The organism is Flavobacterium tagetis (assembly GCF_016735615.1).
In the GTDB taxonomy this organism is placed as follows: domain Bacteria; phylum Bacteroidota; class Bacteroidia; order Flavobacteriales; family Flavobacteriaceae; genus Flavobacterium; species Flavobacterium tagetis.
In genome coordinates, this window is sequence record NZ_JAERSF010000002.1 from 1 (window position 1) to 57,671 (window position 57,671).

Below are 57,671 nucleotides of genomic sequence, written 5' to 3' on the forward strand. Positions count from 1 at the left end.
GCCTTAAGGTGGTTATTGCGGCGGGGCTCACCTCTTCCCATCCCGAACAGAGAAGTTAAGCCCGCCTGCGCAGATGGTACTGCATCATTGTGGGAGAGTATGTCGTCGCCTTTCTTTTGAAAACCCTATCCAATTCGGATGGGGTTTTCTGTTTTTATATGATTTTGAAAATTGATAGATTAGACTATGAAAGTAAATTTTAAACATAAAAATCACTATTTATAGTGATGCAAGAAAAAGGGAAGAATAGTAGATTTGTTTTAAAGTTGCAATGTAAACGAGGTGTGTCAAACTATTTTGGAGAATTAAATTGATATAATCATGCAATTTTAATTAAAAATTTTATTACTTGCTCGAATGAATAGTATTTGCATTGGGGAGCTTTACTATATTATTCGGGCTTAGTAATAGAAAGATTTTGCAATAGATTAATCTACTAAACCATTTTCGACAGCATATTTTACCAATCCTGCTGTATTTTTAGCATTTAATTTTGATAATAAATTACGACGGTGTGTATTTACCGTATTTAAGCTTATAAAAGTTTTTTCAGCGATTTCAGCGGTATTGTATTCTTGAGCAATCAGTACTAAAATCTCTTTTTCTCTGGAACTTAGCTCGGTTAGGTTAGAGATTTGTTTTTCAATTCTCGTATTATTGCTAAAATGTTTTTCTTCTAACTCTTCGGCAAAATAATTCTCTCCCGAAGCAATTATGTTTATAGCTTTTAGAAGTTCTTCTTTCTCAGCATTTTTTAATAAATAGCCATTTACGCCAATTCTGATTAATCTTGAGACAATCATTACATTGCTGTGTGTGCTTAAGATTAAGATTTTGATGTGCGGATACTGTTTTTTAAGAATTTTACTCAATTCTATTCCATCCATTTCTGGCATGCTGATGTCGAGAATGATAAAATCGATAGTTGCTTTTTGAATAATTTTCAATGCGTCAATTCCATTTATAGCTTTATCAATAATCGTAATATTTGATTCACGTTCTAATAAGGAAATAATTCCTTCAAGAAACATCGTATGATCGTCAACAATAAGTAAATTAATTTTAGTCATTAATAATTATGTTAGATGCTTTTTAATTCGTCAAGCTGATTTTTTAGACCTATTCCTTTAATTTGGATTTTGGACTTTGATTGAAAAACTGGGATTTCAATATTAAAAATAGTGCCTCTTTTTTGTTTTGAATCAATTATAAGGGAACCGTTTAATTTATTAATTCGGTTTTCCAGATTTACGAGGCCAATTCCTTTTGAAATGTTTTCAGTTTGAAAGCCTATCCCATTATCTTCAAATAAAAGATTGAATATATTTTCAATGTAATTCAGCTGAATTTCGATTTCGGAAGCTTTTGCATGTTTGATTGTATTAGTCAACAGTTCCTGTATAATTTTAAAAATTTCAATCTGAATATTTTCATCCAAATCATTAATCTCTTTCTTCGGATAAGGAATATATGAAATCTTAATTTTGCTTGCTTCGCTGATATTATTCAAATATGATTCTAATACTTCTAGAAATTTATTTTGGCTGAATTTCTTTGGAAGTAAATTGTGTGATAAATTTCGAACCAGCTGGTACGTATCGTCGAGCTGAAGGCTTATTTTCTGAATATTCGAAGAATTAGAAGAATTTAAATGATTTACTTGTAATTTGATAGCAGCGAGATTACCACCAATGCTGTCGTGGAGTTCTTGAGAAATACGCTTTCTTTCTTTATCTTGTCCAGTAATTGAAGCCTTAATTAATTCTAATTCTTGCTCTTTTAAAATACTGTTTATTTTTTGCGAACTAATTTCGGTTTGCTTAATGTTTAATAAATGCTGTATTTTGAATCTTTTGTAAAATTGAAATAATAAGGCAATTATAGGAATCAATAAAATAAGGAAAGCACTGATAGTAAATAGCTTAATTTTCTTTTGTTGGTTGATTTCCAATGTTTTTAATTGCTGGTCTTTTTTCAGAAGTGAAATCTCATTTCGCTTTTTGTTGGATGAATTTTGATAGGATAGAATTGTGTTTTCATTGTTTTTTTTTGAAATTTCATCCTGAAGTATCATGTTTTTAATCGCATCTTCTTGGCTAGCTAAAGCTAATTTTTTTGCTTCGTTTTCGAATTTTAAAGATTCAATTTCTTTTTGTTTCTGAGCTGTTTTGTATTTGATTTCCAACTCATTGATTTCTTTGATTCTCTCCATTTTCGAGATAGAATCTTTTAAATGAGTTGATTTGTCAAAAAACATATAAGCATTTTTATAGTCTTCTTGTTTTATAGCAATTTCTCGCAGTTCGTCATAAATGTCTATTTGGTTTTGAAGTAATCCAAAATGTATTGATTTTTGAAGTGCTTCCAAGAAAATCAATTTTGCATCATTATACTTTTTCTGTGAAGTATAGCAATCGCCAATAGTGCTTCTTGAAATAATGGCTAACTGATTCATTTCGTTTTCATCTGCAATAGTAAGAGCTTCTTGAAACATTTTTAATGCTTCTGGGTATTTGTTCTGTAGCTGATAATTTTCGCCTAAGCCAAGTAGTATAATGGACTTTGCTTGAAAATTATTTGTTTTTTCACAAATCGTTTTTCCTTTCTTATAGTAAATATTGGCATTATCGTAATCTTTCAGTCTCGAATAAATATCAGCAATATTGATGTAGCTTCCTAAAATTATTTCAGAATCATCTTTGTATTCGAGACATTGCTTAAATAATTTTAAAGCATTTTGATAATCTCCTAATTCTGTATATGTCTGCGCTAAACCGTGTGTATGTGTATAGAAAAGATTTGTTTCATTGTATTTTTGGGAGGCTTCAATACCTTTTATATGCCATTTTTTACTTTCATTAAACAAGCCTCGTTTATTGTTGTTTATAGCGAGAAGATTATATCCTAATGAGAAAAGACGGTTTTTTATTGAATCGTTGGCGGTTGTATTGTATTTAAAAGCTTGATTTGTATAATATATGGAAGAGTCAATTATTGCTCTTTTGTTGAAATAATAAGCAAGAAGAAGGTTTGCGCTTGCAAGAGATCGGTTGTCTATTTTTGATTTTAATAGTAAATGTGCTTTTTTGTATGCTTTTTTTTCCTCTCCACGGTTGTATAAATCGTAAAGACCTAGAATTTTGGGACTGTGTTTAAAAACTGATGTTTTTTTGGCAGCAAAAGCCTTCTTTTTATTTTCAATCTGTGCCTGTAGACTGAATGATAAAAAGATGATGATGATTAAATAAAACCTTCCTGGGAAGAGTGCCATACGTTTTTGGTTTATACTCTCAATAAAAATTAGAAAAAGTATTGTAAACTTGGGATTTGAAAAATCAATTTGTTTTTGACTAAGAAGTAAAAGTACTACAAAACAATTAAAAAAATCTTCTGAAAAATAAAATTTTTAAATGAAGTTGTGATATAATAGTTAATAAAAAAAAAAATTAAAGTGTTTGTTTATCAGTGTTTTGTGTTTGTGTGAAAGGCTAAATGTTTCTTAAAAGAATTTGAATGTAAATTTTCTTACAGTAAATTAGTGAGATTATAATTAAATGATTGAATTATGAGAAAGAGAATATTTTTAGCCGTTATTTTGTTGTTTGCAACAATTTCGGTTAGTGCACAGAAAAAGATAGAGGTATCAGAACTGCCAAAACCAGCTCAAGATTTTTTAAAGAAACATTTTAGCCATACAACTGTAGAAGTTGCTAAAAAAGATGCAGAACATGGAGAAAAGGGATATGAAGTTAAGCTGAAAGATGGTACAGAAGTAGAATTTTGGAAAGACGGATCATACCGAGAAGTTGATGGTGGCAACAATCCAATCCCGACAGCTTTTATTCCAGATAATATAAAAGCTTATGTAGCTAAAAATCATCCGAATGAAAAAATAACACACATTGACTATGGACATAAAGATTTGGATGTCGATTTGACCAATAATATTGATTTGGAATTTACTAAGGATGGTAAAATTTTAAAAGACAAGAAGGATGATTAATTTTTTTAATCGATTCTAAATGCTCTGATTTATTTTCACTTTCATGATTAAATCAGAGCATCTTAATTTGTGGCTGATTTTTTTGTAAATAGTAACGTGAGAGAAAATAGTTTATATTTACATCTTCTATTAGTTGTTTTATGGAAGAAAATAAACATGTAACGATCTACGATATTGCCGAAAGACTTAATCTTGCAACATCTACTATTTCACGAGCTTTAAAAGACCATCACACTATAAGTGATAAGACGATTAAAAAAGTGAAAAAAACCGCTGAAGAAATGGGATTTGTCCCAAATACTTTAGCTGCAGGTTTACGTGGAAACAAAACCAGAACTATTGGAGTTTTGATTCCCACAGTTACACAGCCCTTTTTGTCTTCTCTAATTAGCGGAATTGAAATTACGGCTCAAAAATCGGATTATACAGTAATTATTATGCAGTCGCATGATTCGTATGAAGAAGAAGTAAATATGGCTAAATCTTTATATAGCAATCGAGTAAGCGGTGTTATTTGTTCTCTGGCAATGGAAACGAGAGATACAGCTCATTTTCATCAGTTTTCAAACAATAATATTCCCTTGGTTTTTGTTGATAGAGTCCCTAAAGGATATAATACTTTTAGAGTTGTTATCGACAATTATACAGCTGGTTACAAAGCAACCAAGCATCTTATTGAACAAGGGTGTATTCGCATTGCTCATTTTACCGCCGGTTCAGAATTAGGTAATTTATATAACGAAAGAAAAAGAGGTTATATAGAAGCTTTAAAAGATCATAATATAGAAGTTGAAGAAGAATTGATTATCAATTTGAATTCCGTTACTTATGAAGACGGTGTAAAAGCAAGCAACGCATTATTTGATTTGAAACCAATTCCAGACGGATTGTTTGCGCCAGGAGATATTTTAGCTGTAAGTGCCGTTCAGACTGCTAAAAAACGTGGAGTCAAAGTGCCTGAAGAATTCAAAGTAATTGGTTTTAACAACGACCCGATTTCGCAGATTATAGATCCTAATTTATCTACTATTACACATCCAGCTGAAAAAATGGGAAAAGCAGCAGCAGATATTATTATAAAAAATTTGAAATCATCTAAAAATGATGATGATGCTAAAGAAATTACATTCTTAAATACAGAAGTATTGGCAAGAGAATCTTCACAGAAATAGAGTCAAAAAGAAAGGATTTAAATAGTAAATCCACCCAGCTAAAGCAGGATAGTTTTTATAATTATCCTGCTTTTATTTATTATATAAATTATTTTTTTGAAAAAAAGACGGCTAAAATTTTTTTCTTAAACAACAATCTTATATTTTTACGCAACCGATTGCAATCATTGTTTTGTTTGGAATAATGTATTTTTTGAATTAAATTTTTGTCAAATACTTTTAAACTGAAATAAAATATTGATTCTTTCGAAAAGATGTTTTGAAGAATTAAATTTAAGCCAATGACCTTATTAAGATTTGTTTTATTGTTTTTTCTGGTTTCCTTTTCCTCTTTAGCACAAAAGGATTATAAATTATGGCTTCAGTATAATACGGTAGCTAATTCTGCAATAGCTACAGAATATAAAAACACTCTTAAAGGGATTGTTCTTTTAGGAAATTCTGAAACTATAAAAATTGCAGGAAAAGAACTCAAAACAGGATTTTCGGATATGTTGGGAAATATTCCTGAAATTAAGCCAGATATAAAAGGAGAGAACAATCTTATTGTTAGTTCAGAATCGAATTTAAATATCGAAATCAAAAATGAGCTAAAATCTGATTTTGATAAAATAAATGATGAAGGTTTTATTATCAAAACTGTTTCTTTTAAAAACAAAAAACAAATTATTATTACAGGAAAAAAAGACGTTGCCGTTTTATACGGAGTCTTTAATTTTCTGAGAATATTGCAGACTAATAAATCGACTAAAAATTTAAATATTGTTGATTCTCCTAAAACTAATATCAGAATTCTAAATCATTGGGATAATCTTGATAGAACGATTGAACGTGGTTATGCTGGATTTTCACTTTGGAATTGGCAGAAATTGCCTGATTTTATTGATCAGCGTTATATTGATTACGCTAGAGCAAATGCCTCAATCGGAATTAACGGAACGGTTTTGACCAATGTAAATGCCAACGCTTTAATCCTCACTCCGCAGTATTTAGAAAAAGTGGAAGCTTTAGCGAATGTTTTTAGACCTTATGGAATAAAAGTCTATTTAACGGCAAGATTTTCGGCACCAATCGAAATTGGAAACTTAAAAACTGCAGATCCAAAAGATTCTGAAGTTATCAATTGGTGGAAAAATAAGTCGGCTGAAATCTATAAACGAATTCCTGATTTCGGCGGATTTTTGGTGAAAGCCAATTCAGAAGGTCAGCCAGGTCCGCAAAATTATGGACGAGATCACGTTGACGGAGCAAATATGTTAGCTGATGCTGTTGCACCTTTTGATGGTGTAATTATGTGGAGAGCCTTTGTATATTCAGAACATGATGCGAATGATAGAGCTAAACAGGCTTACGCGGAATTTCAGCCGTATGATGGAAAATTTAAAGAGAATGTAATTGTTCAGGTAAAAAATGGAGCAATCGATTTTCAGCCTAGAGAACCTTTTCATCCGTTATTTGGAGCAATGCCAAAAACGCCTTTAATGATGGAATTTCAAATCACGCAGGAATATTTAGGTTTCAGTACACATTTGGTTTTTCTGCCAAAATTATTTCAGGAAGTTTTAGAAGCTGATACTTATCAAAAAGGAGAAGGTTCAACCGTTGCTAAAGTTGTTGACGGCACTTTATATCAAAATAAATTAACGGGAATTGCAGGCGTTGCAAATATTGGAAATGATTTAAATTGGACAGGCCATCCTTTTGCACAGGCAAATTGGTATGGTTTCGGAAGACTAGCGTGGAATCCTTATCTAGATTCAAAAACCATAGCCGATGAATGGTTAAGAAGTACTTTTTCTAATGATAAAAATTTTATTGAACCTGTCAAAAATATCATGATTGAATCTCGCGAAGCTGTTGTAAATTACATGACACCACTCGGATTGCATCATATTATGGACACGGGCCATCATTACGGACCTGGGCCTTGGGTTTCTAATTTGTCAAGACCAGAATGGAATCCGACATACTATCATAAAGCCGACAAAAACGGAATTGGTTTTGACAGATCAAAAACCGGAACCAATGCGAGTGCACAATATGCTCCTGAGGTTGAGAAACTTTTTGATAGTTTAGAAACCTGTCCAGAGAAAGATCTTTTATGGTTTCATCATGTTCCGTGGAATTATAAGTTAAAAAATGGTCAAACACTTTGGAATGGTTTGGCACTTAAATATCAAGAAGGTGTAAATCAGGTGTCAGCAATGCAGAATGTTTGGAAGAAAACTGAAAAATATATCGACAGCGAACGTTTTAATGAAGTCGAAATGTTGCTAGAAATTCAATATAAAGAAGCAAAATGGTGGCGGAATGCCTGTTTGTTGTATTTTCAGCAATTTTCAGGGAAAGAACTTCCTGACGGAGTAGAAAAACCGACACATACTTTAGATTATTTTAAGTCATTAAAATTTCCATTTGCCCCTGGAAATGGATAGTATATTATAAAAATTATGAGTAAAAAAACAGCAATTGTAACCGGAGGAAATTCGGGATTAGGTTTTGCAACCGCAAAAAAACTTTGTGATAACGGAATCAAAACTTACATAATCGGAAGATCGAAAGAAAAAACAGAAGATGCATGTAAGGAAATTGGAGAAAATGCCATTCCAGTAATTTTCGATTTAAATGATTTGAAAGGAATTCCCGCGATGATTGAAAGCATTACAAAAAAGGGTTCAATTGATATTTTGGTAAACAATGCTGGAATTAATATGAAAAAGGAAATTCCAGATGTAACTGATGAAGATTTTCTTTCAATAATTCACACCAATTTATTGAGTGTTTTTGCGGTAAGCCGAGAAGTCATAAAAAACATGAAAGCCAACGGAAGCGGTAGTATAGTTAACATTAGTTCGATGGCATCTCAATACGGAATTCCAAAAGTAATAGCCTATTCAGCAAGTAAAGGTGCGATCGAAGCAATGACACGTGCGATGGCAACAGAATTGGCACCTGCAGGAATACGTGTAAACTGTATAGCACCTGGATTTATTAAAACGAAAATGTCTGCGACAGCTTTGGACAACGATCCTGAAAGAAAAAATAAAGTGTTAGGCAGAACGCCAATGGGGTATTTAGGAGAACCGTCAGACATTGCAGATGCAGTTTATTATTTCGCTTTAAGCGAATCAAAATATACTACCGGTACAGTTTTGCCAGTTGATGGTGGAAATAGTATTGGGTTTTAGTGAATGCTGAAAATTGCTCGCAAAGATGCGAAGTCGCAAAGTATTTTTTTTAAGCTTTTTTATATAAAAACTTTGCGCCTTTGCGTCTTTGCGAGATTAAAAAAATAAGTATGATAAAAATGCAACAAACCATGCGTTGGTTTGGGCCTCAAGACAACGTAAAACTTATAGATATTAAGCAAGCTGGTGCAACAGGAATTGTAACTGCATTGCATCAAATTCCTGTTGGTGATGTTTGGACAATTGAAGCGATAAAAGAAAGACAAGAAACCATTCGTAATTACGGTTTGGAATGGACTGTGGTTGAAAGCCTTCCTGTTCACGAAGAAATCAAACGTGCTTCGGGAAATTATCTGCAATACCTTGATAATTATAAAACTAGTTTGCAAAATTTGGCGGAGTGTGGCATCAAAATCATAACCTACAATTTCATGCCAATTTTGGACTGGGTGCGAACGAATCATAATTTTATTAATGAAGACGGGAGTAGAGCTTTGCTGTATAATCAGGATGCGTTTACTTATTTTGATGTTTTTCTTTTGAAAAGACCGAATTCAGAAAATGATTATTCTGATATTGAAAAAGAAAAAGCTTTGCAGTTTGGAAATCAATTGTCTGAAGATGAAAGAGCACTTTTGTTTAAAAATGTTTTGTTAGGATTGCCAGGAAGTAAAATCAACTTTACATCTGAACAGATTTTGTCGTTGTTAGAAAATTATGCTAAAATCGACAATCAAAAATTAAGAGAAAACCTGATTTATTTTTTATCGGAAGTAACTCCAATTGCAGATCAAAACGGACAAAAATTAGCCATTCATCCCGATGATCCGCCGTTTTCGGTTTTAGGGCTTCCGAGAATTGTTTCAACAGAAGCCGATTTAAAAGCGATTTTTGATGCAGTTCCCTCAATGGCAAACGGATTATGTTATTGTACAGGTTCGTTAAGCGCTGACCCGAAAAACAATCTGGGGAAAATAATAGACGATTTTGGAAACCGAATTCATTTTTTACACCTGAGAAATACCATCCGCGAAAGCGAAACTATTTTTAGGGAATCAGAGCATTTAAACGGCGATGTTAAAATGGAAGTGATTGTTGAAAAATTATTGTTGCTAATGAATAAAAACAAAACAAGTCTCCCAATGCGCCCAGATCATGGATTTCTGCATAGAGTTGATGAAGAAACCGAAACATATCCTGGTTATTCTTTAACGGGAAGATTAAAAGGTTTGGCGGAGTTAAGAGGTTTGGAAATGGGAATTGGGTATAAATTGAATTTGTAATTAAAGTTTCCTAAATCTAATACGCTGAGAATTTCTCGCAAAGTCGCAGAGTCGCAAAGTTTTGTTTTGAAAAAGCTTAAAAAGAATTGCTTTGCGACTCTGCGACTTTGCGAGATTAAATAAAAAAAGTTTGTGACGCTATGTGTTCAAAAATTAAAACTTCATACTTAATTCTATTGCTTTTCCTAATCGGATTAAGCACAAATTTGTATGCCATAAATCCAGAGAAATATGTAGTCAATCAGGCTTCTAGTAAAAATTTCCCTTTAGTAAGTAAAGGAAAAGCGGCTTCGATTTTAGTTGATGATAAAGATTATTCTGGAGTTTTAAAAGTAACTGGACATTTAGAAAATGACATTTTTCAGGTTTCTGATTTACATCCGAAAAGAATTAAAAAGATTTCTGAAGCAAAAGATTTTATTGTCATTATTGGGACATTAGGAAAAAGTAAAATCATCGATCAATTAGCAAAGGAAGGCAAAATAGATGCTAGAAAACTTCATGGAAAATGGGAGAAATTTGCAACCCAAATTGTCGAAAATCCGTTTAAAGGAATTAAAAAAGCATTGGTAGTTGCAGGTTCAGATAAACGGGGAACAATTTATGGAATCTACGATTTGTCCAGTCAAATTGGAATTTCTCCTTGGTATTATTGGGCAGATGTTCCAGTTAAAAAACAATCAGAACTGCATGTTTTACCTGGAGTTCATTCGCAGGGAGAACCAAAAGTAAAATATAGAGGGATTTTTATAAACGATGAAGCGCCTGCACTTACAGGTTGGGCATTTGAGAAATTTGGCGGATTTAATTCGAAATTTTATGATAAAGTTTTTGAATTAATTCTGCGAATGAAAGGCAATTATTTATGGCCAGCAATGTGGGGCAGAATGTTTTATGTTGAAGATCCGCAGAATGCTGTTTTGGCAGATGAGTATGGAATTGTAATGGGAACTTCTCACCACGAGCCTTTAACGAGAGCACATGCTGAATGGGGAAAATCAAATGGCAAATGGGATTTTAATTCAAATTCGGAAGCTTTGATTCAATTTTGGAAAGACGGAATTAAACGAATGGGAAATAAAGAAACTATCGTTACAATTGGAATGCGTGGCGATGGCGATGAGCCTATGACGGAAGGAACTGCGATTGAGCTATTAGAAAATATCGTAAAAACTCAAAGAAACATTATTACAGAAGTTACTAAAAAATCTGCTGAAGAAACGCCACAAATGTGGGCACTTTACAAAGAAGTTCAAGATTATTATGACAAGGGAATGACAGTTCCTGACGATGTAACACTTTTATTATGCGATGATAATTGGGGAAATATTAGAAAACTCCCTGAACTCGATTCAAAACCAAGAAAAGGCGGTTACGGTATTTATTATCATTATGATTATGTTGGCGGACCAAGAAATTATAAATGGATCAACACCAATCAAATCGAGCGAACTTGGGAACAAATGGATTTGGCGTATCAATATGGAGTAGATAAAATCTGGATTGTAAATGTTGGCGATATCAAACCAATGGAATTTCCGATTGAGTTTTTCTTAGACATGGCTTGGAATCCTGAAAAATTCAATGCTGGAAATTTAGGACAATATTATGTGAATTGGGCTAAAGAGAATTTTGACAATCAGTTTACAGAAGATATTTCTGAAATTTTAAAATTATACACGAAATATAATTCACGAAGAAAACCAGAATTGCTAGATGCTAAAACGTACAGCATAACAAATTATAACGAAGCAGATCGAGTTATTACCGAATATCAAAAACTGGTTGAAAAAGCCAATTTGATAAATGAAAAGTTGAAACCAGAATATAAAGATGCTTTTTATCAGCTGATTTTATTTCCTGTTTTAGCAAGTGCTAATTTAAACGAATTGTATGTAGCGCAGGCTAAAAATCAATTGTATGCAGAACAGGGAGATGTCGTTGCAAATGATTATGCTGAAAAAGTAAAGAAGTTATTTGAAAAAGATGCCGAGCTCACGAATTATTATCATACCCAAATAGCAAATGGGAAGTGGAATCACATGATGTCACAGACGCATATTGGTTATGATAATTGGCAACAGCCTGAAAAAAATGTGATTCCGAAAACAAAGAAAATTGCGCCTGCAGTTCAAGCGGTAAAAGTGATTACCGCTGAAGAGATTTTAAAAAAAGAGACATCAATTAGCAAAAAACAAGATTTAGCTCAAGCTCATGGTTTTATTGAGAACGATGGTTATATTTCAATAGAAAGTGAAAATTATTCTAAAGTAATAAATTCTGATTCAGTAAAATGGACAACAATTCCAAATCTGGGAAAAACATCATCTGGAGTAACTTTAAAGCCTTCGAATATTCAGTCGATTAAAATTTCGAAACAATCTCCAAGATTAGAGTATAATGTTCATTTTTTTAGTAAAGGAAAGATAAAAGTTAAAGCCTATTTTTCGCCAACAATCAATTTTAAAATTGGAGACGGTTTAAAATATGGAATCGGCTTTGATGATGAGAAACCGCAAGTAAATAATCTCAACTCAGATTCTTCGGAAAAAGCTTGGGCAGAATCGGTTGCGAATAATATTAAGATAATAACCTCAACGCATGAAATTGAAAAAACAGGAAATCATGTTTTGAAAATTTATGCGATTGATCCTGCTGTAGTGCTTCAAAAAATTGTAATTGAAACCGAAGAAGGAAAAGTTTTGCAGTCGTATTTGGGACCGGCAGAGAGTTTTAGAAAGGAATGATTACTATCTCCGTAAAGAGAAAAAAAACTATTAACTATTTAAACCAAAAAATATGAAATGTATTAAACCTTATTTAGTTGCCGTCACAACTTTGCTGGCTGTCAGCTGTACATCGCAAAAAGAAACTGCTTCATTAAAAGATGCTTACAAAGATGCTTTTTACATTGGTACTGCTTTAAGCGCGGATCAAATCGAAGAAAAAGACAAAAAAGAAGATTCTTTGATTCGAAAAGAATTTAATGCAATTACGGCAGAAAATATCATGAAATCTATGTTTACGCATCCGCAAAAGGACAAATATGATTTTGCTTTGTCTGATAAATTTGTGGCGTATGGAGAAAAGAATAAGATGTTTATTCACGGGCATACTTTGATTTGGCACAGTCAATTAGCGCCTTGGATGGAAAAGATTGCCGACAGTACAGAAATGAAAGCGTTTATGCAAGATCATATTACGACAATAGTTTCCAAATACAAAGGAAGAATCAACTCTTGGGATGTTGTAAACGAAGCTTTGAATGAGGATGGAACTTTAAGACAATCTGTTTTTTTGAAAACATTGGGCGAAAAATATTTGGTTAACGCTTTCAAACTAGCAGCAAAAGCAGATCCAAAAGCAGAATTATATTATAACGATTATAATATCGAAGAACCTGCAAAAAGAGCAGGAGCGATTGCTTTAATCAAAAAAATAAAAGCCGAAGGCGGAAAAGTTGACGGAGTTGGCATTCAGGGACACTGGCGATTACAAAGTCCATCATTAGAAGAAATAGAAAAAAGCATTTTAGAATATTCGGCTTTAGGAATCAAAGTAGCTTTTACAGAATTAGATATTACTGTTTTACCAAATCCGTGGGATTTAAAAGGAGCAGAGATTAGTCAAAATTTTGAAGGAAGCGCAAAAATGAATCCATATCCCAAAGCATTGCCAGATTCTATTCAAAACAAACTTGCAGAACGTTATGAATCGATTTTTAAATTATTTTTGAAACACAAAGATAAAATCAGCCGTGTTACTTTTTGGGGAGTTCATGATGGACAATCTTGGCTAAACGATTGGCCGATAAAAGGAAGAACTAATTATCCGTTGCCATTTGATGCGACTTTAAGACATAAAAAAGCTTACAACAGTATTTTAAATCTTAAAGAAACCAAAGAATAACTACTAAAAAAAATGAATTTTTATAAATTGATCAACAATCGGTTGTGGTTTGAAAAATAACTTAAATAAAGTAAAGTAAATTTGCATAGTATGTTTTTTTGTCTAATTTTACACAACCGATTGTTTTTAATAAAACCAACACAATATTGTCATTTCGACGAAGGAGAAATCACACTAGAAACTCCATACAGAATGTCGTCAATCTTTGTCGATTATCACGTGTGATTTCTCCTTCGTCGAAATGACAAAAAAAGAACCTAACTAGCTATCTAAAATGACCACAAACCCACCAATGACTAAAATTTCACAAAAACTATCCATTAAAGAAAAAATTGGATACAGTTTAGGAGATCTTGCTGCCAATCTCGTTTTTCAGACTTTGATGACGTATCTGGCGTATTTCTATACCGACATTTACGGCTTATCACCAACAGATTCTTCGATCATCATGCTGATTGTTGGATTAGTAGCAGCTTTTATTTTTAATCCGATCATTGGGGTTTTGGCAGACAGAACGAGTACCAAATGGGGAAAATTTAGACCTTGGATTTTATTAACTGCAATTCCGCTTGGGATAGTGGCGCTATTAGCATTTTCAACACCTGATTTCTCGTACAAAGGGAAAGTGATTTATGCGGTTATCACCTATACTTTGCTGTTGCTTTTTTATGCAGGAAACAATTTGCCGTACTCTGCTTTAAGCGGTGTTATTACGGGCGATATGAAAGAACGAAACAGTATGTCGTCCTATCGTTTTGTGGCAGTTATGTTTGCTCAGTTTTTTGTTCAGGTTTTTATGCTTGGTATTATCAAAAGTGCGGGAAACGGAGATAAAGCAGTCGGGATTGAAAAAGTAATGACTGCGCTGGCAATTATTGGAACAATCATGCTTTTAATTACTTTTTTAACTACAAAAGAAAGAATCATTCCGAAACCAGAACAAAAGTCAAGCGTAAAAGAAGATTTGAGCGATTTAATCAAAAACAGGCCTTGGGTTATTATGCTTTCGCTGACGACTTTGGTTTTTGTGACTTTGGCCATGAAAGGCGGTTCGTATGTGTATTATTTTGAGAATTATGTAGATAAAGAACAATTGGCCGTTTTTATTCAGCCTATTTTGGATTTTTTAACCAATATCGGATTGAATCATTTTGGGAACGATCCTGTTTCAGCAGGTTTCGGACTCTTTAATGCGGGCGGAATTATCTTTATGATTGTCGGAATTACTTTGTCTAAAAATCTCGCTGACAAATACGGAAAACGAAATGTGTTCGGATTGTTTTTATTCATTTCGACACTGTTTATTGTAGGCTTTTATTTCTATCCTCCGACATCAATCGGATTGATATTTTTCTCTCAAATCCTACACGGGTTTTTCTACGGAATCACAATCCCAATTCTTTGGGCAATGATTGCGGATGTCGCCGATTATTCCGAATGGTTAAACAATCGTCGCGCAACAGCCATTATATTTTCGGCCATGATGGTTGGACTAAAAACAGGATTGAGCGTTGGAGGTGCTTTAACCACTTTATTTTTAGGTTATTTCCATTACGTTCCAAATGCGCCAGAACAATCTCAAACAGCCGTAAACGGAATCAAATTACTAGTGAGTATTTTCCCTGCAATCCCTTTTTTAATTGGAGCCGGATTGCTGTTTTTCTATAAAATCAATAAAGAAATGGAAGTGAAAATAGAAACAGAATTAAAAGAAAGAAGAGCTTAATTATTTAAACAAAATAGTAGTATGCCTGAAGATAGCATTGAACACATTAATTTTGAAGAAATTAATGACCTGGCGATTTCAAAGCCTTTAGTGTCCCATATGTACACAGCCGATCCTTCGGCGCATGTATTCAACGGAAAAATTTACATTTATCCATCTCATGATATTGATGCTGGAATTCCGTTTAACGACAATGGCGATCATTTCGGAATGGAAGATTACCATGTTTTTTCTATGGAAGATATTTCGTCAGAAGTAGTTGATAATGGTGTTGCGTTGCATGTAAATGATGTTGCTTGGGCTGAAAAGCAAATGTGGGCACCTGATGCAGCTCATAAAAACGGAAAGTATTATCTGTATTTTCCAGCTAAACGAGCTAACGGAATTTTTCAGATTGGTGTTGCCATTTCAGATTCGCCAGTTGGGCCTTTTGTTCCTGAAAAAGAAGCAATAAAAGGAAGTTACAGTATAGATCCTGCTGTTTTTGAAGATGAAGATGGTAAACATTATATTTATTTTGGAGGAATATGGGGCGGACAGCTTCAGAAGTACCGTAATAATCAGTACGATCAAAATAACGAAGAACCTTTGGCTGAAGAAAAAGCTTTAGGACCTATAGTAGCTTTGTTAAGAGATGATATGTTGGAATTTGCTGAAGCTCCCAAAGAAATTAAAATTTTGGATGAAAACGGAAATGAGATTTTTGCAGGAGATAATGCCAGACGTTTTTTTGAAGCTTCTTGGGTTCATAAGTATAACGGAAAATATTATTTCTCGTATTCGACAGGCGATACACATTTTATTTGTTATGCTATTGGCGATAACCCTTATGGGCCGTTTACGTATCAGGGAAGAATTTTGAATCCAGTTGTGGGTTGGACATCGCATCATTCGATTTGCGAAGTAGAAGGCGAGTGGTATTTGTTTTATCACGATTCGAGCTTGTCAAAAGGGGTAACGCATTTGCGAAGCATGAAAGTAACGAAAATCGATTATTTGGAAGATGGTTCTATAATTACGATTGATCCATACGGAATAAGAAGATTGATTGATTAAGATATGAAAAGAAAAACAGGTTTTAAAATTGTTGCAGCAGTCATTTTGATGAGTGCATTTTCTTCATGTAAAAAAATTTCACAAAAATCACAATCGGTTGTGTATTCTGATTATGCTTCTTTTGATTGGTTTGATTACAGAGGAAATGATGACGCTTATCAAAATTTAAGAAAATCTGATGTCGATTATTTAAATCCTGTTTTGGCTGGCTTTTATCCAGATCCTACGATTTGTAGAGTTGAGGATAAGTTTTATCTCGTCAATTCTTCTTTCTGCTATTTTCCGGGATTACCCATTTTTGAAAGTACCGATTTAGTGCATTGGAAACAAATAGGAAACATCATTGATCGCCCTGAACAAGCCGATTTTGGAAACTCTCGTTTGTCGGGCGGAATGTACGCACCAACAATTCGCTACAATAAAGGAACATTTTATGTGATTTGCACCAATGTAAGCGGAGTAGGTAATTTTATTGTTACCGCTAAAAATCCTGCAGGACCTTGGTCAAACCCGATTGTACTTCCAGATGTTAACGGAATCGATCCTGACATTTTCTTTGATGAAGATGGAAAAGTTTATATTACGCATAACGGCCCTCCGCCAAATAATGTTTCACTTCATGATGGCCATCGCGCCATTTATATGCTGGAATACGATTTGGAAAAACAAAAAACCACAAGAAGCCCCAAATTGGTTATTAACGGCGGAACCGATATGTCTAAGAAACCAGTATGGATCGAAGGTCCACATGTGATTAAAAAGAACGGATTTTATTATCTGCTTTGCGCACAAGGAGGAACAGGTTTTAACCATTCTGAAGTAATATTTAGAAGTAAAAATATCTATGGTCCATACGAAAGTTATGCTAACAATCCCATTTTGACTCAGTTGCATTTAGATCAGAATCGTGAAAATTTGGTTTCGACAACGGGACATGCCGATTTTGTTGAACTTCCAAACGGAGATTGGTGGTCAGTGTTTTTAGGATGCCGACCATACGAAGGAGATTTTTACAATATGGGAAGAGAAACCTTCATGATGCCTGTTGAATGGAAAAACGATTGGCCAGAAATTGTCGGCGGAAATGAACCGATTCCGATGATTCATAAACATCCAAATCTTCCGCTTTCTAAAGAAAAAATAGAGCCATTGAATGGAAATTTTGTTTCGAAAGACGATTTTGACTCGAGTAAATTAGATCTTAAATGGAGTTTTATCAGAACGCCGAAAGAAAAATGGTATGATTTAATTAATGGGAGTTTATTAATTAAGCCAAGACCAGAATCGATTCATACCGAAACTAATTTTTCTTTTATTGGAAGAAGACAACAGCATTTAAAATTTGAAGCTTCAGTAAAGTTTGAATTCAATCCAAAAGATAATTTACAGGCGGCAGGTTTAACGGCCTTTCAAAATGAAAAACATTATTTGTTGATTGGAAAACGAATGAATACTGATCATAAAATGGAAGTTTTTGTTGAAAGAACAGCAGATAAAATCAATAATGGGAAATCGGAAATTATTGCGAAAAAAGAACTTTTAGATTCTGACAAACCATTGTTTGTGAAGATTGAAGGAAACGGAAGATGGTATAGTTTTTATTATAAAACGACAGAAAAACAAGATTGGATTTTGTTGATAGAAGATGTTGATGGAGTTATTCTGAGTACAAAAGAAGCAGGAGGATTTGTGGGTACGTATTTAGGGATGTATGCTTCGAGGAAGCATTTTGATTAAGACTTTCGTTTAGTATGTGACAAATGTCTCTTGAAACCGTACGCGTGAGGGATAGAAGTGGAAAGCCCACAGACGCGAGGAACGAGCAGGCGAGGACTTGAAACGAATAGCCCGACCCGGAGGGACACGCCCAAATTATTAAGATTAAGACATTAAAAAAAATAACAATTTTAACCTAAAAAATAATTTTTTGTAAAATATTTTTAGCTATTTTAGCATAACAGAACGGAACAGAACGGTATGCTAAAAGAAGAAGAAAAATTTGAGTTTATAATTAATCACGATAGTGATATTCCGAAGTACCAGCAGCTGGTTGACGGAATTACTAATGCTATTGCAGAGAATATTTTACAGAAGGGAGATTTGCTTCCGTCTGTGAATGTGATTTGCAAAACTTATCAGCTTTCGAGAGATACGGTTTTTAAGGCGTATACGATTTTAAAAGACCAAAAAGTGATTGACTCTGTGCCAAATAAAGGCTATTACGTAGCTGGCGAAACGAGAAAAGTACTTTTGGTTTTAGATACGTTTAAAGCTTATAAAGAGGTTTTGTATCATTCGGTTGTGAATAATCTGCCAGATAATGTGATTATCGATGTACAGTTTCATCATTATAATATTGATGTTTTTAAAACGATCATCAATAACGGAATCGGAAAATATTATAAGTATGTAGTGATGAATTTTGATCACCGAGATATTGCTCCGGCGTTATCTGCAATTGCAAGTGATAAACTGCTTTTGATTGACTGGAATATTCAGGCAGATAAAGCCAATAATTATGTATTTCAGGATTTCGGGAAAGCATTTTATGAGTCTTTGATAGAAGCCGTGGATTTGTTTAAGAAGTATAAAAAAATCCAATTTGTATATCCGGATTTTACAAATCATCCGTGGGAAACTGTGGCGTTTTTTAAGAAATTCTGTGCAGATTTTGGTTTTGAGTATGAAGTGACTACAGATCCAAAGAAATTCAATATCGAAAAAGGAATTGCCTACATCAGTGTAAGCGACAGGATTTTAGGGCACTTTTTGGAGCAGTGCAAAGAGAAAGATTACGAACCAGGGAAAGACGTTGGATTTTTATCGTACAACGAAACCCCAATGAAGAAATTTATATACAAAGGAATTTCGGTTGTTTCAACTGATTTTAAAGAAATGGGAACCAAAGCAGCGGCATTTATTACGCATGACGAAGAAACGCAGTGTTATGTGCCGACAAAATTAATAATAAGAGAATCATTGTAAGTATGTATTATATCGGATATGATATTGGAAGTTCTTCTGTGAAAGCAGCAATTGTTGAAGCAGAAACGGGTAAAAAAGTAATCGTTTTGAATGAACCACAGAACGAAATGGAAATCCTTTCGATTCACCCAGACTGGGCGGAGCAAGATCCCGAAATGTGGTGGCAGTACATTTGTACGGCAACGAAAAGAGCGATTAAAGAAGCAAATATCGATGCCTCTAAAATTCAAGGAATTGGAATTTCGTACCAAATGCACGGATTGGTGATTGTGGATGAAGCTGGGAATGCACTGCGAAATTCAATTATCTGGTGCGACAGCCGTGCGGTTGAAATTGGGAATAAGGCTTTCGCCGAGATTGGAGAAGAGAAATGCATGTCACATTTATTGAATTCGCCAGGAAATTTTACCGCTTCGAAACTGAAATGGGTTAAAGAAAACGAACCAGCAGTTTATAATAAAATCGCTAAATACATGCTTCCGGGAGATTACATCGCTTTGAAATTGACAGGCGAAGTAACGACTACCAAAAATGGTTTGTCTGAAGGAATGCTTTGGGATTATAAAGAAAATAAAGTAGCCGATTGGCTTTTAGAATATTATGGAATTGATACCACATTAACTCCAAAAATCGTAGAAAACTTTACGAATCAGGGTGTTGTAACTGAAAAAGCTGCTACAGAATCAGGTCTTCCTACAGGAATTCCGATTGTGTATCGAGCGGGAGATCAGCCTAATAATGCGCTTTCATTAAATGTACTTCGTTCAGGAGAAGTGGCAGCAACGGGTGGTACGTCGGGCGTTTTCTATGCTGTTACAGAAACAAATTCTGGAAAAAGTACTCGTGTAAACAACTTTGTCCATGTAAATTATACGGAATCAAATCCGAGAGTTGGGAAATTGCTGAATATAAACGGAGCAGGAATCCAATACCGATGGATGCGAAACAATATCGGAAATGAATCCTATGAAGAAATGAATGAAAAAGCATCTCAGATAAATGTAGGTTCACAAGGATTGGTTGTCATTCCGTTTGGGAATGGCGCTGAAAGAATGTTCAATAATAAAAATATTGGATCTCATATTTTAAACCTGAATTTTAATATTCATACTAACGCGCATTTATTTAGAGCATCTTTAGAAGCAATTGCATTTTCTTTTGTGTATGGAATGGAATGCTTGAAAGATGATAATGCAACGATTAATGTAATTAGAGCTGGAAATGATAATTTATTCCGTTCCGAAATTTTCTCTAATACAGTTGCAACATTAATTGGTCATGAAATTGAAATTTACAATACAACAGGAGCGGTAGGAGCAGCAAGAGCAGTAGGTTTGACAGATGGTGACTTTGAAAAATTTGGTTCAGGAATTACGACAAACGATCACGTAATGACCTTTTTGCCTCTAAAAAATAAAGTGGAATACGAAACGGCATATAAAAAATGGAAACAAGAATTAGAATTAATATTAACAAATAAATAAAAAAATCAAATGATAGTTTTAGGAGATAAAGAATACTACAAAGGTATCGGCCAAATTAAATTTGAAGGAAAGGAATCTGATAATCCGTTGGCATTTAAATATTACAATCCAGACCAAATTGTAGCTGGAAAAACAATGCGTGAGCACTTTAAATTTGCAATCGCTTACTGGCATACTTTCTGCGGACAAGGAAGTGATCCATTCGGACCAGGAACACAGCAATTTGCTTGGGATGCTTCATCAGATCCATATCAGGCAGCAAAAGATAAAGCAGATGCAGCTTTTGAATTTATCAGCAAAATGGGATTTGATTATTTCTGTTTCCACGATTACGATTTGATTGCTGAAGGAGCAACTTTCGCAGAATCAGAAAAACGTTTGGCTTTCATTACAGATTACTTAAAACAGAAAAAAGCAGATTCTGGAATTAAATTGCTTTGGGGAACTTCAAACTGTTTCTCAAACCCAAGATTCATGAACGGAGCGGCTACAAATCCAGATTTTAATGTAGTAGCAAGAGCTGGTGGACAAGTAAAATTAGCTTTGGACGCAACTATAGCTTTAGGCGGAGAAAACTATGTATTCTGGGGTGGTAGAGAAGGTTATATGTCTTTATTAAACACAGATATGGGAAGAGAATTAGACCACATGGCGCAATTCTTAGCAATGTCTAGAGACTACGCAAGAGCTCAAGGTTTTAAAGGAACTTTCTTCATCGAACCAAAACCAATGGAGCCATCAAAACACCAATACGATTTTGACTCAGCGACAGCAATCGGATTCTTGAAAAATTATGGTTTAGATAAAGATTTCAAAATCAATATCGAGGTAAACCACGCTACATTGGCACAACACACTTTCCAACACGAATTAGAAGTGGCTGCAAAAGCGGGAATGTTAGGAAGCATTGATGCAAACAGAGGAGATTACCAAAATGGATGGGATACAGATCAATTCCCAAATAACATTCAAGAGACAACAGAAGCCATGTTGGTTTTCTTAAAAGCTGGCGGATTACAAGGCGGTGGAGTTAACTTTGATGCTAAAATCAGAAGAAACTCTACAGACTTAGAAGATGTTTTCTTAGCACACATTGGCGGAGCTGATACTTTTGCAAGAGCTTTATTGACTGCAGATAAAATCATTTCTTCTTCTCCTTACGAAAAATTAAGAAAAGAAAGATACAGCTCATTTGATTCTGGAAAAGGAAAAGATTTTGCTGATGGAAAATTAAATCTTAAAGATCTTTATACTATCGCTCACGAAAATGGAGAATTGAATCTTCAAAGCGGTAAACAAGAATTGTTTGAAAATATCATCAATCAATATATTTAATTGATTTTAGATTTTAAATATTCAACCTAACAGTCCCGATGCATCGGGACTGTTAGGTTTCTCCAAAATATTTAGTGAGAGAAAAAATCTAAAAGAGTTTAAAATTTTAAACATGATAGCTGTAAAACGTTAATATGTTTAAAAAATGCTTTTTTTAGATAAAAACTTCGAAAATGTGTATTAAGATTATGGCTTTTTTGAATAGAGATTCAAGAAAAACAGATTGAAGGTTTAGTTACTGTTTTTTGAAAATTGAAACGAATAAAAAGTCAGTTTGATAAAATAATTAGTGAGTTATTTTTTTATTGAAGGTTTTTTGAAGAGCAGAATCAATCGAAATGCACATTTTTCACTCACTAGAACAAGCTGAGAACTTTGTCAAAGTTTTAAACTTTGACAAAGTTTTTTACTAGAATTTAGACGCACTACAGTGCGTCTCTACAATTAACCACAAACCAAAAAACTTATGAAATTTTTTATTGACACTGCCAATCTTCAAGACATTGAAGAAGCGCAGGCTTTAGGCGTTTTAGACGGTGTAACTACAAATCCGTCTTTAATGGCAAAAGAAGGCATTACAGGAAAAGAAAATATCCTTAATCATTATTTAGCTATTTGTAATATCGTTGACGGCGACGTTTCTGCTGAGGTCATTTCAACAGACTTCGGAGGAATGATAAGGGAGGGAGAAGAATTAGCGGCTTTGCATCCACAAATTGTAGTGAAACTGCCAATGATTGGCGATGGTGTAAAAGCTTGTAAATATTTTTCTTCGAAAGGTATTCGTACTAATGTAACCTTAGTATTTTCGGCAGGACAAGCATTATTGGCAGCGAAAGCGGGAGCGACTTATGTCTCTCCATTTTTAGGACGTTTAGATGATGTTTCGACAGATGGAATGCATTTAATTTCTGAAATCAGAGAAATCTATGATAACTACAATTACCAAACACAAATCTTATCGGCTTCTGTTAGGCATACTATGCATATTATCAATTGTGCAAAAATTGGATCAGATGTTATGACAGGACCGCTTTCTGCAATAAAAGGTCTTTTAAAACATCCTTTAACAGATATTGGACTAAAACAGTTTGTTGAAGATGCCAAAAAGATGAATCTATAGTATTTTTTATTTCCATTTTTATAGTTTTAAGACTCTCTTTCAGTTATTTGAAAGGGAGTTTTTTTATGAATTAAAAGCAACCGATTGTTCTCTTTTTTAGTTTTGTAAGAATTATAATGTTTAAGTTATTTTATTGGTTTTCAGTTTATAAGATCTCTTAAGTCAGCTTTTATAAGGGAAAGCGAATGATTTAATTTATGATGAATTTTTAGACGGTTACTACAACGTTTTAGTTTTTTGAAAAAAATCTGAATTTTTAACATTTTATATTTTTTTTAAGATTTTGAATCAAATGATTTATTATCTCTAACGTTTTCGTGATATTAAACACTGTTTTTAATGATTGTTTAATATTTGGCAATTATTAATAGATATAATTCTTTTTTTTGGCTTTATTTTTTTGAAATTAGGAATAAAAATTAACGCAACCGATTGTGTGTTGTTGTTTTTTGCATATATTTGTTTTGACTATAAGTTGCTATTCGTTCGAAATGTTAAAATAAAGCGAATAGCAAAGTCAATCAAAACGAAAACTAACTAAACCAACTATTAACTCATTAAACCAATTATTTATGACTAACTTTTTAATTACTAAAAGCAGATCTAAATACTTTAAGAATCTGGGGTTCTTAATCCTGATGATGGTATTTTCTGCTTCGGTAAATGCGCAAATTACTGTTACAGGTACTGTATCTGATGGTAGCGGACCAATACCAGGTGTCAATATTATTGTAAAAGGAACCAAAACAAGTACGGTATCAAACTTTGACGGAACGTACACGCTTCAAGCTATTCCCAATAATAGTATTTTGGTTTTTAGTTTTATTGGATATAAACCGCACGAAGTTGCAGTGAACAATAAAACTAAAATTGATGCTGTACTAGAAGAGAACTTAAATGACTTAAAAGAAGTTGTTGTTATTGGATACGGAACCGCAAAAAGAGCAGATTTAACAGGAGCGATTTCTTCTATATCTAGTGCAGCAGTAACGCAATCTGTTTCTACAACTATAGATCAGGTATTGCAAGGTCGTGCGGCTGGGGTGCAGATACAGCAAAATAGTGGTACTCCTGGAGGAAGCTCTTCGGTACGTATTCGTGGTATAAGCTCTATTACAGGTTCTAATGAGCCAATTTATGTAATTGATGGTGTTATTATAGATGGTAATTCAGGTTCTTTAAATTCAAATCCGCTTTCAGGAATTAACCCTAACGATATTGCTTCTATAGACATTTTAAAAGATGCTTCTGCAACTGCTATTTATGGTTCTAGGGCGGCAAATGGGGTAATTATGGTAACTACTAAAACAGGTAGAAAAGGAGATTTGACTTTAAATTTTGACAGTTATGTAGGATGGCAGCAAATGCCTAAAGAATTGCAGGTACTTAATTTAAGAGAATATGGAACACTGAAAAATACTCGTTCAGATTTAGGAATCGTTCAAAGAGATCCTTATTTTATTCGTCCTGATTTATTAGGAGAAGGAACAAACTGGCAAGATGAATTATTTCAAGTGGGTTTAATTCAAAGTTATAATTTATCTGCTTCTGGCGGATCTGACAATACTACTTATGCATTAGGAATGTCTTATTTTGATCAGGAAGGAACTGTAATCGGATCTTCTTTTGATCGTATGACTATTAGAGGTGTAATTGATTCGCAGGTAAAGAAATGGATGAAAGTTGGAGTGAATCTGAATGCTTACAAAACCAATCAGGTAACTACTGTAAATGATGATTCGGTAATTTTAACCGCTTTAAAACAGACTCCAAACGTAGCTGCTAGAAATGCTGATGGAACTTTTGACGGACCAGATACAACAGAATTTGTTCAGACGAACCCATTGGGAATTGCAATGTTGAAAGACAATCATGGAAAAGACTACGGAATTAGGGGAAATGTGTATGCAGAAATTGGTTTTACAAAAGATTTAAAACTTAAAACCCAGTATTCTATAGATTATGGTTTTGGAAATCGATATACTTTTAACCCATCGTATACTTTCGGAGCATTATCAAATGAAGTTAGAGAAGGATCAAGAACAAAATCTACTAGTGAAAACTGGATTTGGACTAACACTTTGACTTATAATAAAGCATTCGGAAAACATAATGTTAATGCATTGGTAGCTCAAGAACTTCAAGAGCAAAACTGGGAAAACCTTTATGGTTATCGTTCAGGTTATTTAACAAACGGAGCTACAGATTTAAACGCCGGAGACCCAACAACAGCTAGAAACTCAAATGCAAGTTCTACAAAATCGCTTAGTTCTTATTTTGCAAGAGCAACGTATACATTTGATGATAGATATATTCTAACAGGAACCATCAGAAGAGATGGATCTTCTCAATTTGCAGAAGGCAATAAATGGGATTGGTTCCCGTCTGCTTCTTTAGCATGGAAAGTTTCAAACGAATCATTTTTAAAAGACAATCAGACCATCAGCAATTTAAAATTACGTGCTGGATGGGGAGTTACAGGTAACTCAAGCGTACCGAATAATGCTTATACTTCTGTTTACGGCACCTCAGCAACCAATTGGGGAAGCGGACAAATTGCAACCAATACAGCAAATCCAGATCTTAAATGGGAAAAATCAAACCAAACTAATATAGGTTTAGATATCGGACTTTTAGATAATAGAATTGAAATTACAACAGATGTTTACTACAAAAGAACAGATGATTTATTACTAAGATTATCACTTCCAGCTTATGTAGGAACAACGGGTCAAGGAGCAACATCTCCACCTTTTGCAAATATCGGATCTCTTGAAAATAAAGGTTTCGAGTTTACTATAAACACTATAAACATGCAGAGAAAAGATTTTCTTTGGAAATCAAATTTCAATATCTCAATGAACAGATTTAAAGTGTTGAAATTGAATTCAGAATCTGGAGTTTACGATCAGACATTACAGCAAGGTTCAGATGTAACAGTCGTTACTCGTACAGCTGTAGGTCAGCCTTTAGGACAATTCTATGGCTATAAAGTAATTGGACGTTTTGAAAAAGCAACAGACTTCTATTATAAAGATGCCACAGGAACAGTAAAACCAACAGCATTGCCAGAAGGAATGGTAATTGGTGAAAATGGCGTTTGGATTGGAGATTATATGTTTGAAGATGTGAATAAAGACGGAGTAATCAACGAAAAAGACGCTGGATATATTGGAGATCCTAACCCAGATTTCACTTTCGGTTTCAATAATAGTTTTTCATTCAAAGGATTTGATGTGAGCATTTTATTCACAGGTTCTTACGGAAATGATGTTTTAAATTACCAAAGAAGATGGCTTGAAAACCCACGTGAGAATACCAATTTATTGAAATCAGCTTTAGGATACGCGCAATTAGAATTAATCGATCCGAATGGACCAAACGATTATCGTAACGTTCAGATTGTTGGCGGAGATCCTTACATGCCTAGAATTGCGGCATCATCTGCGGCTTCGGCTTCAAATTATCGTTTAAGCAACAGATTTGTAGAAGACGGATCTTATGTAAGGCTTAAAAATATTTCGATTGGTTATAATCTTCCAAAGGATTTGTATTCTAAATACGGAATTTCAAACATCAAAGTATACTCAAACATGCAGAATGTTTTAACCTTTACTAAATATAAAGGATATGATCCTGAGGTAGGCGCAATGAACCAAAACCAGCTTCTAAATGGTATCGATAACGGACGTTATCCTTCGCCTATGGTAACTACGCTTGGATTAACTGTTAATTTCTAAAAAACGCACAATGAAAACAAAGAAAATATTTTACACGGCTTTAATTATTGCATTGCCATTTGTTTGGACGAGTTGCAGCGACATTTTAGACGTTGAACCAAATGATGTAATTACAAAAGAGAATTTTTATAAAACGGAATCTGATTTTCAGGCCGCAACAGGACCATTGTACAATAAAGTATGGTTCGATTTTAATGATAAATTTTATTACGGATTAGGAGACGGACGTGCCGCAAACATGTACGCACCTTTCTCAGATTACGCTTATCCGTTTACAGATTTAACAGAAACGGGATTAACAGGGCCTTTGGTTTCGGCTTGGGCATCTTTGTATAATGTGATACAACAGTCTAATAATGTGATTATCGGGATTTCTGGAAGTTCAATGAACGCAACTATTAAAAACAAATATATTGCCGAAGCTCGTTTTATGAGAGGAACAGCATATTGGTATTTGGCTTCGTTATGGGGAGATGTTATCATTTCGACAGATCCGAGCGAATTGGTAAAAAATCCGATCGTGAATAAAAATCCAATGAAAGATGTGTACGAATTCTCGATGCGTGATTTAGAATTTGCGGCCAAATATCTTCCAGAAACTGCAGGTCAGGCTGGGCGTTTAACAAGATATAGTGCATACGGTATGCTGTCTCGTGTTTACTTATCATTTTCAGGAGTTAGCGACAACCCAAACAGCGGAACACGCAATCAGGAATATCTTGATTTAGCTAAAAAAGCGGCGGAAAAAGTAATGAGCTCTGGGCCATACGCCCTAATGACAAATTATGAAGATTTATTCATGATTGATAATAACAATAACACCGAGTCAATGTTTGCGCTACAATGGGTTCCAAACGGAGATTATGGAGTAAACAATACACAACAGGCATATTTTGCATTAGGTTCTGATATTACGGGAGACGATGCGGCTTGGGGATATTGGACAAGAGCTTCGTACAATGTTTTGCAAGAATATGAATCAAAAGATCTTCGTCGTAGAGCAACTTTTATGGGAGATGGTGATCATTATGCAGAAATCAACAAAGCAAACGGAGGTTATACAGTAGATCATACAGCAGATTTCCTTACCATTAAAAAAGGAGTTGTAGGTTCTACCAAAGACAATTCTAAAATTACACGTATGAATTCTGCTTTAAATACTTACATGTTACGCCTTGCAGAAGTTTATTTGAATTACGCAGAAGCAGCTTTAGGAAACAACGCTTCAACTGCAGATGCAACAGCTATTTCAGTTGTAAACAGACTTCGCACACGTGCGGGATTAGACCCTAAAACCACTTTGACTTATGCAGATCTTGCGCACGAAAGAAGAGTTGAATTATGTATGGAGGGACAATATTGGTACGATTTAGTTCGCAGAGCTTACTACAAACAGCAGGAAGTAATTAACTATATCACAGCTCAAAACAGAGGAACAATAACTCCAATTTTGTATGATACAGCAACAAATACAGTAACGGTTGATGCTTCAAAAGTGACGAGTCCGAGAGCAATTGGGGTAATCGATGCGACAATTTTCACACTTCCTTATCCAGAATCTGAATTAGTTCAGAATCCGTTATTGAGAGAAAATCCAGTTCCGTATCAGTTTACAGAAGAGAAAATAAAAGACTTATTCTAGTTTCAGAAATAAAAAACTAAAAGACATAAATATGAAATATATTTTAACTAAAAAGTATTGGGCACCAATTGCACTGTTAAGCATGATGGTTTTCGGTATGCTGTTTACTTCTTGCGATAATAACGATTCAGAAGGAGACGCAATTACAATTACGAAAGTGTTTTTAGAAGATGTAAATTCATCTGTACCTGATAGAGAAGTAACTTTTGCCCGTTTAGGACAACTATTACGTATAGAAGGTTCTGGGTTTGAAGGATTAAAGAAAGTTTACATAAACGGATATTCAACTTACTTTAATGTGGTTTTTGTTTCTAATAATTCTATGCTGGTAAGCGTTTCTGCAGATACCCCGATTTTAGATGCAGATCCATCAGTAAGAAATACAATCCGTTTTGTCAATGATAATAATGAATTTACTTTTCCTTTTGAAATTAGAGCAGGGAGACCAGAAATTACCCGAATTTCAAATACAATGCCTAATGCAGGAGAAACAATTACAGTTTATGGAAGTGGTTTAACAGAAGTGAACAAAGTAGTTTTCCCAGGCAATGTTGAGGTTACAACTGGAATTGTTTCAGACGAAGATGGAGAATCATTTACAGTTGTGGTTCCAAATGGAGTTTCGGATAATGGAGGTTCAATATTCGTACAAGGATCAAATGGAGGAGTATATTCTCCAGCATACTTTAACTGTAAAAGAGCTATTATTTTAGATTTTGACGGAAGAGGACAGCATAGTTTCTGGGGAACACCACCAGCAACAGGTATGATTTTAGGAACTGATTTGGAATCGGCTTCAATTGGCGTAGGAAATCTTTCTCAAGGTAAATACGTACCGCATCGTCCATCTCGTCTTACTTCAATTGCAGCAGCCACAGGAAGAGCGACAGAAGTTTGGACAGGAGGAACAGGTGTTGATAACTGGAGAGCTCAATTTACTCCTTTTATTCCAGCAACCACACCGTTGGATAAAGTAGCATTTCAGTTTGATATCTATGTACCAGATGCATGGAAAGATTCAGGATATTTAAAAATATGTACAATTAATAACTTCAACGCAGGAGCATGGTCTGGAGGAGTTTATAATTATATTCCTTGGTTGGTTGATGGAAAATCTGTCGCTTTCCAGACTACAGGATGGGTAACTGTTACTATTCCTTTAAACAAATTTTATCAATGGTCTAAAGAAGCTGCTACGTTTGAAACCGTTTTAGCTTATCGTGAAGCTGCAACGTATCAGAACTTTGGTATTTGGTTCGAAAATTTGGATGTAAAAATGAAAGATGTGCTAGGAAACACAAGTGAAGAAGAATTTCCTTCAAAAGCAACTTCTGTAAAAGTGTACACAGACAACTGGAGAATTGTACCATTAGACGCACCAGTTTATAATGATTTCCCTAACTAAAAAATGACCAAAATGAAATATATAAAGATATTACCTGTAATTGCTTCATCATTGCTGTTATTCGCTTCTTGCGATGACAACTTGATGGAGTGGGGAAAAGACCCAGAACACGGCGAAGTAACAGGAGCTGAACTTCCGTTGGCTTTAGTAGAAAAAATAAGCCGTTACGAACCATTAAAAAACTATTCAGATTTTTCATTAGGAAATGGAATCGGTATCAGTTTGTATATGAGTGATCCAGCCTATAGAAAAATTGTAAACGAAAACTTTGATGAGGTTACGCCAGGTTACGAAATGAAACATGGTGCAATGGTAAATGCTAAAGGAGAAATTGATTTTACCAATGTAGATGAATTTATCGCTGCAACAAAAAGCGCAGGATTAAAAGTTTTTGGACATACTTTAGTTTGGCATTCCAACCAAAATGCAAGTTATCTAAACGGTATTATTGCCCCAACAGTAATTCCAGGTTCAAGCGGAACAAATATTCTTGACATTGCAGGTTTAAAAAGCGGTTCGTTTACAAACTGGTCAAAAGGAAATCAAGGTCAGGGAATTACAGTAGTTGATAATGCAGGTTTAGCCGCAAATTCTAAAGCTGTTCAATTGATTTCCTCAACATCATCAACCAATTATTGGGACCTACAATTAACATCTCCTGCGGTATCTGTCGTAACAGGTCATAACTACGAAGTTTCTTTCTACATCAAATCAGATAAGACAGGTAAAGGGCGTATTTCTTTTACTGGACTTAAAAATGCTTATCCTTGGATTAATTGGGATGGTACAAGTACAGCAGAAGCATTTGCTACCACTTCGCAATGGAAACAAATTAAATTTAAATTAAATGCAAGTGATTTTGCAGTTGGAAGCAATAGCTTAAAATTAAGTTTTGATTTAGGGCCTATTCCAAACGTAACATATCTTATTGATGTTAATACACTTGCAGTTGTAGATCTTGATGCTTCTGCAGGACCAGTTAATTTAATTGCTAACGGAACTTTTAACTCTGGTATTACTGGATGGAGTAAAGCCAATGGCGCAGCAGATGCTTTAAGTGCAGGAACAGGAGCTTCAAATGTTTATGAGGGAAGTGGATCAATGAAAGTAGTAAACGCTACATCTGATGCTTCGAACCAATGGAAAACACAAATTCAGACCACTTTTACTTCTGCATTGGTAGCAGGAAAAAGCTACACGATTTCTTATATGATTCGTTCAGAAGCTAATGGTTCTGTACGATGTTCAACAACACCATCAGGGGTAGCAAATTACCAGGCAGATCAAACAACGACGCCTACATGGAAACAGATTGAATGGAAAATTACAGCAAAAGGTGGTGAGACAGGTTTTGGTTTTGATTTAGGAGGAGCTGCTGGAACTTATTATATTGATAATGTTCTGGTGACTGATGGATCATCTACTGGGAATGTACCAACTGCTCCAATTACAATTGAAAAAACAGATGCTGAGAAAACCAAAATTATTGGCGATGCCATGACAGATTGGATTTCTAAAATGATGACACATTACAAAACAGGTGTTTTCTCTTGGGACGTTGTAAATGAGCCAATGAAAGAAGATGGAACATTAAGAAACGGAACTGAAGGCGATACTGCAACAGACTATTTCTCATGGGTAAAATACTTAGGAAAAGATTACGCAGTAAAAGCATTCAAATTGGCACGCCAATATGGAAATGCAACCGATAAACTTTTCATAAACGATTACAACTTAGAATCTAGATTAGATAAATGTGATGGAATAATCGAGTATGTAAAATACATTGAAAGTCAAGGCGCTCAGGTTGACGGAATTGGAACACAGATGCACATTGGCTTAACAACAGATAAAGACAAAATCGCTCAAATGTTCCAAAAACTGGCAGCGACAGGAAAATTGATTAAAATTTCTGAGTTAGATATCAGATTAGGAACAGCTACCCCAACAGTAGAACAGCAAGCTTCTCAAGCAGAAATGTATCAATATGTTATTGATATGTACAAAAAATACATTCCTGTAGGACAACAGTACGGAATTACAATTTGGGGAGTTTCAGATAATTCTAAAGAACATGAATACTGGCTTCCAAATGAATCTCCAAATCTTTGGGATGCAAATTATGTTCGCAAGCACGCTTACAAAGGTGCAGCAGACGGACTTGCAGGAAAAGATGTGAGTTTAGGTTTCTCAGGAGAGTTGCAAAAACCTTAAATATTTAATTAGTAATTATCCATAGTGCAAGTCTATAAAAGGGTCTGCGCTATGGATTGTTTATTTTCTTAACTTTTATGCTCAAGATTTATGAGAGCAAAAAACAAATCAAAATGGCTTTTAATCTTAAAACAAATCGAATCCGAATTTTTATAAAAAGAAATTTGATTCTAGCGACAGCGACCTTAGTGATGGTGCAGTTTGGTTTTGGTCAAAACATACCTCATCTTCAGAAAAAAGGAAATAAAACACAATTAATTGTAAACAAAACCCCATTCTTAATACGAGGAGGAGAATTAGGAAACTCTTCGGCAACCAGTATGGAAAGCATGGAAACCATCTGGCCAAAACTTGTTGATATGAACCTCAACACCGTTCTTACGCCTGTTTATTGGGAATTGATAGAACCACAAGAAGGCAAATTTGATTTTCAATTGGTAGACGATTTGATTCTTCGTGCACGAAAAGAAAACTTAAAGCTTGTTTTTTTATGGTTCGGATCTTGGAAAAACAGTATGTCAAGCCATGCTCCAGCATGGATAAAACTCAATCAGAAAAAATATCCTAGAGTTAAAGACGATACAAACAAAAGTCATGAGATTTTAACGCCCTTTAGCGAAAACAATCTTCAAGCTGATGTAAATGCTTTTAAAAAATTAATGGCTCATATTAAAGATTTCGACCAAAAAGAGCAAACCGTAATTATGATTCAGGTGGAGAACGAAATCGGAATGCTGCCAACTGCACGTGATTATCACGCTTTAGCCAATGCTGCTTTCAAAAAAGAAGTGCCAAAAGAATTAATTCAATATTTGCAGAAAAATAAAGAAAAACTCGTTCCTGAATTTTCAGAAATCTGGAAGAAAAACGGATTTAAAACCAAAGGAAATTGGGAAAATGTTTTTGGAAAAGGACTTCACACAGACGAAATTTTCATGGCTTGGTATTTCTCAAAATTTACAAATATAGTTGCAAAAGCAGGAAAAGATGTTTATCCAATTCCGATGTTTGTTAATGCAGCTTTAAACGCACCAGAAAAAAAACCGGGACAATATCCAAGTGCAGGACCGTTGCCTCACATTATGGATGTTTGGAAAGCCGCAGGAAATTCAATCGACTTTTTAGCGCCCGATTTTTACAATCCTTCGTTCAAAAAATGGAATGATTTATTTACCCGTCAAGGCGATCCGTTATTTATTCCCGAACATCGTTTTGATGAAAGCGCGCCATTCAAAGGATTATATGCCATCGGACATTACGAAGCAATTGGTTTTTCACCATTTTCTATAGAATCAGTTGCCGATGCGAAAAAAGAACCGCTTGGAAAAATATATGATTTAGTGAAGCAATTAACTCCAACAATAGAAGCTTATAAGGGACAAGGAAAAATTGATGGTGTTTTATTAGACAAAGAAAATAATACACAGATTATAAAAATGGGCGATTACGAATTCACTTTCAAACATGATTATACCTTAAATTGGTCTGATGGAGCAAAAGCTGAAACATGGCCAATGTCAAGCGCCATTATTATAGAAATCGCTAAAGATGAATTTTATATTTCAGGTTCAGGAATTGTGGTAACTTTTAAACCTTTAAAAGAAAATGTAAATGCTGGAATTCTAAAAACAGATTTTGGTAAATTCGAAAATGAAGTTTGGAGAACCATCAGACATTTCAACGGAGATCAAACTCATCAAGGCAGACATTTAAGAATTTCAGTTGGCGATTACGAAATCCAAAAAATAAAATTATATACTTATGAATAGTTTTTTTATTCGCCACGAATTCACGATTTTTTTTTAAATCTTTGTCTGTAGAGTAATTCAATTACACAAATTAATTTGTGTAATTGAAGATAATTAAAACACAAAGAAAAGAATTAGAAAAATTCGTGAATTCGTGGCTAAAAAAAATAAAAACAGATTATAATGAAAAAATTAATACTAGCATTTTTAATAACAGTTAGCATAAACGCGCAAATAAAACTTCCGCGATTAATAAGTGACGGAATGATTTTACAGCGCGATACAAAAGTCAATATCTGGGGTTGGGCATCGCCAAATGAAAAAATCGAGCTTGATTTTAATCGTAAATCATACAAAACCACAACAGCCCAAGACGGAAAATGGTCGATTCAGCTTCCATCCCAAAAAGCAGGCGGTCCTTACGAAATGACTTTAAAGGCATCCAACACAATTGTATTAAAAAACATTCTTTTCGGTGACGTTTGGCTGTGTTCTGGTCAATCGAATATGGAATTGCCGATGGATCGCCTAAAAGACAAATACAAAGAAGAAATTGCAAAATCTGCCAATACTAATATTCGTCAGTTTTTAGTTCCCGATGAATATTATTTCGCGAAAGAAAGAAACGATTTTTCATCTGGTTCTTGGGTTGAAGTAAACCCTGTAAATGTTTTACAGTTTACAGGCGTTGGTTATTTTTTTGCTTTAGAAATATACAAAAAGTATAAAATCCCAATCGGATTAATCAACAGCGCTTTAGGCGGTTCTCCAGCAGAATCTTGGATTAACGAAGAAGGAATTAAAAAGTTTCCAGAATATTATGAGGAATATTTAAAATTTAAAGACGGAAAACTTGAAAAACAAATCGACGAAAATGACCGAAAAATTAGTTCAAACTGGTATAAAAAACTGAATGAAACCGATCTTGGACTGAAAGAGAAATGGAGAAATTCTGTTGAAACTTCTGATTGGGCAGCAATGAACGTTCCAGGCTATTGGGCCGATGGAGAATTTGGAAAAACAAACGGCTCAGTTTGGTTTAAAAAAGGTTTTGTTCTGGAAAAAGTAAAAGAAAATCAGGCAAAATTGATTTTAGGACGAATTGTAGATGCTGACTCAGTTTTTGTAAACGGACATTTCATAGGAACAACTTCATATCAATATCCACCAAGAATTTATTCTTTTAATGCTAATGTTTTAAAAGAAGGAAAAAACGAAATTACGATTCGTGTAATCAATAATTCTGGAAGAGGAGGTTTTGTAACCGATAAACCGTACGAACTTATTATTGGCGATAATACAATTGACTTAAAAGGAAATTGGAAATACAAATTAGGTTCAAAAATGGAACCGCTTCCAGGACAGACTTTCGTGCGCTGGAAACCAGTCGGACTTTACAATGCCATGATTGCACCACTAAAAGATTATCCAATAAAAGGGGTTTTATGGTATCAGGGCGAAGCCAATACTAGAAAACCATTGGAATATGGACCTTTAATGCAAACCTTAATTTCTAATTGGCGTGCGCAATGGAAACAGGAAAAATTGCCATTTTTATTGGTACAGCTGCCTAATTTTATGGAACCCAAAACAGAACCAACAGAAAGTAATTGGGCAGCTTTAAGACAGCAGCAACTAAATACGCTGAAAGTTCCAAATACAGGTTTGGCGATAACAATAGATTTGGGCGAATGGAATGATATTCATCCTTTAGACAAATATGATGTTGGAAAAAGATTAGCGTTGCAAGCAAGAAAATTGGTTTACGGAGAGAAAAACTTAACTGCTTCTGGTCCGATTTTTCAATCGATGAAACAAAATGGAAATAAACTGATTTTAAGCTTTTCAGATATGGGTACAGGATTGCAAAGCAAAAACGGAAATGAGTTAAAAGAATTTGCCATTGCAGGAACAGATGGAAAGTTTGTTTGGGCAAAAGCAATTATCGAAGGCGATAAAATCGTAGTTTGGAATGATACCGTTTTAAATCCTGTAAAAGTGCGTTATGCTTGGGCAGATAATCCTTCTGAAGCCAATTTATACAATAAAGAAGACTTGCCAGCTTCACCTTTTGAAGCAGAGTTGAAATAAATTTTTAATAATGACAACTTTGTCAAAGTTTTAAACTTTGACAAAGTTTGCTACAAACAATTTTTAGGCAAAATTCCGGAGGAATGAAATATTTGTAGATCATTTGATACATGGTTAGCAAAAGCTCCAGAGGAGCGACATAATTCTAAAATTAATATTTCACCCCGCTGGGGCTCTTTTGAAATGGGAATAATTGTTTCTATAAATATGCCGTCCCGCTGGGACTTGTTTTAAAAATCCGATATTTAAAAACTATTTCAAATTTTCTACGAGCATTTTCAAAAAAGCCTTAACTGCTTTTTTCTCATATACTTCTTTCAAAGAAATCAGCATTGCAGTTCGGGTCATATTTTCTCCTTTTATTGGTATGGCGTACAAATCTTTTTCGTCTTCAATTGTAGTTTTAGTTAAGATCGTGTGCCATTTTCCCGTTTTAATTAATTCAAGCAATGTTGGAATGTCATTTATTTCGATCGTAACATTCGGATGTAAATTGTTTTTTTCAAAGGCCTTGCTAATAAATTGAGTGGTGCTAAAACCGCCAGCAGGCATGGCAAGAGGCAACGTACTAATTTCTTCTAGAGAAATGGTCTTTTTATTTTTTAAAGAAGTTTCAGAAGACGTAACCAGAGCCATTGGCGAAGTAAACAATTCTAGATACTTAAAATGTGCTTCAGAAGCAATTTCTTCAAAAGTTAAAATAACATCAAGCTGAAAATGATTTAGTTTTTGAATGAGTTCCTGCGAAGTTCCAAAGATAATTTCGAATTGAATTTTAGGATATTCGGAACTAAACAAAATTAAAGCTTTTGTAACGACATGTCGCAAAGCGTAGGTAACGCCAATGGCAATTTTTCCAGTTTCGAGTTTGTTTAAATCTTTTAATAATTGAAGTCCGTCAGAAGCTTTGTTGACCGATTGCTGAGCGTAAACAGAAAATAATTCTCCAGCTTCTGTCAATGTAATTCGTTTTCCAATTCGGTTAAAAAGCGGAACTTGAAGCTCGTCTTCCAATTGTTTAATTTGTTGCGATAAAGTACTCTGACTGATATAAAGCGCAGAAGCTGCTTCGGTAAAATTCAGTAATTCTTTTGCTTTGAGAAAATATTTAAGCTGACGAAGTTCCATTTCTAAATCGGTTTTGTCGATTGATTATATCGAAAAATAAGGTTTTACAAATATAGAAATTCTTAAGAACTTTGTCGTGTTGCAAAATCAAAGCAAAAACAAGATGGAAATTATAGCTTTACAAGAAGGAAATTACGTTGCCAATTCTCAAAAAGAATTTCAGCTTTTAACAAATGAATTAACCGCTCCAGGTTTAAAAATGGCAATTCAGCCCTTTGTTATTATTACAGATAATGACGTTATTTTGTTAGACTTTGGATTAGGATTTGTCAATAATGGAGTTCCGTTTATTTATGAAATTCTGAGAAAAAACAATATCGAACCTCAACAGATAACCAAAGTTTTGGTTTCGCATCTTCATAAAGATCACATTGAAGGAATCGGTTATTTTGAAAACGGAAATCTGGTTCAGAATTTTCCAAATGCAACGATTTATATTCAAAAACGCGAAATAGATTTTGCTTTAGAACAAATCAATAATCCGTCTTATGTTCCTGAAATATTGAATCAGCTCGAAAAACTTCCAAATGTGGAATTATTGCATGCTGACAGCGGACAAATTACAGACGAAATTTTCTATGAAGTTTCGGCTGGACATACCCAATTTCATCAAGTTTTCTGGATTAAAGCCGATGATGAAATTGTCTTTTACGGTGCAGACGATTTGCCTCAAAAAATATATTGGTCTATGCATGTTGCGTACAAAACCGACTTTGACGGAAAACGTGCTAGGGAATCTCGCAAAAAATGGGAACAGCAGGCAAAAGATGAAAATTGGAAAGTGCTTTTTTATCACGATATGAAAACACCAGTTGTAGCGTTTTTTGAAGAGGAAATGAAATACGTATCGTAAATGAAGTTTTAAAATCAATTACAGCTTTAAAACAATAAAAAGAAAATTCAGATTAAATTATTTAGTCTGAATTTTTTTTTAGCCGAAAACAAAAGAAACAAAACGCTTCTCACTTTTTCTTCAAGTGAAGTTCTTAAAATAGAAAAAGCTTTTGTAATCTGTGCTTCAACAGTTTTTATAGAAACGTCAAGGTGTTCTGCAATTTCGATATTCGTTAAACCTTCTTTTTTACTCAAAATAAAAACTTCTTTACATTTTGGTGGAAGGTTCTGAATTTCTTTATTCACAGCATTCAAAACCCTTTGAAAAGCTTCTGAATCTTCTTCCTGAACAATTCCGTTCAAAGCATCGTAGTATGATTTTTCAAGAGAAAACAAAGACTGGTTTTTTCGATATAAATCGATAAATTCATTGTAAGTCAATTTATAAAGAAAGCTTTTTAGAGAATGATCTGCTTTTAATCTCGTTCGCTGTTCCCAGACTTTAATAAAAACATTTTGGACAATATCCTCTGCGCTGTAAACATTCTTAACCAGACTGTTAGCATAGACACAAAGTTTATGATGATAGTTGTCGATTAGGTACGTATAAGCGGTTTCATCTCCATTTCTTAGAGACTCAATTAGTGTAGTATTATCGCTGTAATCCTCAATCTTCATAAAAACAAATATATAAATTAATAGTTTTTTAGGTTAAAAAGTGAACTGAATTTGCCTAAAACAATCTCTTTTTTGCTTTTCTATTCGAAATTTATTACAAATAAAAAAGGATAAAAATGCAAATATAAATCTTTTGTTTTATAATTTCTACCAAATTAGTAGGGTTTTATTGAAAGAAAAGACTTGTGAAAAATAAAAAATTCATCAAAATGAAAAAAACTTTATCAAATTGTTAGGGTTTTGTTTTTTGGCTTCGTAATAATATTAAAAACGGCTAAAATGACAGTAAAAAAGTCAGAACGACTAATTGTTAAATTTATCACAAATCAGGCTTCTCAAGAAGAAATTGAGCAGCTTACGGAGTGGTTAAAAGAAGAAGAGAATCAAATTGTATTTAAGGATTTTATAAAAACCAATTATGCAATTGATTCGGCTTTGAACACTTTTGATTCTACTGAGGTTAGAAAACAGCTTTCAGTTAGAATAGCGAAAGAAAATAATGTTTTCTATAAAAGAAGATTTTCGTCTTATTATAAATACGCAGCGATTTTGATTGTGGCTTTGGGAGGTTTTTATTTCTATAAAAATTCAAACAATTCTCATTCGAAACAAAATGTTATTATTCCGAGAGAAGATGAAATTGTCTTACAGCTCGGAAACGAATCGCAGAATCTTAACGCAAATGATGCCAGAAACATAACCGATAAATACGGAAATGTAATTGGAAGACAGGAAAAAGGGAAATTGGTTTATACAAAAGCGTATTCTGAAGGTGCCCTGGTTTACAATACCATTAAGATTCCGTATGGGAAAAAGTTTGAAGTGCAATTGTCAGACGGAACGCTTGTGCATTTAAATGCAGGAACCTCATTGAGATATCCGGTACAGTTTGGTAAAAATCAGAATCGTCAAGTTTACCTTTTAGGAGAAGCTTTTTTTGAAGTGGAAAAAGACAAAGAACATCCGTTTAACGTGAATACACAAAATATAAATGTTGAGGTTCTAGGAACCAAGTTTGATGTAGATACTTATAGTGAAAACAGTAATTCTGATGTTGTTTTGGTCGAAGGAAAAGTGTCTTTGTATAAAGGTCAAAAAACAAAAGAAAACCAAGTGTATTTGAAACCAGGGGAAAAAGGTTCAAGTGAAAAAGGGCAATCTAAAATTACAACAGAACAAGTAAATACAGAATATTATACGGCTTGGGTACAAGGAAGTTTAGTCTTTAAAAATGCTTCGTTTGATGAGATTATTAAAAAGCTAGAACGTCGTTACAATGTCACTTTCATTAACAGAAATAAAACACTTGGAAGAGAAATTTTCAACGCTCGTTTTGATAACGAACCAATTGAAGTAGTGCTCAAATATTTCAGTGACAGTTATGCTATTGATTACGATATTGATAGAGACAAGATTACAATAAAGTAAATTATCAATTAACAATTCATAATTAACAATTAAAAAAGCGCCTATGTAACAAAAATCCAAAACAAAAAGGATCGTTATAAAAAAACCGGAAAATGCGCCAACATTTCCCGGTAGAGTATATGCGGTCAGTTAATTAACCAACCAACATTAAAAAACATTTTAAAAGTATGAAAAAACTCTTGAACAGAATCAGGTTTGATAAGCCTTTTTTGAAATTTGATTTGAAAATGAAATTGACCACATTATTTCTGCTAACTGCCTTAACAGTAATGCACGCCGGAACCACTTATTCTCAAAAAAACAAGATTTCTTTTAATGCCAGCAACATGACCGTTGCTAAAGTGATTGAAAGGCTTGAATATACTACAGATTACAGATTTGTCTATAATGTGAGATCTGTAGATTTAAACAGAGTAATCGACGTGAATGCATACGAGACTTCAATCGAAGTTATTTTAAACAAAATTTTTAATAATACCAGTACAGATTTTAAAGTGTCAGGAAACCACATTATTCTGACACCGAAAAAAGTCTCTGCCGAAGAACCAGTTAAAGCAAAAAAAGAAGTTGCTGATTTTATTGTAAAAGGCCGCGTTACTGATGAAAAAGGAATGCCTTTGGTAGGAGCAGCAGTTGCTGATAACGGTTCTGGAAGAGGCGTAAATACCGATTTTAATGGTGAATATCAGATTATTGCGGTAAGTAGCGAAACGACTTTGGCTTATTCTTATTTAGGATACGTAAGACAGGAAATAAAAGTTGAAGGAAGAAGCGTTATCAATGTTGTTCTAAAAGAAGAGGTTCTTCAACTTGAAGGACTAGTTTTGAAGACTGGTTATCAGGATATATCTGCAGAAAAAGCAACGGGATCTTTCTCAAGTTTAAAAGCAAAGGATTTTCAAGAACAACGTTTAAGCAGTTTAGATAAAATTTTAGAAGGACGTGTTGTTGGATATCAGGATGGAAGAATTCGCGGGACAACTTCAATGAGAGGAGTAACGGCACCGTTATATGTTATTGATGGTTTTCCTGTTGAAAATACAAGATTAACTCCTTACGCATCTATAGAAGAAAATCTTCCTAGTTTAAACTTAGAAGATATTGAAACGATTACAGTTTTAAAAGATGCCGCGGCTTCGTCTATTTACGGTGCTCGTGCTGCAAATGGAGTTGTGGTAATTACAACGAAAAAAGCAAAAGCAGGTAAAATGAATATTTCGTTTTCAAGTAATTTAACCGTTACACCTTACCGAAACTACACTGACAATCTTACTAGTTCTGCTGATATTATTGGTTTAGAAAGAGGATGGGCAGACGGAAATCCTAATTTTAAGACTGCCAATGCAGCAACTTATGCACAGTCATTGCTAAATAATGCCGCATTTACGAGTTTAGGAATGCAGACGATTTTAAATGGTTATGCAGGAAATATTTCTCAAACAGAAATGAATAATCGTTTGAATCAACTAGGTTCGCAAGGTTATAAATATTATGATGATGTAGCAAAATATGCAAAACGCGATCAGTATTTTATGCAGCACAACCTTAGTTTAGGTAAAGCTAGCGAAAACAATGCTTTTAATGCGTCTATAACATATAAGGACAACCAACTAGAAGATATGTATTCTGAAAACCAATCGGTTGGAATTAATTTGAAAAATTCGACACAAATTAATAGCTGGCTGTCTTTAGATTTGGGAACTTATTTGAATTACGGAATAGGAGATACTCAGTATTATAAGCCTATTAATCCAGCTGTTGTTTCAGATAATCCAGGTTTTAAATGGCAACCCTACAATCAATTGGTGAATAATGACGGAACTAATTTTGTTTCTACTGCTGCTTCTCGCTACAATAATTTTACGCTTAATTCTATGCAGGCTTATGGTCTTTACAACATGGATATTACGCCAATGGACGAGTTGGGAAGAAATCTTACTGAAAATAAAAGCTTCTTGAATAGAACCTTTGCGAAGTTTAATGTAAAATTCAGTAAAGCATTTACATACAATGCGATGTTCCAATACGAATTTGCATCAGATCGAGCAAGTCAGTTATTTGATAAAGACTCTTATTATGTAAGAAACAAAGTAAACGGAATGGTAACCATTGTAAATAATAAAGCAGTTTATAATTTACCTTATGGAGATATTGTAAAAGAAACGAATCAGTTTTCTAATGCTTATAATTTCCGTCAACAATTAAACTTCAACCAAGTTTTTGCTGAGAAACATGATTTTTCTGCTATAGCTGGTATGGAAATCCGCCATTCGAAACAAGAATATAATGATAACACACGTTATGGTTACGATTCGCAAGCTTTAACATTTACTGCAATAAATCAAGCCGATTTATTAAAAGTATATGGCTCTGTTTTCAGCGGATATATGTCGATAAATGATTTTTCATTAGAAAAAGAATTGCAAAACCGTTATGTTTCTCTTTACTCAACAGGAGGTTATACTTACGATAAAAGATATTCTCTTTCTGGTAGTATTCGTTGGGATCGTTCTAATCTTTGGGGAACAGATAGTAAATATCAAAACAAACCTATCTGGTCTGTAGGTGCGGGTTGGAATATTAACAATGAATCGTTTTTTGATGTTGATTGGGTTGATGCTCTTAAACTGCGCGGTTCTTATGGTATTGCAGGAAATATTGCCAAAGATTCTGCGCCTTATTTAACAGCTTATTATTATGCTAATGCTAATGTTGGAGGAACTTATGGAAGTGTGGGGCAACGTCCAAATCCTGAATTGTCTTGGGAAAAAACAACAACAACCAATATTGGTTTTGATTTCTCTTTGTTTAAAAGCAGATTAAGCGGAACGCTAGATTTATACAACAAAAAAGGTCAAGATTTGTTAGCTACTAGTCAAGGAATTCCAACAGAAGGATTTGGATATTCTTCTTACACACTTAATAATGGAGAAATGACCAACAGAGGTGTAGAAGCTACTTTAAGAGGAACGATTGTAAAAACGCCTTCTTTCTCTTGGGATGCAGCTGTTTTGTATGCCTATAATAAAAACAGAGTAGATTTTGTAAATGTAAAAGCTCCTGTTTACTATTTACAGTTAGATTATCCACAGGCTTATCCTAGAGTTGGAACAAGTTTTAACAGCATTTATGGTTACCAATGGGCAGGTTTAAGCAATACAGGAATTCCGCAAGTTTATGATGCATCAGGAACTGCAGTAAAATACAATCCAGGTCAGATAGATGCGATCAAAGATTATGGTTCGACAGTTCCGACACACAGCGGTTCTTTCCATACCTCAGCAAATTATAAAAACTTCTCACTTTCGGCTCTTTTCATTTATGAGTTAGGACATAAAGTTAGAAACACATTCTTGCCAATGTTGAGCAACAATTACAATAGCGCACTTGGAGGTTATGTAACAGATATTACAGTGGTAAACAATAATATTGCAAATCGTTGGATGAAGCCAGGAGACGAAGCTTTTACGAATGTTCCGAGAGCAGTTTACGAATATGAATCAGATTTTAATTCAGAGTCCCGTACTATTTATTCTTATGCAGATATCAATATTTTGGATGCATCAAATTTAAGATTAAGCAATATTTCTTTAGCGTATCAAATGCCAAAAGATATTATTAAAAGAGTAAAACTAGACGGAGTACGATTCAATTTGAATGCAGAAAACGTATACACTTTTGCCAAAAGCAGAGATGCCAAGTATATGTTAGGCGGTTTTATATCTCCAAGTTTTGTTATGGGTGTAAATGTTAATTTCTAATTTATAAAGACTAGACGATGAAAAATATATATAAAAAAGTAGCGTGTTTATTGGCTTTAGGATTGACTTTTGCATCTTGCGATGATTACTTGAGCGATGTGCCAAAAGGAGCAAAATCGCCAGAAACATTAGCAGATTATGAAGCTTTTTTGCGTGACGAATACAATACAAGAATAGATATTCTGGGAGCTACACATTTGCTAAATGATCAATTTGTTACAGCAGCTACACTTACAAGTAATAGGTTGTATAATGCCAATTATATGTGGGACGAAAATGCCGATCGTATTGCATTGAAAGTCTCAGACGAATCTACATATTACACAACTTATAGCGGAATTTCGGCTTTTAATTTAATTATTGAAAATGCACTTTCGACAACAAAAGCGACTGAGCAAGAACAGAGAGCAGTTTGGGCACAAGCAAAAATAATGCGTGCTATGAACTTTTTTTATGTGACTAATTTTTATGCAGATACTTATGTAGCTTCTACGGCGGCAACAAAATTATCAGTTCCGTTAATTACAAGTGCTAACATTAATGCGCCAAGTAAACAAGTAACCATTCAGGAAATGTATGATTTTATTCTGAATGATATTAAAGAAGCATTGCCTTATTTGCCTAAAGTTTCTCAAACAGCTTTACATCCAAATTTAGGAGCAGGTTACGCTTTTTATTCAAGAGTTTATCTACAGATGAATAATTATACAGAGGCTTTAAAATATGCTGATTTAGCATTAGCAGAAAATAATAAACTCTTTGACTGGGTAGCTTTTTACGAAGCAAATAAAGCCATTATAGATGTGCCAAATTCATACACAACGGCTGTATCGCCAATGGGTTATAACAATATTGAAAACTATGTTTTTAGGCATGGTTCTAGCCGTTCATTAGGAAGGGAACCAAGCATACCAGTAGAAAGAGCTGCGCGTTTTGAAACTGGAGATGCACGTTTAAAATCGCGTTGGAAAGTAAGAACTGTTGGAGCAGATACGTATTACTATTCTATATTGTCAGGAATGTACAATTTTGGCGGACTTACAACTGTTGAGGTTTATTTAATAAAAGCGGAGTGTTTGGCACGTGACAATAAAATCAGTGAAGCATTAGCGGTTTTAAACACAGTTCGCAAAACTCGTATTCTTCCTGCCTCTTATCAAGATATTTCTACTACTGATAAAGCGACAGCTTTGAATGCTATTTTCAGAACAAAAAATAACGAGTATGTGCAGACTCTTGTTCCTTTTGCAGATGCACGCCGTCGTAATGCAGAAGGAACTTATCCGTTTAGTTTGTCTAAAGTTGTAGGAGGTGTAACTTATAATTTGTCTTCAACATCACATATGTGGACAATGCCTTTCCCTCAAGGAGCAACACAAAATCCAGGAAACGGAACCATTACACAAAACGTAGAAAAATAATAACTCAAAAGCTTCCTGATTAGGAACTCCGAAAGGGAAGCTTTCTCTAAAATATCAATCAAAAATGAATACAATTAAATATAAAATTTTAGGATTCTGCATCTGTTTGTTATCTATTTCAAATAACACTGTGGCACAAAAGAAAAAAGCGGTAACGCCTGCTTCAACTTCTTATGCAATTGAAGGAAATATTACAGGACTTGCAGACGGGACAGCTGTAAAATTAATTCCAGGAGCAACACATTCTTCAGAAACTCCAGTTGCAGAAACAACTCTTAAAGACGGTAAATTTACTTTTACAGGAAAATTAAATGAACCTCGTTTTTTCTATGTTGTCTTTGGTAAAAACAAAGGAAATATTGCTGTAATGGTCGAAAATTCAAAAATACAAATTGTAGCGACTGGTAAAGTTTCAGATCAAGAAGGAGAATGGATTAGTTTTAAAGATGTAGTAATTAAAGGTTCTAAATCTCATGATTATTATGTGAAAGAAACTGCTTTTAAAGAAGAATTGAATAGTGATTATGAAGCGTATCATGTTGGAATAAATGAACTTAGTAATTTGGCAGGAAAAGCAAAAAAAGAAAATAACAAGAAATTGCTAGATTCTGTGTACAATACTCCGCAATGGAAAAAATTTGAAGCCGACGAAAAAGCATTTTTTACGAAGGTAGAATTATTATCAAAAAACCTGATAGAAAAACATAAAACCAATTGGTGGGGACCATTTTTTATGATGACTTCATACAGTTATTTTACTCCAGAACAAAAGCCAATTTATGAGCAATTTTCTGAAGCTGCGAAAAAAAGCTACTACGGTCAGATTGTAGACAAAGATTTGAACCCTAAATCTTTAGTAGGAACAAGCATTGCTAATTTCAATTTGAAAGATAAAGACGGAAAAGCATATAATGCAAAAGATATCGTTGCAGGGAAAAAATATATTTTGGTAGATTTTTGGGCTTCTTGGTGTGGTCCATGCCGAAAAGAAATTCCGAACTTAAAAACAGCTTATGCTGAATATGCTCCAAAAGGATTTGAAATTTTAAGCGTATCTATTGATAAAGACGAAAAAGCTTGGCAGAAAGCACTTGGACAAGAAAATATGCAATGGCACAATCTTCTGGACGATGATAAAGTGAGTAAATCATTTAACGTAAAAGCAATTCCAGCAACTTATTTAGTAGACGGTAAAGGTGTAATTATCGGAGAAAATTTAAGAGGTGCAGAATTAGAAGCAAAACTGAAAGAGCTTATGAAATCTTAGTATTCAGTTTAAACTGAAAACTAAAAAACATCGCAATCTAACAAACAAAAAATATAACATGAAAAGTACAGTATTAAAATCTTACCTATTCGCATTAGCAATAGCGACGGCATTTTCTTCTTGCGCGAAGAAAGAAGGGTACACAATCAACGGAAAAATTGCAGGATTAGATAAAGGAATAGTTTATCTAGAATATGCAGACGAAAAGGGAGATAAAAAAATAATTGATTCTGCTGAGGTAAAAGAAGGTGCATTTTCTTTTACAGGAAAAACAGGAGAACCGTTATTTCATACACTTAAAATTAAAGGGCAAGAATACGGAGCAATGTTTCTTTTAGATAATGAAGATATTGCGATTGAAGCAAAAAAAGATTCTGTTTTTAAAGCAAAAGTAACAGGAGCAACTCAAAACGGATTATACAAATCGTACTACGATAATGAATTCAAAAAAATACAAGCAATTGCAGGTCCGATTTATAAATTATCTGATTCGTTGACACAAGGAGGAAAAGTAAAATTGACTCCAGAACAGCAAACAATGATGGATAAAAAGTGGAAAGATCTTGGCGCTTTCGCGGATGATCTGACGGATAAATTCATCAGAAAAAACAAAGACAATTTAGGTGGAGCATTAGTAATTGAAGATCGAATTGTGTCTTACGGAACTCCTGAAAAAGTAAAAGAATATTACGGAATTTTATCTCCAGAAATTCAAAAATCATTTTACGGAAAAAAATTAAAAGCATCGATTGATCTTAACGAAAAAACAGCAGTTGGCGTTGCAGCTCCTGAATTTTCGCAAACTGATGTAAACGGAAAAGTGGTGAAATTGTCAGATTACAAAGGAAAATACGTTTTAGTAGATTTCTGGGCAAGCTGGTGTGGTCCATGCCGAAAAGAAAATCCTAATGTAGTTGTGGCTTACAAAACGTATCACGATAAGGGATTTGATGTTTTGGGAGTTTCTTTAGATGATAAAAAGAAACTTTGGGAAAAAGCAATCGAAAAAGACGGTTTAACTTGGACTCATGTTTCTGATTTAAAAGGATGGCAAAATGAGGCAGCTGTTTTATATGGTGTAAAAATGGTTCCCACAAACTACTTAATTGGCCCTGATGGAAAAATTGTTGCTAAAAATCTTAGAGAAGCTGAACTTCAATCTAAATTGAAAGAAATTTTTAGTAAATAACTCTCAGTGATCAGTAATTAGTGATCAGTATTCAGTTATAAGTGTTCAGTTTTTTTAAGTATTCAGTCTCGATAACTCAACTTTGTCAAAGTTTCAGACTATGACTGAACACTTAAAAAAAAGAACACTGAACACTGCTTAACACTCCAAAATAATATCAACAAAAAAATGAAAAAATACATCTTTCTGGGCTATTGCTCATTAGCTTTCTGCACCCTAATTTCAGCGCAGAACAAATCAGTTAACTTCAAGAAAATAAAAGAATTAGGCGGAATAGAAGAATATTTATACCAGCCAAACGGAATGAATGTTTTGCTTTTGCAAGACAATGCTTCACCAGTTGCAACTGTACAAATTGTATATCGTGTTGGTTCTAAACATGAAGTTTTAGGAAACACAGGATCGACACATCTTTTAGAACATTTGATGTTTAAAGGAACTCCAACTTTCAATAAGAAAAACGGAAATACCATTACGGATGTTTTGCAAAATACAGGGGCACAATTGAATGCTACAACTTGGTACGATCGTACGAATTATTTTGAAACGCTTCCAAGTGATAAAATCGAATTAGCGATTCAAATCGAAGCAGACAGAATGCGTAATTCTTTATTACTGAAAGAAGATAAAGAAGCAGAAATGACTGTGGTTCGTAACGAATTTGAACGAGGCGAAAACAATCCAAATAGTTTATTAGACAAAGAAATATGGGCTTCGGCTTATATTGCACATCCGTATCATCATTCTACAATTGGTTGGAAATCGGATATTGAAAAAGCGCCAATTGAAGTTTTAAAGAATTTTTATAATACGTATTACTGGCCAGATAATGCTACTTTAACCATTATTGGTGATTTCAGAAAAGAAAATGTTTTTGAATTAATCGAAAAGTATTTCGGAAAAATCACAAAAGCACCGCATGTAATGCCTCAGCCTTATACAGAAGAGCCTCAACAATATGGTCCGCGTAAAATTGTGGTTAGAAAACCAGGAGAATTGGGCGTTGTCAACAAAGCATATAAAATTCCGGGAGCTTTGCATGAAGATCTTCCTGCCTTAGGCATTCTAGCACAGATTATTGGCAATGGTCCATCGGCAATTTTAAATAAAACTTTTGTAGATACACGTTTAGGAATTTACTCGTATGCAGAGGCAACAAACTTTAAAGAGGTTGGACTTTTCACGATTGGTGTTGGTTTTCCAACGACTTCAAAACATGAAGATATAGATGCTAAAATTAGCGAGGTCGTAGCTAAAATTCAGAAAGAAGGCGTTACTCAAGATGAAGTAAATAGAGTAGTGGCAAAAATTAGTACACAAACCATTTTGGCTCGTGATGGTTCAGGAGTTATTGCATCTGCGCTAAATGAAGCGATTGCAGCCGGAGATTGGACAGATTATATTACAGGAGTTGATCGATTAAAAAAAGTGACTCCAGCAGATGTTTTGCGAGTGGCTCAAAAATACTTGGTTGAAGACCAAAGTACAACAGGATATTTTATTCCGAAACAGTCAGGTTCTCAAAATAAAGATGTGGCAAAAGCAGCCAATTATATGCCAGAAAATGGACCATTTTATTACAGACACTCAGACGACGGACATATTCATGAAGAAAAATCATCAGCTACATCTTTAGTTAAAAACACAGAAGAAGCAATTTCTTTTGAAAAAACAGCTGAAAAATCGGCTTCTGCTTTCAAAAGAGAAAAAGTATCTGGAATTGATGTGGTTTCGATTAAAACTTCAGCAAAAGATTTTGTGACCGTTGCAGCGAGTATTTCGTTAGGAAATTACACAAGCGAAACTAAAAACGATGTTATTCCTGCATTAACAGCATCAATGCTTTCAAAAGGAACAACATTAAATGATAAATTCAAATTCTCAGAAAAACTTCAGAAACTTGGGGTTACATTAAACGTAAATGCTTCTACTTTCAAAATTAATATTGGATTTAAATGTTTGAAAAAAGACTTAGATCAGGTAATTGTTTTATTGGCAGAAGAACTTAGAAATCCGTTGTTTGATGCCAAAGAATTCGAAAACTTAAAACAACAATTTATTGGAAATACACAACAGGATTTGAATGATCCAGGCGAAAGAGGAAGTATTGCTTTATCTCAGGCTATTTATCCGAAAGGAAATCCAAATTATAGTTTAAGTGTTGAAGAAAATATTGAGAATATCAAGAAAGCAACTTTGGATGAAGTAAAAGCTTTCCACAAAAAATATTTCGGAACAGCCTCAATGCGATTAGTAATTGTAGGAGACACAGATGGAGCAAACTTAAATGCTTCTCTAAAAAAATCATTTAAAAACTGGAATGGCGGAGTTACAGAAAAGCTAAAATTTGAAGAAGCTTCGAAATCAAACTCAAAAACAGAGGTAGTAACGATTCCGGAAAAACCAAGTACAGAATTATTCATCGGACAGTTTACAGGTTTAAAAAGAGCCGATGTAGATTATATTCCATTTTTTATCGGAAACTATACTTTAGGAGCTGGTTTTGCGGGACGTTTGATGCAGACTGTTCGTGATAACGACGGTTTAACATACAACATCTCTTCTGGTTTAGGCGGAAATATCGAAACTGGCGGCTACTGGTTTGTAAATGCTTCTTTCAATCCGAATTTATTTCAGAAAGGCCTTGACGCGACAATGGTTCAAGTAGATAAATGGGTGAAAAACGGAATTACAGCCGAGGAATTGGAAAATAAGAAGACCAATCTAATAGGAAGCTTTAAAGTGGGAATGTCAACTACAAACGGAATGGCAAGAACAATTTTAAGTTTTATTGAAAGAGGTTTAGAGCCAAGTTACATTGACCAATATCCAAAAGACATTGAAAAAGCCACTTTGCAGCAGGTAAACGATGCTATCAAAAAGTACATCAAACTAGATAAAATGATTATCATCAAATCGGGTTCTTTGGATAAAGATGGGAATCCTTTGAAGTAGTTTTCAGTCTCAAGAATTCAACTTTGTCAAAGTTTTAAACTTTGACAAAGTTCTGCGACTGCGATTAAATCTAAAATCTGCAATCTAAAATCAACAATTTTTAATAGTCGTCTTTCATTATTTCATTTTAGAATCTGAATTAGTAAGCCATTTTCTGTGAAAGACAAAAAGAGCTGTTTTGCCGACAGCTCTTTTTTTAAACATCAAATCAAAAAACAATGAAAAACACTTTTATATTATTCCTTTTACTGTTTTCGGGAAGTATATTTGGACAAATGTATAATCCCGTAAAGTGGTCAACATCTGTCGAGAAAATATCCGATAAAGAATATATTTTAAAAGCTCAAGCTAAAATACAATCTGGCTGGCATTTGTACGGACAATATATTGAAGAGGGCGGACCTTCGCCAACGGCTTTTACTTTTAAAAATCAGTCAAAAAAAATCGAATTAATCGGAAAAACTACTGAAGACAAAGGACACGAAACAGTGGATAAAATCTTCGATATGAAAATCAAATATTTTGAAGATAAAGCGCTTTTTACACAAAAAATCAAATTCATTTCAGATGATATTTCGAATATTGTTGCAGAAGTCGATTTTATGGTTTGCGACGATAGTAACTGTTTGCCGCCGTCTACAGAAGAATTAACATTTAAAATTCCGAAAGAAAAGAAATTGGCTTCCGCCGAAGAAACTGCAGTCGTAAAAACAGATTCTGTAAGTATAGAAGAAAAAACTGTTTCTCAAACTGAAGAAAAAAAATCAAAACAAGAAATTGCAACTTCACCAAAGAAAACTGAATCACGAGGATTGCTGACAATTTTTGTTTTGGCTTTTTTATCAGGATTTGCAGCCTTATTGACGCCTTGCGTTTTTCCAATGATTCCGATGACGGTGAGTTATTTTACAAAACAAAGTAAAACGAAAGCTGCGGGAATTAGAAACGCAATGATTTACGGAATTTCAATCGTAATTATTTATGTTTTGTTGGGATCAATTGTAACCGCAGTTTTTGGCGCCGATTCGCTAAATGCACTTTCAACCAACGTTTGGTTCAATTTGATTTTCTTTATTTTATTGGTTGTTTTTGCCTGTTCATTTTTAGGGGCTTTCGAGATTGTACTGCCAAGTTCGTTAGCCAATAAAGTAGATTCGCAGGCAGATAGAGGAGGATTAATTGGGATTTTCTTTATGGCTTTGGCTTTAGCGATTGTTTCATTTTCTTGCACAGGACCAATTGTAGGAACTTTATTAGTTGAAGCCGCTTCAAAAGGCGGAATCGCACCAATTGTTGGAATGTTAGGTTTCTCAATTGCTATTGCATTGCCATTTTCACTATTTGCAGCTTTCCCAGGTTGGCTGAACGCTTTACCAAAATCGGGCGGATGGCTCAATACGGTAAAAGTTGTTTTAGGATTTTTAGAATTGGCTCTGGCTTTCAAATTTTTATCGAATGCTGATTTAGTTCTGCAATTGCATTGGCTAGAAAGAGAAGTTTTTTTAGCGATTTGGATTGCCGTTTTTGGAATGTTGGCTTTTTATTTATTCGGAAAAATTACGCTTCCACATGATTCTCCACTAAATCATATTTCTGTCGGAAGATTAGGTTTCGGATTAATCGTTTTAAGTTTTATGATTTACTTGATTCCTGGACTTTGGGGAGCGCCTCTTAAATTAATCAGCGGATTCCCTCCTCCAATGCAATACAGCGAATCTCCAAACGGATTGGGTGTTTCGGGTAATTCCGAATTAAAAATAACAGGTTCATTGCCAGAAGGAGCAGAACACGGCCCGCAAAACATCATCACTTTTCATGATTATGATAAAGGAATGGAATATGCCAAAAAACAAGGCAAACCTGTTTTATTAGACTTTACAGGTTATGCCTGCGTAAACTGCCGAAAAATGGAAGAATTGGTTTGGTCAGATCCAAAAGTTTTAAGGGTTTTAAATAATGATGTGGTCTTGATTTCGCTGTATGTTGACGACAAAAAAGAACTGCCTGAAAGCGAACAATATATTTCTGAAACCACAGGAAAAAAGATTAAAACAATCGGAAACAAATGGAGCGATTTACAGATTAAAACCTACAAAGCAAATGCGCAACCGTTTTATGTAATTGTGGATCATAATAGTGTAAACTTGACAGAGCCATCTGCTTATAATCCAGATATTGAGAAATACTACAATTGGCTACAAAGCGGGATTAAGAATTTTAAGAAATAAGTTTTTGTAAAAAATTGCTTTTGCATCATCTTTTCATTTATTTTCTAATAATAAAGCCAGTATAAGAAGATTTTTTTGTCATCTAATGCTGGCTTTAAATTTTGATTGGTTATTTAATTTACCATGTTGTTAATGGGCTTCTTTTCCAAGTATTGGTATTTACGCAGACATAGAGATAATCATTATCGATTCTAATATCTCCTTTTACTCCTGTAGCAGTAGCGGAAGTTGGGGCTGCGTTTGAATTAATCATTAAAGGCAAATCTTGTGTGGTGGCTATAGTGCCAAACTTTGCAGGTAATGTTAAACGAAATTGTCCTGTAGCTGGCTGTTTTACCAAAGTAATAGTATTTCCTGAATCATCAAATGTCAAGGAATCACTAAATAATCTAGAAACTTTGTTTCCCGAGCTAATTTCTGTCCCTAATGTACTAATATTTACTAGACCCGAAGGATTATAAAGCTGTACACTTCCAGGGCTAATAACGGATTGACCTGATCCATCATTAAGCGTAAATAATCTGCTAGAAATGTTCCCGTTTGCTAGAATTTGATCTAAATTCTGAGGAGATTTAATATCATCTAGTGTTGCTAAAGTATAGGTGCCTGCTGGTTTTGCAGGAATTTGGTAGGTAGCGGACTGCCAGTCTAATAATACTGGATTAGCAAAAGTTACTAATGATGTTTTACCATTAATATAATTGCTTTGTTTAAAAGAGACTATACCATTGTTAACGCCAAATTGCCCAATATTTCCATCGTCTTTTGAATTGCTAAAAAGTACCTGTTCTGTAGTTAAAGTCAGATCACTTCCCTGTGTATCGTTCTCATTTCTCAATATGGTTACTCTATTATTCGAAGTTCCTGAAAGAAATTGTACAAAGCTATTGCCGCCATCAATGTCAGCATAATTTCCATTATCTAAGGTTTGCTGTAAATTCTGAGAGCCTCCTTCCGTTTCAAACTCGCTTCTAGGTACAAATTTTACAGTTTTATCGCTGCCTCTCACAAGGACATCATCTTCATTGCTCCCTTCATTTACGGTTTCTAATTTTAGAGATTTGTTAATTATTTGGTCTTTATAGATTGGAGCTTGTTTAGGCTCTTTTTCGAGAGCTTTATTAATATTATTTTCTGTCATGTCTAATGTTTTTTAATTGATGCATTTCAATTTATTGGATATAGGTAAGTGCTTTTTGTATGTGGTTTTAGGTTTATTTTTCCATATGGTATTTAGGGTCAATTGTAATTAAAAGCCTTTTAAAAAGCATTATTAAGCGATTACGAATTGATTTAAGAATCAGTGTCATAGCATCAAAATTCTCAACTTCTTTTTTAGTTTTTATGGCAATTATATTGCTGATTATGGAGATTCCGTCGCTAACAATGAGTAAATCCATGACAATAGTTACAAACCATTTAAAATTGTAATTAAGTCCTTTGCTCATCAATGCTAAAGCAGTTGGTATAAGTAATACGGCTAATTTGGATACAAATCCTAAAGCTAATTTTTTAAAACTAAAGGAATTGTTTAATACTATGGTTTTGATTATGCCCAGAAAAGTATCCATCACCATTAAGTAAAAAAGTATTTTAACAATTTCTACATCCATTTCTAAATACATAAAAATTCCGTATAGGAATAATTTTAGTTCGTTTGAATATTCTGAGATTTTAGGCATCATAGTTTTTGGTTTTTGGTCTTTTATTAAAGAATTTTAAGTAGGATCAAAATCAATGCTTTCATTGATAGTGCATTGTTTTTCTCGTTTTTTCATAAACTGTTGGTTGTATTTTTTCTAACGATGCCAAATTGATTTGTAGAGCAGGGCATTATTAAATGGTCATTTGTTACTCTAAATTTTCTTAGATATTTAAGAACTTGTCTCATTTTAAATCGGCATATATGAAACAAGGAAGGGGAAATTCTAATAAACAAATCGATGCAAGTAAAAGTTGGGTCCATTTTGTATAATATTTTTTGTAGAAGTAATCATTTGGGGTTTTGAACCCCAAATGATTTAGATTTTGTTATTATGATTATGGATTTGTTGGAGGATCTAATGGTTTGTTGTTATGAGCAACAATTCCTGAAATAACATAATTATCTACAGTTTCTACATCTAAAAGCGCTACTTCTAGAGGTTCTTTTTTGAAAGTGATTGATTCGATAACTTTTGTTTTTCCAGTCTTATCGATTAATGACATGCTTTGTACAATATCTTTTATACATACCCATTTCAGGTTTTCACCATCTTCAGTGACTAGTAAAGGATGTTGTCCAGTAGCCTTAATGACAGTATCTTCAGCTATAATTTCATAATAATCTGGTTGTACACTTGTTATTTTGTTGACTACGGTTACTTCTGTTTTCGAAGCTTCGCTTAACAAGCCATTCCACAACATGTAATCTCCTTCAGACTCATCAATTTCGTTCGGGAAAGTCAATCCTTGCAGTTTGTCTCCAACGATAACATTTTTCAATTTTTTAGATTGGCCTGATGCCATTGTTACTAAAGATTCAACATCGAAACAAGAAGTAGTTTCTGTTGTTTCTGAAGCATAATCAGAGATTTCAGATCGATTGTTAGAATCTTTGGCGATTATATAATAAGTATACATTGTATTGTATAATAAACCAGTGTCGCTATAGTAGTTATTGATAACTGAAGTAGGGAGTTTGGTAAAGGTTCCGTAATTTATTCTTCTCCATATTTCATAGTAAATAGTAGGCCCACCATTATTAGTAGAGCTATCCCACTGGACCATTATTGCATTTGTGTCTTGTAGATAACAGCGTACGTTTTGCGGTGTCGTTGGTGGGATTATAGCTAATGTAGTGATGCTTACAGTATTGCTTTCTACCGATACATTTCCTGCTTCATCTTTGGCTACGATATAAAAAGTATAAGGTGTACCAGGATTTAATCCATAAATAGTTCTAGTAAAAACATTGCCTACAGAAATTGGCGAAATCGCATTTCCATATATAACATAATCAGTAATACCATATTCATCAAAAGATCCTGTCCAGTTTAAAGTTACTTCTGTAGAACCCACGGTCGATGCGCTTAAAATTGGTGCTGTTGGTGCAGTTTGATCGCTAGGACGCCCTGTATATTGAATAAAATGAACAACTGTGTATGGGTTAAGAATAGGGAAGGATTGTCCTCCACCAGCACTTCCGGTTTCAACAGATTCATAACCTGCATGATAATCGTCACCAACAGATTCATAATTCATAAAGTTAGAAACTGCATTGTTTTTTACCCTCGTCTGGGTATGTGTGTGTGAAGGAATTTCGTTGATGCCTAGTTTTTTACTCATTCTTCCCCCAGAGCTTGTCAATGTCTCAAAAGGAAATACTGCAGAACCATAGATATCTCTGTAATAACTAATACCATTACCTCCATCTCCATCTTGTGCATCGCTTTTTTCTTCAGCAGTTAGAATCTGTTGTCCTACTGGCATTTTACCTTTCAAAGGTGCATATTCTTCCCAACCTTCAGGAAAAGGTTTAGGTTTTCCCCAAATGGCAATCATTCCGAGAGGTATGGCGGTTGATTTTTGATCTTCAAGTTTAGTAATTCTATCAAGTAATGAACTTAATAAGTTATTACTTTTAATAACTTGATTAGTTGTATCTAGCACTAATAAGGAATTATCAGTGCTATCTGGCCCCTTGTAATTTTCAGTGATTGTATTTAAATTCTCTAAATGCAATTTTCCACCAATAGAAGTATTTTGCCAATCTGACTCATAATTTAAATTCAGAGTAGTTGAAGCCGATGTATTATTATCTACTAAAGCTCTTCCTAAATAATCTCCAGAATAAAATCTTCCTCTTCCATCACTTGAACCAAACCTGAAATCCCTTGCTCTCACATTTGCTTGTGAGTTTTGTTTGGTATCTAATTTTGATAAGTGATAAGGACCCAAATTCAAATCTCCTTCCATCGCTTTTGAACCATTGATTGGAAGATAAGATTGATTGATAAGATTGATGTCTGATTTAATGTTATTTAGATCTCCTTCAATTGCATCAATATTAGATTGAATAGATTTTAAAATTTCATCAATTGTTTTAATATCAGTAATCGTTTCAAAATTTCCTAAATCATAATATCTGATGATTTGCACCTCGCCATTTTCAGCAACAATTGTGGTATCATCATATTTGTAGGAACTATATTCTGCCTCGTAATCATAATAAGCTGTTTGAGATTCTCCTGTACCATAGACTAAATTTGTTTCGGTACAGATACTTTTTAAGTAACTCATTTGGGTACCAATTGCAATAGGATATAAAATTCCGACCGTATTTTCTGGTTTTGCAGGATCTTGCTGGTGAATAACTGCCCAACCTTTTGCTTGGTCTGTTGCATGAGCAATTATGCAATCCTGACCAGGGTTAATGCTTAAATGTCTTTTTAAAGCATCATACAGCTCTGATCTATAAGCTGTTTGAAGTCTTTCTAAAGTTTCCTGCTCAAGCGGAAATCCACCAGGATTATTAAAATTTATTTGTTTCATTTTTATTAATTTAAGTGTATATTATTTTGTGCGCTATTAATTTAAACTTGATGAATAAGCGTAGCTTTCATAACTTTTACCAGCTAGTTTATAGAAGTTTAAAAGGTTATGATATTCAATATTTGCAATTTTGATTGCTGCCGAT

36 protein-coding genes and 1 rRNA gene (1 of these 37 running past the window's edge) are annotated in these 57,671 nt (G+C 34.1%); 29 read left to right on the top strand and 8 right to left on the bottom strand.

The features are described 5' to 3' along the window. Positions 1 to 4 precede the first annotated feature (4 nt). Positions 5 to 114, top strand: a 5S ribosomal RNA gene (rrf, locus tag JI750_RS07440). Positions 115 to 428: 314 nt separating this feature from the next. On the opposite strand, the gene JI750_RS07445 is transcribed toward rrf, so the two are convergent. Both JI750_RS07445 and JI750_RS07450 read right to left on the bottom strand, forming a co-directional pair. Further along, positions 429 to 1,070, bottom strand: a complete 642-nt coding sequence (locus JI750_RS07445) for a response regulator transcription factor (protein WP_201999808.1) — start codon at positions 1,068 to 1,070, stop codon at positions 429 to 431. Between the two features lie 11 nt (positions 1,071 to 1,081). Continuing rightward, positions 1,082 to 3,271, bottom strand: coding sequence for a tetratricopeptide repeat-containing sensor histidine kinase (locus JI750_RS07450; protein WP_201999810.1), 2,190 nt, complete (start codon positions 3,269 to 3,271; stop codon positions 1,082 to 1,084). A 294-nt stretch (positions 3,272 to 3,565) separates the two neighbouring features. On the opposite strand from JI750_RS07450, the gene JI750_RS07455 reads away from it, so the two are divergent. The 20 genes from JI750_RS07455 (at position 3,566) to JI750_RS07550 (ending at position 36,104) form a co-directional block, all read left to right on the top strand. Further along, a complete protein-coding gene (locus JI750_RS07455; protein ID WP_201999812.1) occupies positions 3,566 to 4,003 on the top strand; it encodes a PepSY-like domain-containing protein in 438 nt (145 codons plus the stop codon). 140 nt (positions 4,004 to 4,143) lie between these two features. After that, a complete protein-coding gene (locus tag JI750_RS07460; protein ID WP_201999813.1) occupies positions 4,144 to 5,175 on the top strand; it encodes a LacI family DNA-binding transcriptional regulator in 1,032 nt (343 codons plus the stop codon). A 281-nt stretch (positions 5,176 to 5,456) separates the two neighbouring features. After that, entirely contained in the window at positions 5,457 to 7,610 is a 2,154-nt protein-coding gene (locus JI750_RS07465) for an alpha-glucuronidase family glycosyl hydrolase (RefSeq protein WP_201999815.1), read from the top strand. A 15-nt stretch (positions 7,611 to 7,625) separates the two neighbouring features. Beyond that, on the top strand, positions 7,626 to 8,363 hold the full coding sequence (locus JI750_RS07470; protein WP_201999817.1) for an SDR family NAD(P)-dependent oxidoreductase: 738 nt from the start codon (positions 7,626 to 7,628) through the stop codon (positions 8,361 to 8,363). A 119-nt stretch (positions 8,364 to 8,482) separates the two neighbouring features. Further along, positions 8,483 to 9,646 (top strand): mannonate dehydratase, encoded by a 1,164-nt coding sequence (gene uxuA / locus JI750_RS07475; protein WP_202003073.1) that lies wholly within the window; start codon positions 8,483 to 8,485, stop codon positions 9,644 to 9,646. Between the two features lie 140 nt (positions 9,647 to 9,786). Further along, positions 9,787 to 12,393: a glycosyl hydrolase 115 family protein gene (locus JI750_RS07480; RefSeq protein WP_201999819.1), complete on the top strand. Its 2,607-nt coding sequence runs from the start codon at positions 9,787 to 9,789 to the stop codon at positions 12,391 to 12,393. A gap of 52 nt (positions 12,394 to 12,445) precedes the next feature. Further along, the gene (locus JI750_RS07485; RefSeq protein ID WP_201999821.1) at positions 12,446 to 13,555 is read left to right on the top strand and encodes an endo-1,4-beta-xylanase; all 1,110 of its coding nucleotides are present in this window, start codon (positions 12,446 to 12,448) and stop codon (positions 13,553 to 13,555) included. Positions 13,556 to 13,847: 292 nt separating this feature from the next. Next, a complete protein-coding gene (locus JI750_RS07490) occupies positions 13,848 to 15,281 on the top strand; it encodes an MFS transporter (protein ID WP_202003076.1) in 1,434 nt (477 codons plus the stop codon). Positions 15,282 to 15,302: 21 nt separating this feature from the next. Next, positions 15,303 to 16,337, top strand: coding sequence for a glycoside hydrolase family 43 protein (locus tag JI750_RS07495; protein ID WP_201999824.1), 1,035 nt, complete (start codon positions 15,303 to 15,305; stop codon positions 16,335 to 16,337). Positions 16,338 to 16,340: 3 nt separating this feature from the next. Then, positions 16,341 to 18,074: a glycoside hydrolase family 43 protein gene (locus JI750_RS07500; protein WP_201999826.1), complete on the top strand. Its 1,734-nt coding sequence runs from the start codon at positions 16,341 to 16,343 to the stop codon at positions 18,072 to 18,074. 240 nt (positions 18,075 to 18,314) lie between these two features. Then, positions 18,315 to 19,322 (top strand): GntR family transcriptional regulator, encoded by a 1,008-nt coding sequence (locus JI750_RS07505; protein WP_201999827.1) that lies wholly within the window; start codon positions 18,315 to 18,317, stop codon positions 19,320 to 19,322. A 2-nt stretch (positions 19,323 to 19,324) separates the two neighbouring features. Next, entirely contained in the window at positions 19,325 to 20,806 is a 1,482-nt protein-coding gene (locus tag JI750_RS07510) for a xylulokinase (RefSeq protein WP_201999829.1), read from the top strand. 9 nt (positions 20,807 to 20,815) lie between these two features. Continuing rightward, positions 20,816 to 22,141 carry a xylose isomerase gene (xylA, locus tag JI750_RS07515; RefSeq protein WP_201999831.1) on the top strand — a complete coding sequence of 442 codons (1,326 nt, stop codon included), beginning with the start codon at positions 20,816 to 20,818 and terminating at the stop codon, positions 22,139 to 22,141. A gap of 466 nt (positions 22,142 to 22,607) precedes the next feature. Further along, entirely contained in the window at positions 22,608 to 23,264 is a 657-nt protein-coding gene (gene fsa, locus JI750_RS07520) for a fructose-6-phosphate aldolase (RefSeq protein ID WP_201999833.1), read from the top strand. Between the two features lie 572 nt (positions 23,265 to 23,836). Beyond that, positions 23,837 to 27,004 carry a SusC/RagA family TonB-linked outer membrane protein gene (locus JI750_RS07525; RefSeq protein WP_201999835.1) on the top strand — a complete coding sequence of 1,056 codons (3,168 nt, stop codon included), beginning with the start codon at positions 23,837 to 23,839 and terminating at the stop codon, positions 27,002 to 27,004. Positions 27,005 to 27,014: 10 nt separating this feature from the next. Further along, positions 27,015 to 28,646 carry a RagB/SusD family nutrient uptake outer membrane protein gene (locus tag JI750_RS07530; RefSeq protein WP_201999837.1) on the top strand — a complete coding sequence of 544 codons (1,632 nt, stop codon included), beginning with the start codon at positions 27,015 to 27,017 and terminating at the stop codon, positions 28,644 to 28,646. Between the two features lie 31 nt (positions 28,647 to 28,677). Further along, positions 28,678 to 30,051, top strand: coding sequence for a glycan-binding surface protein (locus JI750_RS07535; protein WP_201999839.1), 1,374 nt, complete (start codon positions 28,678 to 28,680; stop codon positions 30,049 to 30,051). A gap of 12 nt (positions 30,052 to 30,063) precedes the next feature. Next, positions 30,064 to 32,265: an endo-1,4-beta-xylanase gene (locus JI750_RS07540; protein WP_201999841.1), complete on the top strand. Its 2,202-nt coding sequence runs from the start codon at positions 30,064 to 30,066 to the stop codon at positions 32,263 to 32,265. A gap of 113 nt (positions 32,266 to 32,378) precedes the next feature. Beyond that, on the top strand, positions 32,379 to 34,034 hold the full coding sequence (locus JI750_RS07545) for a GH35 family beta-galactosidase (RefSeq protein WP_236672996.1): 1,656 nt from the start codon (positions 32,379 to 32,381) through the stop codon (positions 34,032 to 34,034). Positions 34,035 to 34,196: 162 nt separating this feature from the next. Continuing rightward, entirely contained in the window at positions 34,197 to 36,104 is a 1,908-nt protein-coding gene (locus JI750_RS07550) for a sialate O-acetylesterase (protein ID WP_201999843.1), read from the top strand. A 252-nt stretch (positions 36,105 to 36,356) separates the two neighbouring features. On the opposite strand, the gene JI750_RS07555 is transcribed toward JI750_RS07550, so the two are convergent. Further along, complete coding sequence (locus JI750_RS07555) at positions 36,357 to 37,232, bottom strand: LysR substrate-binding domain-containing protein (RefSeq protein WP_095931306.1); 876 nt, start codon at positions 37,230 to 37,232, stop codon at positions 36,357 to 36,359. A gap of 103 nt (positions 37,233 to 37,335) precedes the next feature. Between JI750_RS07555 and JI750_RS07560 the strand changes: the two genes are divergently transcribed. Next, a complete protein-coding gene (locus JI750_RS07560) occupies positions 37,336 to 38,085 on the top strand; it encodes an MBL fold metallo-hydrolase (RefSeq protein ID WP_201999845.1) in 750 nt (249 codons plus the stop codon). A 47-nt stretch (positions 38,086 to 38,132) separates the two neighbouring features. On the opposite strand, the gene JI750_RS07565 is transcribed toward JI750_RS07560, so the two are convergent. Next, a complete protein-coding gene (locus JI750_RS07565) occupies positions 38,133 to 38,744 on the bottom strand; it encodes an RNA polymerase sigma factor (protein WP_201999847.1) in 612 nt (203 codons plus the stop codon). A gap of 279 nt (positions 38,745 to 39,023) precedes the next feature. On the opposite strand from JI750_RS07565, the gene JI750_RS07570 reads away from it, so the two are divergent. From JI750_RS07570 to JI750_RS07600, 7 genes are all read left to right on the top strand, one after another. Then, positions 39,024 to 40,172, top strand: a complete 1,149-nt coding sequence (locus JI750_RS07570; RefSeq protein WP_201999849.1) for a FecR family protein — start codon at positions 39,024 to 39,026, stop codon at positions 40,170 to 40,172. 167 nt (positions 40,173 to 40,339) lie between these two features. Beyond that, positions 40,340 to 43,933 (top strand): SusC/RagA family TonB-linked outer membrane protein, encoded by a 3,594-nt coding sequence (locus JI750_RS07575; RefSeq protein WP_201999851.1) that lies wholly within the window; start codon positions 40,340 to 40,342, stop codon positions 43,931 to 43,933. 17 nt (positions 43,934 to 43,950) lie between these two features. Further along, a complete protein-coding gene (locus JI750_RS07580; RefSeq protein WP_201999853.1) occupies positions 43,951 to 45,354 on the top strand; it encodes a RagB/SusD family nutrient uptake outer membrane protein in 1,404 nt (467 codons plus the stop codon). A 64-nt stretch (positions 45,355 to 45,418) separates the two neighbouring features. Beyond that, positions 45,419 to 46,621 carry a TlpA disulfide reductase family protein gene (locus JI750_RS07585; RefSeq protein ID WP_201999855.1) on the top strand — a complete coding sequence of 401 codons (1,203 nt, stop codon included), beginning with the start codon at positions 45,419 to 45,421 and terminating at the stop codon, positions 46,619 to 46,621. A gap of 58 nt (positions 46,622 to 46,679) precedes the next feature. Then, positions 46,680 to 47,810, top strand: coding sequence for a TlpA disulfide reductase family protein (locus JI750_RS07590; RefSeq protein WP_201999857.1), 1,131 nt, complete (start codon positions 46,680 to 46,682; stop codon positions 47,808 to 47,810). 168 nt (positions 47,811 to 47,978) lie between these two features. Further along, on the top strand, positions 47,979 to 50,765 hold the full coding sequence (locus JI750_RS07595; RefSeq protein ID WP_201999859.1) for a M16 family metallopeptidase: 2,787 nt from the start codon (positions 47,979 to 47,981) through the stop codon (positions 50,763 to 50,765). A 218-nt stretch (positions 50,766 to 50,983) separates the two neighbouring features. Beyond that, positions 50,984 to 52,993 (top strand): protein-disulfide reductase DsbD family protein, encoded by a 2,010-nt coding sequence (locus tag JI750_RS07600; protein WP_201999861.1) that lies wholly within the window; start codon positions 50,984 to 50,986, stop codon positions 52,991 to 52,993. A 118-nt stretch (positions 52,994 to 53,111) separates the two neighbouring features. Here JI750_RS07600 and JI750_RS07605 read toward each other — a convergent pair whose 3' ends face one another. The 4 genes from JI750_RS07605 to JI750_RS07620 form a co-directional block, all read right to left on the bottom strand. Further along, positions 53,112 to 54,134, bottom strand: a complete 1,023-nt coding sequence (locus JI750_RS07605) for a hypothetical protein (RefSeq protein ID WP_201999863.1) — start codon at positions 54,132 to 54,134, stop codon at positions 53,112 to 53,114. Between the two features lie 73 nt (positions 54,135 to 54,207). Continuing rightward, positions 54,208 to 54,678 (bottom strand): phage holin family protein, encoded by a 471-nt coding sequence (locus JI750_RS07610; RefSeq protein ID WP_201999872.1) that lies wholly within the window; start codon positions 54,676 to 54,678, stop codon positions 54,208 to 54,210. A 355-nt stretch (positions 54,679 to 55,033) separates the two neighbouring features. After that, entirely contained in the window at positions 55,034 to 57,526 is a 2,493-nt protein-coding gene (locus JI750_RS07615) for a fibronectin type III domain-containing protein (protein WP_201999874.1), read from the bottom strand. 36 nt (positions 57,527 to 57,562) lie between these two features. Beyond that, positions 57,563 to 57,671, bottom strand: the final stretch of a protein-coding gene (locus JI750_RS07620) for a hypothetical protein (protein WP_201999877.1). 554 nt of this gene lie beyond the right edge of the window; 109 of the gene's 663 nt are visible here — the last part of the coding sequence; its start codon lies off the right edge, out of view; the stop codon is at positions 57,563 to 57,565.

What these genes read in the sequence shown, in the direction of transcription:
- JI750_RS07445 (WP_201999808.1), bottom strand. Translation starts at nt 1,070, where the DNA reads ATGACTAAAATTAATTTACTTATTGTTGACGATCATACGATGTTTCTT.
- JI750_RS07450 (WP_201999810.1), bottom strand. Translation starts at nt 3,271, where the DNA reads ATGGCACTCTTCCCAGGAAGGTTTTATTTAATCATCATCATCTTTTTA.
- JI750_RS07455 (WP_201999812.1), top strand. Translation starts at nt 3,566, where the DNA reads ATGAGAAAGAGAATATTTTTAGCCGTTATTTTGTTGTTTGCAACAATT.
- JI750_RS07460 (WP_201999813.1), top strand. Translation starts at nt 4,144, where the DNA reads ATGGAAGAAAATAAACATGTAACGATCTACGATATTGCCGAAAGACTT.
- JI750_RS07465 (WP_201999815.1), top strand. Translation starts at nt 5,457, where the DNA reads ATGACCTTATTAAGATTTGTTTTATTGTTTTTTCTGGTTTCCTTTTCC.
- JI750_RS07470 (WP_201999817.1), top strand. Translation starts at nt 7,626, where the DNA reads ATGAGTAAAAAAACAGCAATTGTAACCGGAGGAAATTCGGGATTAGGT.
- uxuA (WP_202003073.1), top strand. Translation starts at nt 8,483, where the DNA reads ATGCAACAAACCATGCGTTGGTTTGGGCCTCAAGACAACGTAAAACTT.
- JI750_RS07480 (WP_201999819.1), top strand. Translation starts at nt 9,787, where the DNA reads ATGTGTTCAAAAATTAAAACTTCATACTTAATTCTATTGCTTTTCCTA.
- JI750_RS07485 (WP_201999821.1), top strand. Translation starts at nt 12,446, where the DNA reads ATGAAATGTATTAAACCTTATTTAGTTGCCGTCACAACTTTGCTGGCT.
- JI750_RS07490 (WP_202003076.1), top strand. Translation starts at nt 13,848, where the DNA reads ATGACTAAAATTTCACAAAAACTATCCATTAAAGAAAAAATTGGATAC.
- JI750_RS07495 (WP_201999824.1), top strand. Translation starts at nt 15,303, where the DNA reads ATGCCTGAAGATAGCATTGAACACATTAATTTTGAAGAAATTAATGAC.
- JI750_RS07500 (WP_201999826.1), top strand. Translation starts at nt 16,341, where the DNA reads ATGAAAAGAAAAACAGGTTTTAAAATTGTTGCAGCAGTCATTTTGATG.
- JI750_RS07505 (WP_201999827.1), top strand. Translation starts at nt 18,315, where the DNA reads ATGCTAAAAGAAGAAGAAAAATTTGAGTTTATAATTAATCACGATAGT.
- JI750_RS07510 (WP_201999829.1), top strand. Translation starts at nt 19,325, where the DNA reads ATGTATTATATCGGATATGATATTGGAAGTTCTTCTGTGAAAGCAGCA.
- xylA (WP_201999831.1), top strand. Translation starts at nt 20,816, where the DNA reads ATGATAGTTTTAGGAGATAAAGAATACTACAAAGGTATCGGCCAAATT.
- fsa (WP_201999833.1), top strand. Translation starts at nt 22,608, where the DNA reads ATGAAATTTTTTATTGACACTGCCAATCTTCAAGACATTGAAGAAGCG.
- JI750_RS07525 (WP_201999835.1), top strand. Translation starts at nt 23,837, where the DNA reads ATGACTAACTTTTTAATTACTAAAAGCAGATCTAAATACTTTAAGAAT.
- JI750_RS07530 (WP_201999837.1), top strand. Translation starts at nt 27,015, where the DNA reads ATGAAAACAAAGAAAATATTTTACACGGCTTTAATTATTGCATTGCCA.
- JI750_RS07535 (WP_201999839.1), top strand. Translation starts at nt 28,678, where the DNA reads ATGAAATATATTTTAACTAAAAAGTATTGGGCACCAATTGCACTGTTA.
- JI750_RS07540 (WP_201999841.1), top strand. Translation starts at nt 30,064, where the DNA reads ATGAAATATATAAAGATATTACCTGTAATTGCTTCATCATTGCTGTTA.
- JI750_RS07545 (WP_236672996.1), top strand. Translation starts at nt 32,379, where the DNA reads ATGGCTTTTAATCTTAAAACAAATCGAATCCGAATTTTTATAAAAAGA.
- JI750_RS07550 (WP_201999843.1), top strand. Translation starts at nt 34,197, where the DNA reads ATGAAAAAATTAATACTAGCATTTTTAATAACAGTTAGCATAAACGCG.
- JI750_RS07555 (WP_095931306.1), bottom strand. Translation starts at nt 37,232, where the DNA reads ATGGAACTTCGTCAGCTTAAATATTTTCTCAAAGCAAAAGAATTACTG.
- JI750_RS07560 (WP_201999845.1), top strand. Translation starts at nt 37,336, where the DNA reads ATGGAAATTATAGCTTTACAAGAAGGAAATTACGTTGCCAATTCTCAA.
- JI750_RS07565 (WP_201999847.1), bottom strand. Translation starts at nt 38,744, where the DNA reads ATGAAGATTGAGGATTACAGCGATAATACTACACTAATTGAGTCTCTA.
- JI750_RS07570 (WP_201999849.1), top strand. Translation starts at nt 39,024, where the DNA reads ATGACAGTAAAAAAGTCAGAACGACTAATTGTTAAATTTATCACAAAT.
- JI750_RS07575 (WP_201999851.1), top strand. Translation starts at nt 40,340, where the DNA reads ATGAAAAAACTCTTGAACAGAATCAGGTTTGATAAGCCTTTTTTGAAA.
- JI750_RS07580 (WP_201999853.1), top strand. Translation starts at nt 43,951, where the DNA reads ATGAAAAATATATATAAAAAAGTAGCGTGTTTATTGGCTTTAGGATTG.
- JI750_RS07585 (WP_201999855.1), top strand. Translation starts at nt 45,419, where the DNA reads ATGAATACAATTAAATATAAAATTTTAGGATTCTGCATCTGTTTGTTA.
- JI750_RS07590 (WP_201999857.1), top strand. Translation starts at nt 46,680, where the DNA reads ATGAAAAGTACAGTATTAAAATCTTACCTATTCGCATTAGCAATAGCG.
- JI750_RS07595 (WP_201999859.1), top strand. Translation starts at nt 47,979, where the DNA reads ATGAAAAAATACATCTTTCTGGGCTATTGCTCATTAGCTTTCTGCACC.
- JI750_RS07600 (WP_201999861.1), top strand. Translation starts at nt 50,984, where the DNA reads ATGAAAAACACTTTTATATTATTCCTTTTACTGTTTTCGGGAAGTATA.
- JI750_RS07605 (WP_201999863.1), bottom strand. Translation starts at nt 54,134, where the DNA reads ATGACAGAAAATAATATTAATAAAGCTCTCGAAAAAGAGCCTAAACAA.
- JI750_RS07610 (WP_201999872.1), bottom strand. Translation starts at nt 54,678, where the DNA reads ATGATGCCTAAAATCTCAGAATATTCAAACGAACTAAAATTATTCCTA.
- JI750_RS07615 (WP_201999874.1), bottom strand. Translation starts at nt 57,526, where the DNA reads ATGAAACAAATAAATTTTAATAATCCTGGTGGATTTCCGCTTGAGCAG.